Here is a 57,251-nt window from a genome sequence, read left to right as displayed (position 1 = left end):
ACCTAGCGCGGGCCAGATCTACAACCGCCGCTGGTGGAAGCTTCCGCTGGTGTATGGCGCCGTGGGAGGCACGCTCTACGGCGAGCTACACTACCAGAAGCTTTACCGCGACTTTGCGGATGTTTACAACGCCCGCACCGACGGCGACCCTAATACCAACACGGAAAAGGAAACCACCCAGGGCCGCACCAACGACTATGTGAAGCGCGGCGTCATCGTCTACCGCCGGCAGCGCGACTCGTTTGTGGCCTGGACGGCGCTGGCTTATACCATGCAGATTCTGGATGCCGTGGTAGACGCTCACCTGCGCGACTTCGACATCAGCGACGACCTGAGCCTGCGCTGGGAGCCCACGCTGCTTCGCATGCCCACTGCCGCTGCTACTCCCGGCGTCGGCCTGACTCTTACTCTGAAATAAGCTACGGGCTCCGGTTCATGGTCGGAAAAGACCCTGGATTTAGCCTTGTCTGCTCAATTTTTTCACTACTCCTATGAAGCTTTTGCTGATTGGCTACGGCAAAATGGGCCGTGCCATTGAGGCCCGCGCCGTGGCCCGTGGCCACCAGATTGCCGGCATCATCGACCCCGCCCGTCCGGAAATATCTATTGCCGATTTCGACCCCAGCACCGTAGACTGCGCCATCGAATTTACGCACCCCGACGTGGCGTTTGCCAACGTGCAGGCCTGCCTGCGCCAGGGCCTGCCGGTGGTGTGTGGCTCTACCGGCTGGCTGCACCACTTTCAGGAAGCTGCGGCCCTGTGCCAGCAGACCGATGGCTCGCTGTTCTACGCCTCCAACTACAGCGTGGGCGTGAACCTGTTCTTTCACTTCAACGAGTACATTGCCACCAAAATGCATCAGTTTGGCGGCTACGATGTGCAGGTGCGCGAAATCCATCATACGCAGAAAGTAGACCAGCCCAGCGGCACTGCCCTCACGGCGGCCGAAGCCATTCTGCGCCACTTCCCCTCCAAAACCATCTGGCGCAACGAAGCCGCCCAGCAGCCCAACGAGCTGGCTGTGCTGAGCGAGCGGACCGGCGCCGTGGTGGGCACGCACATCGTCACGTATTCGTCGGAGGCCGACTCGCTGGAGCTCAAGCACGAGGCGCACACCCGCGACGGATTTGTGGATGGCGCGCTGCTGGCCGCCGAGTGGCTGCCCGGCCACCAGGGCGTGTTCGGGATGAAGGACCTGCTGGGGCTGTAAGGCAGGCAGCCGCGCGGCCGACTTGGGCCGCGCAACTTGATGAAGGCCGCGCGGCTCCCATAAGCCGTTATATTTACACTCCGGCACGAGCGGAAGCTTCTGCTACATTTTTTGCCCCCACCACTATGGCCGTACAACAGTCCTGGGAAGAACGCATGAAAGCGGCTTCCGCTTCCAACAAGCCCCTCGAAAAGAAGAAAGGCTTCTTTCGGGAGTGGGGCGACGCTATTCTGTTTGCCGTGGTGGCTGCCACGCTCATCCGCTGGGCCACTTTCGAGGCCTACACCATCCCGACTCCTTCCATGGAGGACTCGCTGCTGGTGGGCGACTACCTGTTTGTGAGCAAGCTACACTACGGCCCGCGCACACCCCAAACGCCGCTGCAGGTGCCGCTCACGCACCAGACCCTCTGGGGCTTTGACCTCAAAAGCTACTCCGACCTGATTCAGCTGCCGAGCTACCGCCTGCCGGGCTTCTCGGAAGTGAAGCGCGGTGATGTGGTGGTCTTCAACGTGCCGTTCGAAAGCCAGCACCCCGCCGACCTGCGCACCAACTACATTAAGCGGTGCGTGGCCGTAGCCGGCGACGTGCTGGAAATCAAGGATACGCAGGTCTACATCAACGGCAAGCCGATGACGCAGCCGGCGCAAAGCCAGAACCGCTACTTCCTGCAGGTGCCCCAGCCCAACGACGACCTGTATAAGGCTTTCCAGGAGCAGCACGTTACGAACTTCAACCGGCCTGATGGCAAGCCGGAGCCGCTTTTCGGCACCCAGGACCCGACCTTCATGATTGATGCGACGGAGGCTACTGCCAATTTCTTCCGCAAGCAGCCCTACGTGAAGGCCGTGCTGCAGGACAAGGCGGCCCCCGGCCAGGCGGAGCCGGACGTATTCCCGAACAACCCGGATTATCCGCATAGCACGCCGGCTCCTGTCAACAACTGGAACAAGGACAACTTCGGCCCGCTGCAACTGCCCAAAAAGGGCCAGACCGTGGAGCTCACGCCCCAGAATACGCCCATCTACCAGAAAATCATCATGCGCTACGAGCATAATGAGGGCGTGACGATACAGAACGGCGTACTGCTGCAAAACGGCCAGCCGCTGAAAAGCTACACCTTCAAGCAGGATTACTACTTCATGATGGGCGACAACCGCCACGATTCGCTCGACTCGCGCTACTGGGGCTTTGTGCCCAAAGACCACATTGTGGGCAAAGCCGTGCTGATCTGGATGTCCGTGGATCCGTACGCAGAAGCGTTCAACAAAATCCGCTGGAACCGCATCTTCAATACTATCGACTAACGTCACACCTTCAGTAGCCAGCGTGAAACCAGCTGAAAAGAAAAGGCTTGCCACTTGGCAAGCCTTTTCTTTTCAGCTGGTTTGGCTAAGCAGCACTAGCACCGTCCATAAAAGCCTACCACTGTATCGGCTCCAGGCCTTTCTGCTGAAGGTAGGCGTTGGTTTTGCTGAAGGGGCGGGAGCCAAAAAAGCCCCGGTCGGCGGCGTAGGGCGAAGGATGAGCCGCCTTGAGGATGAGGTGCTTTTTGGCGTCAATCAGCTCGGATTTCTTCTGGGCATAGGCTCCCCAGAGGATGAACACGACGTGCTGTTTCTCCTCGGATATCTTCCTGATAACGGCATCGGTAAACTGTTCCCAGCCTTTTTTCTGGTGGCTGGCCGGCTCGCCGGCGCGCACCGTGAGGGTGGCATTCAGCAGCAAAACGCCCTGCCGGGCCCACCGGTCGAGGTTGCCGTTGGGCGCGGGCGGAGTTTCGGGAATATCGGCCTGCAGCTCCTTGAAAATATTTTGCAGGGAAGGTGGCGTACGGATACCTTCCGCCACCGAAAAGCTCAGGCCGTGCGCCTGCCCTTTGCCGTGGTACGGGTCCTGCCCCAGAATCACCACTTTCACCTCATCAAACGGGCAGGCTTCGAAAGCATGAAAGATGCTCGGGCCGGGCGGGTAGACGGTAGTAGTAGCGTATTCGCCTTTCACGAAGGCAATAAGGTGCTGGAAATAGGGCTGCTCAAATTCGGACTGCAAAACCTTGCGCCAGCTTTCTTCTATCTTTACATTCATCCTGCGGGAAAATTATTTTGCGGATCTGGCAGGCCATAACGGGCGCCGTTTGCGTAAATAAACCAATTTCTGCCCTCGTCTGTTAGTCCCACCCACACCGCATAGCAGCCATGAATACGACCACTACGCAGGGCGTCACCGTGAGCGTCACCACGAATTATCTGCCCGACTACTCCAGCCCCGGCCAGGAGCATTACGTTTTTGCCTACAAAATTGATATCCGCAACAACGGCGAGTACACCGTGAAGCTGCTCCGCCGCCATTGGTATATCTATGATGCCAACGGCGTGGTGCGCGAAGTAGAAGGCGAAGGTGTGGTAGGCCAGCAACCCGTGCTGGAGCCCGGCGAGGCGCACCAGTACGTGTCGGGCTGCAACCTGAAGTCGGGCCTGGGCAAAATGCGCGGCACCTACGAAATGGAGCGCATTGCCGACGGTACTACGTTTGCCGTAGAAATTCCCGAATTCACGCTGGTAGTTCCTTACCGCCTCAACTAGCTTCCTGCCACTTTCAACCCACCGTCATCCTGCGGATGCTGCACCGTGTGTAGAATCCGCAGGATGACGTTCTTTGTGGCTACCTAATTCTGTTCCCTTGCTTTTTCAGGCCCTCAGCTACGTTCGGTTTCTGCTTCGCTCGGGGAATGCACATGGCCTGCATTCTCCTTTTGTTTTTGGCCTGTATGCGCACGTCATCAACCACGACGGACAGTTTGCGACTTTCCCGCAGATTGAGCAGCGTCGGCGGCAGCTTCTGCATAGCCCCCGGACCATTCAGGTACGCGACTTCGGGGCCGGCTCTCACACCGGCGCGGGCCGGCAGCGGCGCATCCAGGACATAGCCCGTACGGCCGCCAAACCGCCGAAGCTGGCGCAGCTGCTGTTCCGGCTCGTCAATCATTTCCGGCCGCGCACCGTGCTTGAGCTGGGTACGTCCCTGGGCCTCACCACGTCCTACCTGGCTTCTGCCGACTCGCGCAGCCGCATACTTACCTTTGAAGGCTGCCCGGCCACGGCAGCCGTGGCCCGCCAGACTTTCGCCGAGCTGAACCTGCAGAATGTAGAGGTAATTGAGGGCAACCTTGATGAAACCCTCGCTCCTGCCCTGGCCTCACTGGGCGCGCCCCTCGACTTTGCCTTTTTTGATGGCAACCACCGCTACGAGCCCACGCTGCACTACTTCGAACTGTGCCTGGCGCACCGCACTGAGCGCAGCGTGTTCGTGCTGGACGACATTCACTGGTCGCGGGACATGGAGCGGGCCTGGGAGGTTATCCGGCAGCACCCCGACGTGCGCCTGACGGTAGATTTGTTTTTTGTGGGCCTTGTGTTTTTCCGCCGCAATCAGCCCAAGCAGCATTTCCGACTGCGCTTCAACAATGCGTTGGACAAGATACTGGAACGCACCCGCCGCTTATCTGCCTGAAGCGCAATTGACAAGCACAAGCCCTTTTACTATTTTTTTTAGTAAAATCAACGTAACCGACAACTCTATACCCTGCATTGCTAGTATATTTGGCAATACGTACGGTTGTCACCCCGCCAACACGGCTGCCTGAAAACAGCGAAGCCCGTGCGGGAACACGGGCTTCAGGATAAGAAGGGTGTTTTGGCCACCCTCAAATCCATTTGGTCATGGGTACGAGACGTGCTGATTTGGACGGGCTTCACTTTGAATGCTCGATCCAAGTGACTACTGCCTTTGCTGTAAAGGTGGTAGCTGCTTTGGGCGGTGTGGGAGGACTTTTCCTCCTGTTCGGTCCGTAGCGGAAATGGTAGCAGGGGGCAGTTGCTCTCTGCTACTTTCGTTTCCAACGTAACAAATATAGACTTTGTTTTGGAACGAATTGCAACCATTTGCAACCGTGCCGCCGAGCTTAGCGCACAGCTTCCCGTACCCGCGTGAGCTTTATGAGCAGGTCTTCCAGCTTGTCGAGGGAGAGCATGTTGGCGCCGTCTGACTTGGCCGTGGCGGGCGTTGGGTGCGTTTCGATAAACAGGCCGTCGGCCCCTACGGCAATGGCGGCCTTGGCAATGGTTTCGATGAGGGCCGGCTGGCCGCCCGTGACGCCGCTGCTCTGGTTTGGGCGCTGCAGCGAGTGAGTCACGTCCATCACTACGGGCACGCCGAACTCGCGCATAGCGGGCAGATTGCGGAAGTCAACCACCAAATCAGAATAGCCGAAGGAGTTGCCGCGGTCCGTGAGAATCACGTTGTTGTTGCCGGACTGGCGCACTTTGTCCACGGCAAACTGCATGGCCTCGCCGTTGAGGAACTGTCCTTTCTTGACGTTCACCACCTTGCCGGTTTTGGCCGCCGCAATCAGCAAATCGGTCTGGCGGCACAGGAAAGCCGGAATCTGCAGCACATCTACGTACTCGGCTGCCAGCGCCGCCTCATCCGACTCGTGGATGTCGGTGACGGTGGGCACCCCGATTTCGCGGCCGACTTTCTGCAGAATGCGGAGCGCCTTTTCGTCGCCGATGCCGGTGAAGGAATCAAGGCGGCTGCGGTTGGCTTTGCGGTAGGAGCCCTTGAAAATGTAGGGAATCTGAAGCTTATCGGTCATGTGGCGCACCTTTTCGGCGATGCGCAGTGCCATGTCTTCGCCCTCGATTACGCAGGGGCCGGCCATCAGGAAAAACTGACCGGAATTGGTATTGCGAAAGTGCGGCAGGGTGTTGGCGAGGAGTTCGAGCATACGATGAAGATAGAGCAGGCAGCAGTAGCTGACACCGGGCCGCCTGGGCTGATGGATGGCAGCAAAGGTAACGGATACCAACCCGTAAGCCCGCTTCTGCCACTGCGGCGGGCTTAGGCTTTGCGGCGCAGGCACATGAACAGCTCCTTGCCCTGCCGCGGCTTGAGGGAATTATAGGCCGTGTCGAAATGCACAAAGTCGAAGTAGGGCTCGAAATAGGCGCGGTATTCTTCGCGGGTACCGCCGAAAGGAGGCTCCGACGACGGGCCAAAGTCAGTTTCGAAGAGCAACCCGACCAATTTGCCGCCCGGGCGCAGCAGGTTGGCACACTGCTGGGCGTAGGCGGAGCGCAGGGTCGGGTCGAGGGCGCAGAAAAAGGTCTGCTCCACCAGCAGGTCGTACGGCGGCTGGGCAGGCAGCGCAAAGAAATCCTGCAGCAACAGGTGCGCGGCCGGAAACCCGGGCACCCGCTGCTGCAGCGCCGCCAGGGCCTCGGGCGCGAGGTCGGCCACATGGACCTGAGAAAAACCCAATTCGTGCAGATATTCCGCCTCGTAGGCCCGGCCGGCTCCGGGAATCAGGATGCGCCGGGCATCAGCCGCGCCCATCTGGTCGAAATAATTGCGCAGAGGGGGCGTTATGGAGCCGGTATCCCAGCCGGTGCGGCCCGTGTTGTAGCGGCTGCTCCAGTAAGTTTCGTCGAATACAGTATCGGGTTTCATGCGCTTCTCGTACATTTCCTGTGGTCGTCAGCGGTTCGCCAAAACCAGTTTTGTTTTAAATTTTCGTTTGTTTGTGTGTAAAGGTAACGCACGCACCGGCTCGCCGGTCTTCATTTAACCCCGCTCGTAATGGAACAAAATCCTAGCCCAGAACCCCGGAACAACAGCCGTATTCTGCTCATTGTCGCCCTTTTTCTGGTGTTGCTCGGTATCAATGGCGTATTGTACTGGATGAACCGGCAGAAGAATGCCGAAAACCAGCAGCTCACCACGCAGGTACAGGAAAAGGATGACCTGCTGAAAACCCAAATCACCGAATACGAGAAGCTTAAGGCTGATTTTGAGCGCCAGAGCCAGGAAGTGCAGGCCATGGGTCTGTCCAACGATTCGCTCGAAGCCAAGATTGCCTCCATCAATGCCGACCTGCTGAAGCTGCGCTCCTTCAAGGCGGGCAGCTTCTCCATCAAAGAGCAGCAGCGCTTCAAGCAGCGCGCTCAGAACTTCGAGGCTCAGCTGCGCAAGAAAGACGACGAAATTGCGCAGCTAAAGGCCGACAACGAGGCGCTCTACACCGAAACCACTACGCTTAAGGAGCGCCAGAACCGCCTTTCTGACACCATCACGACCATTGCCCGCTCCAACCAGGAGCTAAGCGAGAAGGTGGCCGTGGCCTCACGCCTGCAGGCCGAAAACATTCGGGTGGGCGTTGTGAACTCGCGCAACAAAGAGAAAGACGACGACGACAACGAGTTTAAAGCCAAGCGGGTCGAGAAGATCAAAATCACCTTCAACCTGGCCCGCAACGACGTGTCGCCGAAGGAAACCAAGCAGATTATGCTGCGCCTGATTGAGCCCGACGGGGCGGCGCTCTACAACCTGAGCACCGGCGGCGGCACGTTCATGATTGACGGCTCGGAGGCTTTCTACACGGCCAAGCAGGACATCGTGTATGACAACACGCGCCAGCCCGTGCAATTTCTCTACGCCAAAGGGGCCGCCTACAAAACCGGCCTGCACACCATCGAGCTCTACGAAGGTGGTGTGATGATTGGCAAAACTACTTTCACGCTGAAATAAGCCGGTTTAGCTCTTCGTTATAGCGCACACAAAAAAGCCCCGGCTGCAGTAGCCGGGGCTTTTTTGTGTGCGCTATAAGCGCTGCTAGGTCAGCGAAGCTTCGTACTCATCCAGCTTTTTGAGGGTCGCCTTCACGTTTTCGGCGAACAGCACTACCACCGAGCCGGGCTGGGCCGTGGCCAGCACATGGTTGATGGCGTCCATTTCGTCCTCGATATAGGTGATGGGCAGGTCGGGGGCATCGAGCCGCAGGCCACGCTCCATGATTTCCTTGAGCTGCTCCTTGGTTTTGCCGCGCAGGTCACGGTCCTGACGCAAGACGACCTCATCGAAAATCCGGCCGGCAATGCGGGCGAAGCTAAGCGTGTCTTCGTCGCGCCGGTCGCCGAGACCCGAGACTACGCCGACTTTGCGCGTGGCTTCGGTGGCGTTCAGGAACTCGGCGAATTTCTCGATGCCGTGCGTGTTGTGGGCGTAGTCCACAATCACCTCGAACTGCGGAAACTTGTAGACGTTCATGCGGCCTGGCGTTTTGGCCGCCGAAGGCACGAACGTGCGGAGCGCCTGCTTGATGTCGTCTTTGTCGAAACCGTAGCAGTAGCAGGCCAGCGCGGCCGCCAGCGAGTTTTCGATGTTGAAGGTAGCGCGGCCCCCAAACGTAATCGGGAATTCGGCGGCCCGGTCGATGCGCAGCTTGTAGCTGTTTTTGTAGATGGAGATGTAGCCTTCCTCGTACACGGCTGCCAGCCCGCCGTTTTCGGCGTGCTCCCGGATGCGGGGACTGTGCTCGTCCATGCTGAAGAGGGCTACCCGGCAATCCAGCTTTTCGCGCATGGCATACACCAGGTCATCGTCGGCGTTGAGCACGGCCCAGCCGTTTTTGCGCACCGTGCGGGGCAGTACACCCTTCACGGCGGCCATTTCCTCCACAGTATAGATGTCGCGCATGCCCAGGTGGTCGGCGGCTACGTTGGTCACGATAGCCACGTCGCAGGTATGGAAACCCAGGCCGGAGCGCAGCATACCACCGCGGGCCGTTTCCAGCACCGCGAAATTCACCGTGGGGTCTTTCAGCACAAACTCCGCGCTCTGTCCGCCGGTACAGTCGCCGCTTTGGAGCTGCACACCCTGGATGTAGATGCCGCTGGTAGTTGTGTGGCCTACTTTGTAGCCTTTGGAAGCTACAATATGCGACAACAAACTGGTGGTGGTGGTTTTGCCGTTGGTACCCGTGACGGCGAAAATCGGAATCCGGGCATTGCTGCCGCGCGGAAACAGCATGTCTACTACCGGAGCCGCCACGTTGCGGGGTAGGCCTTCGGTGGGCGAAATGTGCATCCGGAAGCCGGGGGCAGCATTCACCTCAATCACCGCGCCCCGCGTTTCGTTCAGCGGAATGGCAATGTCGGAGGTCAGCAGGTCGATACCGCAGATGTCGAGGCCCACGATGCCGGCTACCCGCTCGGCCATCAGCACGTTGTAGGGGTGCACCAGGTCCGTAACGTCGGTGGCGGTGCCGCCGGTGCTGATATTAGCCGTGCTTTTCAGATACAGCTCCTGCCCGGCCGGCAGTACACTTTCCAGCGTAAGCCCTTGCTTCTGCAGCAAATCCTGCGTGTGCTGGTCGGCTTTGATGCTGGTAAGCACCTTCTCGTGGCCCACACCGCGGCGCGGGTCTTCATTAACCTTATCAATCAGCTGCTGAATGGTGCTCGTACCGTTGCCGGTAACGGCGGCCGGTGTGCGCTTGGCGGCCGCAATCAGCTTGCCGCTTACCACCAGCATCCGGTAGTCGTCGCCTTCGATAAACTGCTCTACGATAACCGCGCGTGAATACTTCTGCGCGGCGTGCAGGCCTTCCACGGCGTCTTCCCAGTTCATGATGCGGATGGTAGCGCCTTTGCCGTGGTTGCCGTCGAGCGGCTTGGTCACGATGGGGAAGCCCAGCTCTTCGATGGCGTCGCGCAGGCCGTCTTCAGAATAGACGGTGGTGCCGTTGGGCACCGGCACGCCGGCATCCTTGAGCATGGCTTTGGTGCGGTTTTTATTGCCGGCCACCTCCACCCCGGCGTGCGAGGTGTAGCTGGTGGTGGTGGCCCAGATGCGCTTCTGGTTAACGCCGTAGCCGAGCTGAATGATGCTGCTGTTCTTGAGCTGGATGTAGGGAATGTTGCGGGAAGCCGCCTCCGTCACGATGCTCCACGTGCTGGGACCGAAAAACTCGTCTTCCCGAATCTGGTGCAACTCGTCTATTATCGGCTTCACGTTCACGGAACGGCCGTGGCACAGGTCGTCCACGAGCTGCACGGCGGCTTCGGCAGCCATGCGGCCGGCCCGCTCCTCCTGGTAGCTGAACACCACAAACTCCACGCCTTCCTGATGCGCCGGATACGACTTGCCCCAGTACACGGGCATGCCGGCCATGCGCTGCAACGCCAGCGCTACGTGCTGAATAACGTGGCCCAGCGGCTCACCGTCGGCTAGTTGTTCCTGATTGAGGGGCGGGTTTTTCAGCACCGATTTTTCCGATTCCATAGGTGCCGGCTGGCCTAGCTCGGGGAGCAGTATCGGGAGCTGCTCGGCCAGCAGCGGCACCGCATTCGACCAGGCTTCGGCCATATCCTGCATATCTACTTTCAGTACAATCAGCTTATAGTGCTTGACAGACCAATAGCTGGGGCCGCGCATCGTGCGGAGGTCAATAATCTTCATACAGGGAAAGGGGGTGGAGACTGAGTAGAGCGGATTGTACGCTGAAGTTAAATGTAGGGATTTGAGCCTGTAAAGCCAGCGCGGGCTTCTTTCAGCACCGGACAGCCGCGGCTTTTCACTTGCCTCACAATGTCAGCATCTTGCCGTTGCCAACCTACTGCAGTACTACCTGCACAACCGATAAAAAATCTATCATAATCCTCCTGTTGTGGCCGAAACGCGGCTCTTCCGGCCCGGCAGGTACAGTTCTGCCAGCGGCACTCAGGGCTACTACGCACCAGTTTGCCGGAAGCTAACGGCAGGAATTCAGCGGCTCGCTTAGCGCAATTGCCAGACCATTCCCATGCCCATCCCGCCGCCTGGACCCGGCACCCAGGTCGGCGTGAACGTCATGCCTTCCGGCAGGCGCGGCTTGCGGCCCCAGCGGTTGCGGTGCGTCAGGTAGCCCACGTGCGCCGACAGAATCCCGATGCCGGCTCCCGCTACCACGTCGCTTTGCCAGTGCTTGTTGTTGATCATGCGCAGGGCGGCCACACTGGTTGCAATGGTATAGGCTCCTACCCCATACCACTGGCTTTTGTCGCGAAACTCGTTGTGCACGATGCTGGCCGCCAAAAATGCCTGGGCCGTATGCCCCGATGGAAACGACAGGTTATCGGAGCCGTCGGGGCGGGGTTCGCGCGTGAGGTTTTTTATAGCGAAAACCGTCGAGAGCATAAATATTTCGCTCTTCAGCACTACCAGGCCAATATTGATCCGGTCGTTGCGCGTTTCCACGCCGGCCAGCGCCACCGCGCCCAACTCCAGGTAGGGCGCAATCAGCAGAATATCGTCGGCGCGGGTACGAAACGTGGGAAACAGCTTATGAATGTCGCGGTTGGCCTCCTGATTGGTGTAGAAGCCGCCGCCATTGAAAGTATACGCCCCGTAGCCGATCAGCACGGCCGGCACGATGGTGGCTTTCACCACCTTGCTTTTGTACCAGGGCTGCTTTTGCGGTGCCGGTACGCCCGCTGGATTCTCAAACTTATGCGTTGTGTCGGCCGGTGCCGGCGTGTCCTGGGCGTAGCCTTGGGTAAGTGGCGCCACGGCCATAGTCATGGCAAGTACCCATCCGTATAGCGTTACTTTCATCAGCCGTGGTTCCTGAAATAAGTCTGTAGAATGCACCCCTTCGGATGCCCGGCCACTCAGCCCGGGAAGGCGTGTACGCAGAATCCGAGCGGAATATCTAAGCGGCAGCTCCTTTTTTCGGTGAGGATTTACGCAAAGCAAAAGGCCCGCCGCAAGCACAGAGCTTATGGCGGGCCTTCAGGCAGAAGAGGTGACGAGCGGATTCGAACCGCTGTAGGAGGTTTTGCAGACCTCTACCTAGCCACTCGGTCACGTCACCAGTGGTTTTGAGGATGCAAACATACAGCTTAATCTGACTTCTGCCAATGGCGGAGGCGAGGTTTTCGCGTCCCGGCGGGTAAGTGGCTGGCAGCGTGCGGAAAATTTTGCACGCGCAGTCCCTGCTCACTGGCGCTTGCTGCCCAATGGGCACAAAAAAGGCCCCGACTTACGCCGGGGCCTCTCTTTACTGCAACGAGTGCTAAAGCTTAGGCTTTTTCTTCGTCTTTCTTGTCGGTGTCGTCGCTCGACAGGGCGTTTTTCACCGTGTCAACCACGTCGCCAGCTACTTCCGACACTTTGTCGATAGCGGCCGAAGCAGCGCTGGTTACAGCAGCTACGATACCACCTTCGGCAGGAGCTTCTTCAGCGGCCGGAGCGGCTTTGCCAGCCAGCTTCTGCTCGCCAGCCTGACGCTCGTTGCCCATCATCTTGTCGCGCAGAGCCGACAGAGCGTCTAGGTCACCGAGGGTCGACTTCTCAGCCGTTGCGGGCTTCTTCAGGTCGCTCAGCTTGCCTTCGCCCTGCGTGGAAGCAGCGCCACCGGCCGGCTTCTTCTTCGTGAACTTCGAAGCGCGGCTGTCTTCTTCAGCCTGCTGGTTGTACACGGCGCTGTGCGACAGCACGATGCGACGGTCTTCCTTCGAGAATTCAACTACGCGGAAGTCCAGCGCTTCACCGTTTTCAGCCTGCGAGCCATCTTCTTTGGCCAGCGACTTGGGGTAAGCGAAGCCTTCGATGCCGTATGGCAGCTCGAGCACCGCACCACGGTCGGTTTTCTCCGTGATGGTAGCCTTGTGCACCGAGCCGGGGGTGAATACCGTCTGGAACGTATCCCAGGGGTTTTCTTCCAGCTGCTTGTGGCCCAGGGCCAGACGACGGTTGGCAACGTCGAGTTCGAGAACTACCACGTCCAAACGGTCGCCCACCTTCACCACTTCCGAAGGATGCTTGATCTTCTTGGTCCACGACAGGTCCGAAACGTGTACGAGGCCGTCCACACCTTCTTCCAGCTCTACGAACAGGCCGAAGTTGGTCAGGTTGCGCACCAGACCGTTGTGGTTGGTACCTACTGCGTACTTCGTACCGAAGTCGCCGCGGGTCCATGGGTCTTCGCTCAGTTGCTTGATGCCGAGGCTCATCTTGCGGTCTTCGCGGTCGAGGGTCAGGATCTGAGCCTCTACTACGTCGCCCTGCTTGATGAAGTCCTGCGGGTTACGCAGGTGCTGGCTCCAGCTCATTTCTGAAACGTGGATCAGGCCTTCTACGCCGGGGATGATTTCCATGAACGCGCCGTAGTCGGCAACATTCACGATCCGGCCTTTCACTTTCGAGCCTACGCCCATGTCGGCGCCCAGCGAATCCCATGGGTGGGGAGTCAGCTGCTTCAGGCCGAGGCTGATACGCTTCTTGGCTTCGTCGAAGTCCAGAACCACGATGTTCAGCTTCTGGTCGAGCTGGAGTACTTCGCTCGGGTGAGCGATGCGGCCCCACGAAATGTCCGTGATGTGCAGCAGACCGTCTACACCGCCAAGGTCGATGAACACACCGAAGTTGGTCATGTTCTTGATAACGCCCTCCAGGATCTGGCCTTTCTCCAGGTTGTTGAGGATGGCTTCGCGCTGCTTCTCGAGGTCTTTCTCGATCAGAACTTTGTGTGAAACTACCACGTTGTCGAAAGCGGCGTTGATTTTCACCACTTTCACTTCCATGCGACGACCCACATAGATGTCGAAGTCACGGATAGGCTTCACGTCGATCTGCGAGCCGGGCAGGAAGGCTTCTACGCCGTCCAGGTCCATGATCAGGCCGCCTTTGGTGCGGCGCTTTACTACACCTTCCAGAACGGTATCGTTCTCCAGAGCGTCGTAAATAGCTTTCCAGGCCTGCTTAATCTTGGCCTTCTTACGGCTCAGGATGAGCTGGCCGTTAGCATCTTCCTGGTCCTCGATGAACACCTCTACCTCGTCACCAACTTTGAGGTCGGTCAGGTCGCGGAATTCGGAGAGGGGCACCAGACCATCGGATTTGAAGCCGATGTTCAGGATTACATCACGGTCGGTGATACCAACCACGGTGCCTTTGATTACTTCTTCCTCCTGGACAGTGGTCAGCGTTTCGCTGTACATCTGCTCCATTTCGGCGCGCTGCTCAGCGGTATAGTTACCACCGAAGCTGTTGGCTCCGACATTGTCCCAGTCGAAGTTGTCTACTACTTCTGCCATGTTGTATTGCAGTGGCCCTCGTATACACGTCCGGCGCAGGGCCCGCCTCCGGAACGCGTTTTTGTTTGATACACAGCCCCGAAGCGCCGGCCTCGCCACCCTGGCGGGGCCGCAAAGATACGGAGTTTGGGGAGATTTATTAGCTTTGAACTGACTCACTCTAAATTCCACTTTTTGCAAGGCAAATAACTATATGTATTCTATCGAATATAAAATGAGATGCCGCAACTGCGGTGAAGGAAAGCAATTTCCTCAAGTTTCGTACTACTACGATACGTTAGACTCAATAACGAGTAACATGAGTGAGTTTAGTCAGGCTGAAGATCTGGCTTCTTCTTTATTAGAATCAGACATAACATGTGATTGGTGTCATATTGCTTTATGGGATGTATATTCAATTAAAATCAATGACGTTCCTGTTATGCGCTACGCAGATGACTTATTTTATTACAGAGTTAATATTGATAAAGATGAGAATGAAGATATTTCTTTCGAGGAAGAATATAGTAAAGATCTACACAGTAATGCACGTCACAATGCGTTGAATAAACTTTATCAGTTTGTAAGCAGGATTGATGAAAACAGATTTGGAAGTAATGAATTAGAGTTTGGTGGCGACGCGGAACTGGTAGTTTCTTTCAAAAAAACTGATAATGATTTTGTATTACATAGAATTGAAATACTATGCTTTACTGGATTCGACAAGAATGACTTAGTAGACACAATTGCATATACAAATAATAACTTATATGAACCAGAACTCCCAAGAATTTACATTTAGCGCATTTTCAAAATACAATAGATATTATTAAGTGTACCTTGAAATACAATAATAATCGACAATAAAAAAGGCCTCACTGCAACGTGAGGCCTTTTCAACATAAGGATGGTTTTCTACGCCCGCCCCAATTCGCGCAGGTGGGCTACGTGGGAGGCTACGGCATAGCGCATCTTGGGGTACTCGTTGTACTCGACGCCGAACTCCTGGCAGGCCTGCCGGATGATTTTGTTCAGGGCCGGATAGTGCACGTGCGAGATGGTGGGGAACAAGTGGTGCTCCACCTGGAAGTTGAGGCCGCCTACCAGCCAGCTAATGACTTTGCTGTCGGTGGCGAAGTTGGCGGTGGTTTTGATCTGGTGGATGGCCCACTCGTCTTCCAGCTTGTTGGTGATTTCATCGGGCATCGGGAAGGCCGTGTGCTCTACGGTATGCGCCAGCTGGAACACGATGCTCATCGTGAGGCCTACCACTGTCGTGAACACCATGAAGCCAACCAGCCAGGCCACGAAGCCGGTAGTGTAGATAGGCAGGCCCACGAACAGGAACAGGTGCAGTGCCTTGAAGCCCCAGAATACGCCCTGGTCGGTGGCCGTCATTTTCTTGATGGGCATCTCCCCTACCTTGCCTTTGAAATACTTCTGGTAGTCCATGAAGAACACCCAGGCAATGAACAGCAGCGCGTAGAAGAACCAAAAATACAGGTGCTGAAACCGATGAAAACGGTGGCGCGGCTGCGTGGAGCTCAGGCGAAGCCAAGGCTGCGCGTCCAAGTCGTCGTCGATACCATCTACGTTGGTGTACATGTGATGGATCAGGTTGTGCTTCACGTTCCACATAAAGCTGCTGCCGCCCAGCACGTTCAGCGTGAACGACGCAAACTGATTGACCCAACGCTTTTTGCTGAACGAGCCGTGGGCACCGTCGTGCATCACGTTGAAGCCGATGGCCGAGCCGACGAAGCCCAGCAGGGCGCATTCGGCCAGGGCCAGCCAGGTAGGCGGCGTCAGGAACACGAGGTGCACGTACACGGCCACGAAGGCAACCGTCAGGATGATGGCCTTCACGAACAGGCTGGTGTCGCCGGTGGTAGCCTTGCCGGCTTCCTGAAAGTAAGCGTTGGTGCGGCGCTTCAGCTCCTGGTGAAAAGAGCGCGAGGCCGCGAATTTGGGTGCGTGCATGAAAAACGGTTAAGGGAAATTCGAGTAAATATACTGCTTCTAAAGGCAGCCCAATGGCAATTAGTGCCATACGCCTTGATTATGTACAAGAGGCGCCGCCACAGACATGCAGCCAAACGAGACGAATAAACGCCGCTCCCGGCACCTGCTGCGGGATGGGGCGCCCATTGTACGTCAGCTCAGGGCCGCGTCACTTCTCCCCCGCCCGGTATTGGCAGGCCAGGCTTCAGCAACGGCCGCAGCTCCGACAGCGGCACAAACAAGCGGATTTCGCCCTGCGCATAGGAGGCTATTTCGTAGGGAGTATACACGAAGGTGGCGCCGCCGGTGGTCAGGAACACGTTGCGGGTGGCCGGCAACTGCTTCACAAACAGCACTTGGTCGAGTGGGGTGCTGGGTGCCAGCCGGAAGGTGCGGCGGGCCGCCTGATCAAGCAGGGCAACGAGCTGCGTTTTGGTGCCGGCCCGGAATATGTCGTCGTAGCGGAGGCGGCGGCCGGTGCGGGTATCGAAAGTGGCGACGATGGTGCCGTAGTTGCCGTGGGCCCCGCCGGTGTAGCTGTAGTTGTAGTACCCGATGCTGAGCAGCGGCGCCTGGTTCCAGAGCACGTGCATGAGCTGCTGCTCATCGTAGCGCAGCCCGATGCCAAACTCCGGCGAGGTTGTGTCGCCGGGCGCGGGCTTGCTGGCGGCGGCGTCCTGCCGGTAGTCGGTAAGGTAGCGCTGCTGCTGCTGGCGCCACATTTCCTCCAGCGGCAGCACGGGCTTCGTGCCGAGGGTATCGTCGTTGAGGCCGCGCAGCAGATTGTCGCGCAAGGTGGCCTGCGCCGTGGCCGATGCGCCGCCCGTGGGCAGCACAGCCAGCAGGCGCCGGTGGGCATAGGGCGTGCGGGCCACGTCGGGGAAAGCCGCCACCGAATCGATGAAGTAGCGAGAAGCCAGCCGGAGACTGCCGGCCGGCTGCACCATGCGCAGCCGCACAGGCCGGCCGCCCACAGTTCCCAGCAGCTCATTGCCGTGCAGCTTCAGCTGCCACTTGATGCTGTTGGCATAATCGGGGCCGGCGTGCTCGGGCGTGCTGTCAACCAGGTTGATGCTGTCGGGCGAGGAGCTGACTTCGCTGTACAGCTCAAAGGTATGGCCATCAGAACCGGCGTAGGAGGCCACCAGCCCCGTCGATTCGCTGTCGGAGGCGTTGCTGGGCCAGGCCTGCAGCTGCAGCGTGATGCTGTCGGAGGTGCCGGGCAGCACACCCCGGTACTGGCGGTACCACGTGCCCGGCGAGTCGGTGAGGTGGGCGGCGGACTGGGTAGTGGCCGGCTGCTGGCCGGTGGTCTGGGCCGCGGTGCCGGAATCAGAGTTGGACTGGCAGGCAGTCAGCAGGCCGCTGCACAGCAGAGCGGCGGCACCGACGGGCCCCAGCCGCAGAAAAGGTAAGAAGCTCATGCCCCAAAGAAAGGGAATTTGCTGCGTCGTACAGGATATTGTGCTTCCTGTGCCATCACCAGCCAGCCGACGTAAAGCTCAGCTGTTCGATTCCATACTTCTACTAATTTTTCCCAGATGAGCTACATCAAAGCCGGCCAGGACGCCAACGGCCAAGACATCAAACTGCACTATACCGACCAGGGCCAGGGCGCGCCGGTCGTGCTCATTCATGGCTGGCCCCAGAGCCACGAGGCTTGGACCTACCAGTTGGGCGAGTTGCCGAAGCACGGCCTGCGCGTGGTGGCCTACACCCGGCGCGGATTCGGCAATTCGTCGAAACCGTTTGAAGGCTACGACTACGACACACTGGCCGACGACCTGAAAGCGGTGCTCGACACGCTGGATCTGCAAAACGTGACGCTGGTAGGCTTCTCGATGGGCGGCGGCGAAGTGGCCCGCTACATGAGCCGCCACGGCGGAGCCCGCGTGGCCAAGGTAGTGTTCGTGTCGGCCGTAACGCCCTATCTACTCAAAACCGACGACAACCCTGACGGCGTGGACAAGTCGACGTTCGACGACATCCAGAAAAACATTGCCAAAGACCGGTTCGATTTCCTGCAGACTTTCGGCAAGCAATTCTACGGCGAAGGCCCGCTCAGCAACCCCGTCAGCAAGGGAGTGCTCGACTGGTCGTTCGGTATGGCGTCGCTGGGCTCGCACCAGGCTACGGTAGCGTGCGGCCACGCTTTTGCCGAAACCGACTTCCGCCGCGACCTGGAAGGCATTCAGGTGCCGGCCCTCGTGATTCATGGAGAAGACGATAAGACGGTGCCCATCAAGAACAGCGGCGACCGGATGAGCCAGCACCTGCAGCACGCCACCTACATCACCTACGACGGCGCCCCGCACGGCCTCTTCATCACCGAAAAGGACAAACTCAACCGTGACCTGATTGAGTTTGCCACTGGCGGCACCGTACGCAGCGGCGAGAACAGCTAGCCTGATTCTGTTCTTTTAGCGCACCAAAAAGCCTCCTCTGCTGGCAGAGGAGGCTTTTTGGTGCGTCAGATGGGTGGTACTACCCTGCAGACAGGCCGTAAAAAAGCCGGTAAGCAGTAGCTCCCGGCGTTAGTGGTTAAGATAGGCGTGCCAGTTCTGATCTATAGTACCGGCACTCAGCTTCAGGAAACCCGATAAGGTGGGCTTTTTGGGGTGTTGTCTTATCGTGAGGCCGGCTTCCTGGGGGGTGCGGTGCCCTTTGGCGTGGTTGCAGCGGGCGCAGGCCGTGAGCAGGTTGCCCCAGCTGCTGTCGCCGCCACGGGAGCGGGGCAGCACGTGGTCCAGGGTCAGGTTTTTGGTGGAGCCGCAATACTGGCACTCGAAATGGTCCCGCTTCATGATGTTGTGGCGGCTCAGGGCAATGCCTTTGTAGGGCACGCGCACGTAGCGCTGCAACCGAATGATGCTGGGCTTGGGATACGTGGTGCTTACCGTGCGCAGAACCCCGTTTTCCGAGCGGGCTATCATCTCGGCCTTATCGAGAAACAGCAGCACGAAGGCCTTCTGCACACTGCACAGCGTTATGGCGGTATAATCGCCGTTGAGGACTAAGACTTTTTGATCCATACGCGCTTGGAGAGAATCATCGGGTTGAGCGAAAGCTAGATGATTCTAAGCGCATTAACAACAGCTCAGGAGTTTAGTTTCCGACCGTAGCGGGTTGCTAACCGATAGCAGCCGGCCGGCTTAGTCTTCGGTCAGAATCCGCTTGATGAGGCGCAGCTTGTGGGTGTATTTCTGCCGCTCGCGGTTGAAGATGCCGTTATGGTCGAGCGGATCGATACGGACTTCGCCACTGGCGTGCAGAATCTGCTGGTCTTCGAGCAGCAGGCCCACGTGCACAATGTTGCCGTCGGCGTTATCGAAGAAGGCCAGGTCGCCGGGCAAGGTCTGGGCCACGAAATGCACGGTCTGGCCCAGGTTGATCTGCTGGCGGGCGTCGCGCGGGAGCTGCACCCCAATCAGGCCGTAGAGCTGCTGCATCAGGCCTGAGCAGTCGATGCCGAACAGGCTTTTGCCGCCCCACAGGTAGGGCGCTTTCAGGTAGGTGAGGGCCATTTTCTGGAGCAGCCGCAGCCGCTGGTCTACGGGGCCGTGCGGGCCGTGGCCGTTCTGCGGGTTGGTGGCAGCGCCGTTGTAGAAAAACTGCCGCTCCCCTACCCGCAGGTTCATGCCATCAAAAAACGGCAGCCGCGAGCCTATCTGCACCGCAATCCGGGTGTTGGGGCAGCTCACCATCTGCACCACATCGAGGGTGCGCGGGTGGTCCTGCGCCTGCCAGGCCGCCAGGTACTCGCTGCTCACGGGCGTGTGCTGCTTCACATCCATCCAGCCCACGTACTGGTCGGCGGCCGTTTTTACCTGTATCCACTGGCCCTGGGTGAGCTGAATGGAATAGCACTCGCCGAAAATAAGCTGCGTGACAATTTCAGCCTTGTCGGTAGGCTCGGCGCGCACCGGCACGACACTCAGGGCGCAGATTCCGTGTTCCACGGGGAGTGAATGAGAAGATGAGTGAATGAGTGAAGGCGCGGTTTCTGCTGAAACTGGTGCTTCTCCACTAATGCGAAGCTCCTGCTTAATACGCAAGCCGCCAAATATCCGGCAAAAAACCACTCATTCACTCGTTCACTCTAATAATCCCGGGCACGGTCCATTTCGCGCTTCTGGTCTTTGGCTTTCAGGTCGTCGCGCTTGTCGAAAAGCTTTTTGCCTTTACCCAGCGCAATTTCCACCTTAGCAAAGCCCCGGTCGCTCACGTACATGCGAATCGGAATGATGGTGAGGCCTTGCTCCTGGTTTTTGTTGGCTAGCTGCTTCAACTCGCGCTTGTTGAGCAGCAGCTTGCGGGCCCGCATAGGCTCGTGGTTGTTGTAGGTGCCTTCGGTGTACTTGGCAATAGTTACCTGGTTGAGCCACAGGCTGCCGTCGGAGTGGAAGGTGCAGAAGCCGTCCTGCAGCTGCACACTGCCCTCGCGGATGCTCTTGATTTCGGTGCCCTGCAGCATGATGCCCGCGTCGTATTTGGCCAGAAACACGTATTCGTGGCTGGCGCGGCGGTTTTGGATATTGATGCGCTTGGGCGCGTCGTCTTTGGCTTTAGCCATGGAATAGGTAAGAGAAAGTCTGCTTCATGGGAAGCCGACTGAGAAAGAAAACTACCGAGCCGCCAGCAATGCTGCCTGAACCCGGGTTATATCGGCCTGTAGCTGCGGCTTGATCTGCAGTAGCCCTGCCCGTACGGCCTGCAGATAGACTACGCGCCCCGGCGTGCCGTAGTTGGTGCTACTGAAAATGCTGCCCAGCGCCTTGGCTTCGGCAGTGGCACGGTAAGAGCCCACCAGCCGGCGCTGCCGGTCCAGTACATCCAGCTTGGTGTCTACCACCATCCGAGAGCGAGAAAACGGCATTCCCAGCAAATTCAGCCCACCCAAAGTAGCCCCTGAGGCCACGGCCCAACCCAGGCCCGCCCGGTTGCTGACGATGGTGGTCGTGAGCAGCAGGTAGCAGTTGGGCGTGCCGTAGGGGTCGGTTAGCGTTTCGCGCACTTCCCGCTCAAACAAGGTATTTACGTCGCGGGAGCCGCCCCGCGGCCCGGCACTGCCCAACCCTGGCGCTCCTATCAGCACTATCCAGTCAGTTTGGGCGGCTTGTGTGGCCGTGGGCAACTTCGGCGCCAAGGTTCCGGCCGTAGGCTCCAGCAGCTTTGGATCAAACGCCCGGCACCCACCGAGCAGGCCCGTCAGCAATAGGAGTAAATAGAAGTGGCGCATGCGTATGTGAAAGGGAAGCAACTGTTGGGTACAGCCTGTTTACATCCCGAAATAACGCAAAATCAGTCCTTGTTCCGCTATAAGCAGCTTCAGACCAGCTTGAGGCGCGGGTCGGAGCTGATGAGCTGAGTGGCAAAGTCCCCAGCCTGGTACTGGAACTCGGCGGTTTTAGCCACCATGCCGGCATTGTCGGTGCAGTATTGAAACGCCGGGATGAATACCTGCCAGCCCTGCGCGGCGGCCTCATCCTGCAGGGCCTGGCGCAAACCGGAGTTGGCCGCTACGCCGCCCGCCAGCGCAATCTGGGTCAGGCCGTTGTCGGCGGCGGCGCGGCGCAACTGGCGCAGCAGCGTCTGGATGATGGTGTGCTGGATGCTGGCGCAGAGGTCGGCGAGGTTCTGCGGCACGAAGTCGGGATTCTGGGCCGTTTCCTTTTTCAGGAAGTAAAGCACGGCGGTTTTCAGGCCGCTGAAGCTGAAATCGTAGCCGGGCATGGCGCCTACCGGGAACGGGAAACGGGTGGGGTTGCCGGTGCGGGCCAGCTTGTCGAGGTGCGGGCCACCGGGATACGGCAGGCCGAGCAGCTTGGCCGTTTTGTCGAAGGCCTCGCCGGCGGCGTCATCAATGGTCTGGCCGATAATCTCCATTTCCAGCGCCGACTTCACCACCACCAGCTGCGTGTGCCCGCCGCTAACGGTGAGGCACAAAAACGGAAAGGCGGGCCGGGGCTCTTCAATAAAGTGCGCCAGAATGTGGGCCCGCATGTGGTTGACGGCAATCAGCGGTTTGCCCAGGGCCAGGGCCAGGGTTTTGGCGAACATGCCGCCCACCAGCAACGAGCCCAGCAGGCCGGGCCCTTGGGTGAAGGCCACCGCGTCGAGGTCCTGGCGGGAAACGCCGGCTTTCTGCAGGGCCGCTTCTACTACCGGAATCAGGTGCTGCTGGTGCGCGCGCGAGGCCAGTTCGGGCACCACACCGCCATATTGTTCGTGCACTTGCTGCGTGGCCACCACGTTGGCCCGGATTTCGCCGTTCACGAGTACGGCGGCTGACGTGTCGTCGCAGGAAGATTCGATGGCGAGGATGGTGGGGTGATGCATAGTACTTAGTTGGAAAGCGGCAGCAGAAACAGCTGCAAAGTTCGTTTAAAACCAGCAACCCGGGCCAGTTGGTTTGCAAAAGACGTTGTGCCGTAGCCAACCCGCCGGCACCCGGCTTCGTTCTTGCGGCAACCGCAGCCCGGCTAGTTGCATCTGGGCCGGCAACTGCCAACCCGTATCTTCGCTCCCGTATCTTCTTTTTCTGCTGCTGTGCCCCGTTTCGTTTCCATCCTGCTGAAAGTGCTGCTAGCCCTGCTGCTGGTGGTGGCGTTGGCGGTGGTGGCCGCGCTGGTGGCCCTGCGCGTGCCCAGCGTGCAAACCAAGCTGGCCCAGGAAGCCGCCGAAATCCTGACCGACAAGCTGGGCCAGAAGGTGCTGGTGGGGCGCGTGGATATCCGGCCTTTCTCGCGGGTGCTGCTGGAAGGCGTGCGGGTGCTCGACCGGCGCGGCGAAGAGCTGTTCAACGTGGGCCGCGCCGACGCCGACATCAGCCTGTTCAGCATCTTCGACCCCAGCCACCTGCACGTGGGCAAGCTCACGCTGGAAGAGCCCCGGTTTGCGTTGGTCACGTATAAAGACCAGCCCGACTCCACCAACCTGTCGGAGTTTCTGGCCGCTATTCGCCGGCTGGTGGGGCCTTCGGATACCACGAAAGTCAGCAAGCCGTTCGACTTCAAAATTGAGGCTATCGGCCTGCGCAATGGGCGCTTTATTCTGGACGACCGGCACAAGCCGCGGGAGCCGTACTACGGCCGCTCGATGGACTACGCCCACATGCAGATTGACAGCATCTACGCGGATTTCTCGCAGATCTGGCTGCGCGGCGACACCATTCACTCCCAGATTGACGGCCTGCGCGCCGTAGATAGGCCCTCGAACACGCGCCTGCGCGAGCTGACGGCCAACATGACCTACGCAAGTAAGTTCTGGGAATTCGCGGGCCTGAACCTGCGCGTCGGCAACAGCCAGCTGCGCAACTACCTGCGGTTCGAGTACCAGCACTTCCTCAACTTCGCCGACTTCAACGACTCGGTGCGGGTGGTGGCCCGGCTGGACCCGTCGCGGGTGTACTCCGACGATATTGCCCAGTTTGCGCCGCAGCCGTTTATGCGGGAGCTGAAGGAAACGGTACTGCTTTCGGGCGAGGCCAAAGGCTACGTGAAGAACTTCACAACCAAAAACCTCGACATCACCTACGGCAAAAACACGCGGGTCGTGGGCAACATCAACGTGGAAGGGCTGCCCAACCTGAAGGAAAGCTTTGTGGAAATGCGCCTGCAGCCGTCCGTCATTGATGGGCGCGACATTCGCAAGTACATTCCGGCCTCGGGCTGGCCTTACGTGCAGCGCCTGGGCATTGTGAAGCTAAAAGGGCAGTTTCTGGGCTTCTACAACGACTTTGTGGCCAACGGCTCGTTCCAGACCGCGCTGGGCTCGGTGGTGTCCGACGTCAACCTGAAGTTCAAAGACGACCCGCGGTTTTCCTCCTACGAAGGCGACGTACGCACCACCAACTTCCAGCTGGGCAAGCTGCTGGGCCAGGAAAACGTGGTGCGCGACGTGACGTTCAGCGGCCGGGTGCAGGGCGTGGGCTTCACGCCGGAAGGGGCCCGCCTCACGGCCAACGCCACCGTGCAAAGCATCTGGCTGAACGGCTACCGCTACCGTAACATCACGACCAACGGCCGCTTCAGCCGGGAATCGTTTACGGGCAAGATTGCCGCCAACGACCCCAGCCTGCAGTTCGACGCCGACGGGACCATCGACATGAACAAGAAGCGGCAGGCGTTTGACGTGCGGGCCCGCATCCGCCGCGCCGACCTGCGGGCCCTGGGCCTCACCAAGCAAAGCGTGGTGGTAGCCACCACCGCCGACGTCAAATTTCAGGGCCTGACGCTGGATGCCCTGATTGGCCGCATCAAGCTGCGCAACTCGCGCGTGGGCTACGCCGGCCGCACCGTGCTGGTAGATACGCTGGACGTGGTGAGCGAGCGGACGGCGGCCCAGCGCCGGCTGGCTGTGCGCTCGGAAGTGCTCAACCTGACGGCCACCGGCAACTTCGACTTCAGCGAAGTGCTGCGGAACACGCAGGTGCTGCTGACGGAGTACCAGCTCAACTTCGAAAGCAACGATGCGGCCATTGCCGACTACTACCGCCGCAAGCGCCAGCGCGCCATCCCGGAGTACGCCATCGACCTGGACCTGTATCTAAAGAAGCCTAACCCCATGCTCCAGCTGTTTATGCCGGGGCTGCGGGTGGCCAACTATTCGCGCATCGACGGCTCGTTCCGCAACGGCCAAACCTCGATTCTGCAGCTCGGCGGCAGCTTCGACACGCTGACCGTGGACAGCGTGCGCACCTACCGCACGGCTTTCGAATTCAACACCTCCAAGCTGCCTTATCGGCCCGAGGTGCTGGCCCAGGCCAACATTACGTCGGAAAGGCAGATGCTGCCGGGCTTGGGCCGCACCGAAGGCTTCTACGTGGAAGGCGTGTGGGACCAGGAGCGCATCAATTTCTCGACGGCGCTGGCCCAGACCAACACCACCAACAAAGCCCAGATCAACGGCGCGCTTTCCTTCCTGCCCGATGCCGTGCAGGTGGTGTTCCGGCGGTCGGGCGTGAACTTGCTGGGTAAGGACTGGACCATTGCGCAGGACAACTCCGTGATTATCTCGGGCCAGGGCAAGGAGTTTGATATTCAGAACCTGAGTTTGAGCAACGGCGCCCAGAGCGTGAGTGCGCAGGGCTTTATCTCGCAGAACGCGGACAAGGAGCTGAAGCTGACCGTGAAAGACCTGGAGCTGGCCACGCTTACCTCCCTGACCAGCCAGAACATGACGGGCCGCGTGAATGCCGAAGGCACCGTGAGCGGCATCTACGGGCCGCTGGCCATCAACTCCACGCTGGCCGTTGACTCGCTGCACTTCGACAACGTACTGATTGGCAATGTGAAGGGTGAAAGCAGCTGGGACAACCGCGCCAAGCAGGCGCTGGTAGACCTGGATGTGCTGCGGGGCGGCAGCCGCGTGGTGCGGGTAGCGGGCACGCTGGCCCCGGGCCGCGAAGAAGAGCAGCTCAACCTGACGGCCGTACTCGACAATGCCCCCGTAAAGCTGGCCGAGCCCTTTCTGAAAACCCTGTTCCGCGACCTGGGCGGCACGGCCGTGGGCACGCTGCGGCTGGCCGGCCGCTTCAGCCAGCCCCACCTCACGGGCGCCATCGACGTGAGCGACGGACAGCTCACCTTCATCTACCTGGGCACCACCTACACCTTCGCCGACCGGGTGCGGTTTGCCGATGACCGGATTGCGCTGCGCGACATCAAGGTGAAAGACCCGCTGGGCAACACGGGCACCGTGAACGGCGACATTTTCCACGACGGGTTCCAGAACATGCGGCTGGCCCTGGAAGCCTCGTTCCGCAAGCTACTGGTGCTCAACACCACCCGCAAAGACAACGAGCTGTACTTCGGCACGGCTTACGCTACCGGCACGGCCCGCGTAAACGGCCCTTCCGACAACCTGGTGGTGAACGTGCTGGCCAAATCGGAGCCGGGCACGCGCCTCTCGCTGCCGCTTGATAATGCCGCCCGCGCCGAAAAGGCCAGCTACATCCGCTTCGTAAACCGCAACCTCACCGACACCACGACCACGCCTATTCCGGTGGGGGTACAGGAAAAAGTAGACCTCTCGGGCATCCGGCTGAACATGAACCTGGAGGTGACGCCCGACGCCTACGTGGAAATTCTGCTGGACGAAAGCACCGGCGACGTTATCCGGGGCTCGGCCTCGGGGCGCCTGCGCCTCAACATCGACACGCGCGGCGACTTCAACATGTTCGGGCAGATTGAGATTGTGCGCGGCGCCTACAACTTCACACTGCAGGGCCTGGTGAACAAGGAATTTGTGGTGCGGCCCGGCGGCAGCATTTCCTGGAACGGCGACCCGCTGGCCGGCGAAATGAACGTAACGGCCGCCTACACCCAGCGCACGTCTCTCTCCCCTATTCTGGCCAGCAACAGCGCCGTGGTGCCCGTTACGGCCGTGATGAACCTGACCGGGCCGCTGCTGCTGCCGGTTATCAAGCTCAATCTGGAATTCAACGACATTCCCTCGTCGCTGGAAGGTGACCTGGTGCCGTTCCTGTCGTCGTTGCGCAATGATGAGCAGGAGCTGAGCCGGCAGGTGTTCAGCCTGGTGGTGTTCAAGCAGCTGGCCCCGGCGGCTTCGCTGTCGTCGATTACCTCGTTTCAGGGCCAGAACAATGCCTTGGGCAACAGCCTGGGCCAGATTATCAGCACGCAGCTCGGAGCCCTCACCTCGCAGCTCGACCCGAATCTGGAAATCAGCTTCAACTTCAACGGCATTTCGGCCGAGCAGCTGCAGGCCCTGCAGGTGCGGCTCAGCTACTCGTTTATGAACGGCCGGCTGCGCGTGACGCGGGACGGCGGCTTCAACAACGGCGTCGTGACGGATGCCAACACGGGTGTCACGACTTCCGTCAACAATACGTCCCTGATCGGCGACCTGAGCCTGGAATACTACCTGCGCGCCGACGGCAAATTCCGGGCAAAGCTGCGCTACGAAACCACGCCGCGCGACGTAGTAGCCCTGAGCAACGGCCAGAACCAGGCCCGGGCCGGCATTTCGCTGGTGCACACCGAGCAGTTCGACTCGCTGAGTGAGCTGTTTGCGCGCAAGCACCTGCGCCGCCGCGAAGTGAATGCGCGCAAAGCCCGCGAAGTGCTCAACGTGGACGACGACCCGCGCACGAATATGTGAGCATTGCCTGCCGGACCTGGCTGATGGCGCCGCGTAAAACGACCAACAATCAGCACCCGACAATCAATAATCAAATTACCTTTGCCCTCTATGGCCCAACCCCGCCCGACCCGCAAGAAGAAGCTAGGCAGCTACCCCCACCTGATGGTGGTGTTCAGCATTACGCTGGCGTTGCTGGTTATCGGGCTGTTCGGGCTGCTCCTGATTCATGCGCACAAGCTCTCCAACCTGGTGAAGGAGAACATTGAAATGCAGGTGTATCTGGAGCGCAACCTGCCGGCCACCGAGCTGCTGCGCCTGCAGCAGGACTTCTCGCGCAAGCCCTACATTGCCCAGCGCGACGGCAAGGCGCAGGTGCGGTTTCTCTCGAAGGAGGAAGGCGCCCGGCAGTTCATCGAGCAGACCGGCGAGGATTTTCAGCAGTTTCTCGGCGACAACCCTTTGCGCGACGCCTACATCCTGAAAATCAACGCCGAATACTCCGACTCGCTGCAGATGGGCCGCATTGAGCGGGAGCTGAAGGCCGAGCCGGGCGTGCATGAGGTGCAGTACGTGCAGAGCCTGATCAGCTCCATCAACCAGAATGTGCGCAAGCTGAGCCTGGTGCTGCTGGGCTTTGCGGTGGTGCTCACGTTCGTCGTGACGGTGCTCATCAACAATACCATCAAGCTGGCGCTGTTCTCGCAACGCTTCCTTATCCGGAGCATGCAGCTGGTGGGCGCCACGTCGTTTTTCATTCAGCGGCCGTTCCTGAACCGGGCCACCTGGCAGGGTTTGGTGAGCGGCATTCTGGCGGGCCTGCTGCTGCTGGCGCTGCTCCAATACGCGTATCTGCAGGTGGCCGACCTGCGGGTGCTCCGCGACGACCGGCTGCTGGGCGCGCTGCTGCTGCTGCTGGTGGTGCTGGGCTGCGGTATTGGCTTTCTGAGTTCTTACCGCGCCGTGCGCAAATACCTGGGCATGTCGCTCGACGATTTGTATTAACTGATTTTACTTAAAACTCTCACGCATCGGGCCGCACTTGCGCTAGCTGATGCTTCTTGCTTTGCCTCTTATGGAACCTACTTCCTCCCAAACGCCGCGCTTCGCCTTCGGGCCGCGCAACTACCGCCTGATGTTCCTGGGCCTGGCCGTGCTGGCCGCTGGTTTCATCACGATGACGCTGGACTCCGCAGACTACGGCGAAGGATTTCTGGGTATTACGCTCGGGCCGATTCTGCTGGTAGTGGGCTTCCTGATTGAGTTCTGGGCCATTATGGCCAAGCCGCAGGGCGGCGCCCCGGTAGCGCAGGACGCCACCACCCGCGACACGCTGGCCCAGCAGCCGGCTCCGGCAGCCCCAGTGGCCCCGGCCGCGCCCAGCTACAAGCGCCCGTAAGCAGGCCCGGCAGCCGGTAGCGGCCGTTGCCGCCTCACCGGTCTTGCGGTCTATTTCGCCCATTTTGCCATGCCGCCCGCAGCCTGTGCGGGCGCTACTCCCCTCCTATGAACTACTGGTATGCGCTGATTCTGGCCATTGTCGAAGGCCTGACGGAATTTCTGCCCGTGAGCAGCACCGGCCACATGATTATCGTGGCCAACCTGCTCGGCATCGGCCAGTTGCCTTTCACCGAAACCTACATCACCTCCATTCAGCTGGGTGCCATTCTGTCGGTGGTGGCGCTGTACTGGCGCCGGTTCCTGCAGAGCTTTGACTTCTACGTGAAGCTGGCGGTGGCTTTTCTGCCGTTCGGCGTGCTGGGCTTTCTGCTGAAAGACGTTATCGAAGAGCTACTGAAAAGCGTGACGGTGGTGGCCGTGTCGCTGGTGGTGGGCGGCGTGGTGCTGCTGTTCGTAGACCGGTGGTTTTCGGGCCCGCGCAAGGAAGTCACCACGCCCAGCCTGGCGCAGGCGCTGCGTATCGGGCTGTTTCAGTGCCTGGCGCTGGTGCCCGGCGTGAGCCGCTCGGCCGCCACCATTGTGGGCGGGCTGGCCCAGGGCTTCGACCGTCGCTCCGCCGCCGACTTCTCGTTCCTGCTGGCCGTACCTACCATGGTGGTCATCACGGCGTACCAGCTCTACAAAACCTACAAGATAGACGCGCCCGGTGCCGAAGACCTCAAGCTGCTGCTCTTCGGCAACGTGGTGGCCTTCATCGTGGGGCTGCTGGCCGTCAAGTCGTTCGTCAATTTCGTGTCGCGCTACGGTTTTCGTGCCTTTGGTTTCTACCGCATCATTGTGGGCGGGGTCATTCTGGCGATGATTGCGCTGGGCATTCCCATGCAGCTTATTTAATCCTCATGGATATTCCCCGCTCATTTGATTTCGAAGCTGGCGAAGTGCTGCTGCTCGACAAGCCGCTTACCTGGACGTCGTTCGACGTGGTACGCAAGGTAAAAAACACGCTGCGCATCAAGAAAATCGGCCATGCCGGCACCCTCGACCCCTTGGCTACCGGCCTGCTGATTTTGTGCACCGGCAAGAAAACCAAGGAAATCGACCAGATTCAGGCCCAGGAAAAGGAATATACCGGCACGTTCCGCCTCGGCCAGACCACGCCCAGCTTCGACCTGGAAACGCCCGTCGATGCCGAACTACCCTACGCCCACCTCACCGAAGAGGAAATCCGGGCGGCTACCGCACAGTTTGTAGGCCAGATTGCGCAGACACCGCCGCTGTTTTCGGCCGTGAAAGTGAACGGGGAGCGTGCCTACGAAGTAGCCCGCCGCGGCGACGAAGCCGAAATCAAGAGCAAGCAGGTGACGATTCGGGATTTTGAAATCACGCGCATTGCCCTGCCCGACGTGGACTTCCGCGTAACCTGCTCCAAAGGCACCTACATCCGCAGCCTCGCCCGCGACTTTGGCGCCGCGCTGGGCTGCGGGGCCCACCTCACCAAGCTCGTCCGCACCCGCATTGGGGAGTACCGCGTAGAAGATGCCCTGACCATGGAAGCTGTGGAGGCTATGCGCCCGCCCCGCCCGGAAGGCGAAACCGAACGGCCCCGCCGGCAGCGGCAACTCCGCCCCGAGCGTCGGGCCGGCCTGGAGTATTTCAATACCAACCAGGCGGATTCCGACCAGTCCCAAGACAAGAGCGAGGCGTAGCACGCAGGCTTCTCTCCCACTCCTTTACTACCCGCCAGTCCTTTCTCACCCATGCACATCATCCACGCCCCGGCCCAGTTTCCGCACCTTGGCAATGCCGTGGTGACCAGCGGCACGTTTGATGGCGTGCACATAGGCCACCAGCAGATTCTGCGGCGGCTGCGCGAAGTGGCCGAGCACAGCGGTGGCCCGGCCGTGGTGATTACCTACTGGCCCCACCCGCGGCTGGTGCTGGGGCCGCCGCCCTCCCACCCCGAAATGCTGGCCCTGCGCCTGCTCAGCACTCTGGAGGAGCGTGCCGCCAAGCTGGCAGAGTTCGGCGTGGATTACTTGTTGGTGGTGCCCTTCACCCCCGAATTTGCGGCCTGGACCTCGGAAGAATACATCCAGAACATTCTGCTGCGCACGGTGGGCACCAGCAAGCTGGTGATTGGCTACGACCACCGTTTCGGCAAAAACCGGGAAGGCGGCTTCGACTATCTGCGCCAGAACGCGGACCGCTACGGCATGAGCGTGGAGGAAATTCCGCGCGAAGACGTGGACGCCGTAGGCGTGAGCAGCACCCGCATCCGGCGCGCCATCGAAAGCGGCGACATTCTCACCGCCAACCGCTACCTGGGCTATTCCTACCCGCTCACGGGCACAGTAGTAAAGGGTCGGCAGCTGGGCCGCACTATCGGCTGGCCCACGGCCAACATCGTGTGTGAGGAGCCGCTGAAACTCACGCCGGCCCGCGGCGTGTATGCCGTAATGGCCACCACCGCCGCCGGCACGCATCACCCGGCAATGCTCAACATTGGGGTGCGCCCTACCATCGGCGGCGACCTGGCCCAGACCGTAGAGGCACACCTGCTCGACTTCGACGGCGACCTGTACGACCAGCCGCTGACTGTGGAGTTTGTGGCCCGCCTCCGCGACGAGCAGAAATTCAGTGGCCTCGATGAGTTGAAAGCCCAGCTGGCGCTGGATGCCGCCGATGCCCGCCGCCACCTGATAGGCGGCTAGCGTTTCTTTCAGAGGTCCGCGGAGGCATGCGCAGAGGCTGGCAGAGGAACGACCTCCTTTTCCCTCTGCGCAGGCCTCCGCGGACCTCTGCGAGAAATCCTACCTTGCTGTTCCAAACATCCCACCCTTTCTATTCCTATGATCAACAAAGTAGTAGCCGGCCCGGAAGAAGCCCTGCGCGGCCTCACCGACGGCATGACGCTGATGCTCGGTGGCTTCGGCCTGTGCGGCATTCCGGAAAACAGCATCCGGGAAATTCTGCGCCTCGGCGTGAAAGATCTGACCTGCATCAGCAACAACGCCGGCGTCGATGATTTCGGCATCGGGCTGATGCTGCAGACCCGGCAGGTAAAAAAGATGATTTCGAGCTATGTGGGCGAGAATGCCGAGTTTGAGCGGCAGCTGCTTTCCGGCGAGCTGGAAGTGGAATTGATTCCGCAGGGCACGCTGGCCGAGCGGTGCCGGGCCGGGGGCGCGGGTATTCCGGCCTTCTACACGCCGGCCGGCTACGGCACAGAAGTAGGCGAAGGCAAGGAAAGCCGCGAGTTCAACGGCAAGATGTACCTGCTGGAAACCGCCCTGCACGCCGATTTTGCCTTCGTGAAAGCCTGGAAAGGCGACACGGCCGGCAACCTGGTGTTCAAAGGCACGGCCCGCAACTTCAACCCCATGATGGCCACGGCCGGCAAAATCACGGTGGCCGAAGTGGAAGAGCTGGTGCCCGCCGGCGAGCTGGACCCCAACCAGATTCATACGCCCGGCATTTTTGTGCAGCGCATCTACCAGGGCCAGAACTACGAGAAGCGCATCGAGCAGCGTACGGTACGCGCTACGGTATAAGGCCAGGCATTTCACAGTCCGTCAGCACGTATGCGGCTCAGCATTTCCACTCGTCTTGTTCTGCTCTGCCTGGTGGCTTTGCTTTCGGCGCTGCCGCTGGCTGTTGGCTTCTACGTTAATGCCACCAGCCCGCCGCCTACCGCCACGTTTCTCCCCGACCGATGCACCCGCTACTGCGAGCAGCACGGGTGCCCGCACGCTACGGAAGCCAACAGCCCGGCTTTTTTCCGGCTGCGCCCGCTGTACGTGGGCACCATCAAGGCGCTGTCGGTGGGTGGCAGCAGCTTGTACGCAGCCGCCAACATTGCGCTGTACCTTGTCCTGATTCCGCTGCTGCTGATGTGGCTCACCTACGGCGCCCTGCGGAACATGGTCCTGATTCGCCGCCTCAAGTCTTCTGCGCATGCATAGTCTGCTGCCCTGGGCTGACCGCCTCATCAATCAGGCGTTCTGGTACTGCACCGACTTCATGGTGAACCTGGCCAACCGCACGCACTCCTCTTATGATGAAGCCAATACCTGGATTTTACTGCTGCTGATTCCGGGTCTGCTCACGCTGCTCATTGGCGTGCGGGTGGCCCAGTGGTTTCAGCTCCGGAAGCTGCGCCGCGCCGCCGCTTTTCGTCCCACCCCTTTCAACTCCTAACCCATGTTAGATAAACACGGCATTGCCCGGCGCATCGCGCAGGAAGTACAAAACAACTCTTACGTCAACCTGGGCATCGGTATTCCGACGCTGGTGGCCAACTACATTCCCGAAGGCATCAACGTGGAGCTGCAGAGCGAAAACGGACTGCTGGGCATGGGACCTTTCCCCACCGACGCCGAGGTAGACCCCGACCTCATCAACGCCGGCAAGCAGACCGTAACCACGCTGCCCGGCTCCAGCATCTTCTCCTCCGCCGACTCGTTCGGCATGATTCGGGGCGAGCATGTGGACCTGACCATTCTGGGCGCCATGGAGGTATCCGAAAACGGCGACATTGCCAACTGGAAGATTCCGGGCAAGATGGTGAAAGGCATGGGCGGCGCCATGGACCTGGTGGCCTCGGCTAAGAACATCATTGTGGCCATGCAGCACGTGGCCCGCGACGGCAGCAGCAAGCTGCTGCCCGCCTGCACGCTGCCCATCACCGGCCTGCGCTGCGTGAAGAAAATCGTGACAGAGCTGGCCGTTATTGATGTAACGCCCGACGGCTTTGTGCTGCGCGAGCGGGCGCCCGGCGTCACGGTGGAGCAGATTCAGGCGGCCACCGCCGGCAAGCTGGTCGTGCGCGGCGAAATCCCGGAAATGACGGGGGTGTAGATCATTGGATGGTGATTCACCTGTCATCCTGAGCACAGCGAAGGACCTTATCACGTTGAACAGAATCGTTCTGGCGTGACAAGGTCCTTCGCTGTGCTCAGGATGACAGACAATTCTTTGAACCTCACTTCAGCCGCAGGAATGCCTGGGCCAGAATCCGCTCGGCGGCATCGGGAGTGAAGTGAGCGAAGTAGCGCTGGAGCTGGGCCAGGGCGGCAGCGGGCGTGAGCCCCCCGGCCCGCACGGCTTCGGCAAGGTGGTCGGCGAGGGTATCGGGGTGACTGGTAAGAGCCGGAAACTCGTAGTGCGTTTTGTAGCGGGCCAGGATGCTGACGCGCAACGCAGCCGGTGCACCCGGCACCTGCGCCACGAGGCGTTCCATTACCAGCTGCACCTCATCCATGAACAGGGTGCGCACCAGGCCGGGCGGCGTAGGTACAGGCTGGCCCGCGGCGGCCACCAGCAGCACGGCCGCCGGCATATCGGGCTGCCAGCGGCTGACGTCGGGCGGGGCGCAGAGCCAAGCCGTGGGCGGGAAGCCGGCGGGCTGAGTGAGCAGCCGACCCAGGGTCTGAAGGCGGCGTTCTTCGGGAGGAAGCATACGGCAAGGTACAACGGTGGGGCCGGATGCGGCCGTGCGGCAACGAAGCTGCTATATTCGGGTTCCTAATTTCTCTCTTCCCCAGCCTCGTCTTTATGCAACACCGCTACCCGCTTTTTTTCTCCCTGCTGCTGGCCGGCACCTGTCTGGCAGCGCGGGCTCAGTCGCCCGTTATTACGGCGGCGGCCATGCCCGTGCCCAACGACACGTTGCGCCGGAGCACGGCCTCGGTGCTGCTGCCGGCCACTGCCCCGCCCCTCACCCAGCGCGGCGCCAACCAAACCTGGAACTACAGTGCGCTGGTGCCCACGGCCCAACAGGTGGCCCGCTTCGGCACAGTGCCCAACGAGCCGCTGTATACATTCACGTTCAACTCGGTGCTGAGCGGCAGCAACCGGGCTACGGTAGCTTCGCCGCAGAGCGTGCCGCTGCCGCCAGGCTTCACGCTGCCCATCACCGAGCCGTACCAGTTTTTCAACGCCTCGGCCGCCGACTTCCGGTCGGTGGGCTACGGCGGCAAGCTGGCCGGTACGGCCGTGCCCGTGACGTATGCCAGCGCGGCGCGGCAAGACGTTATCTACCGGTTTCCGCTCAGCTTTGCCAGTGCCCCCGATTCCAGCACCTCGTTTTTCAGCATTAACGTGCCGGGCACGGGTTTCCTGAGCCAGGAGCGCAAGCGGGTAAATAAAGTAGATGCCTGGGGTAGCCTCACTACGCCGTTCGGCACCTACCAGACCGTGCGCGTCGTGAGCCGCATCGAAGACCACGACAGTCTTTCGGCCGGCGGCATCAGCCAGGGTTTCGACTTGCCCATTGTGCGCGAGTATAAGTGGCTGGCAGTAGGGCAGCATGTGCCGCTGCTCACCATCACCACCACTCAGGCCGGGACGCAGGAAGTTGTGTCAGGTGTGGAGTACCGCGACGTATACCGCCGCCTGGGTACGCTTGGCACCGGTGGCCTGCTGCCGGAGGCGGCTCTACGCCTCTTTCCCAACCCGTCCGGCAGCTCTGCGCCACTACACCTGACGCTGCCCGCAGCCGGCCCGGTTGCCATCAGCGCCACCGATCTGGCCGGGCGCCTGCTGTTCCGCCACACGCTGGCCGCCACCTCCCGCGAAACCGAGCTACCCGCCAGCCTGTTCGGCGCGTTCCGGGGCGTGCTGCTGCTGCGCGTGCAGACGGAAACCGGCGTGGCCGTGCGGCGCATCGTGCGCGACTAACCGTCTTCCTTTCAGGAGTATTCTGGCCGCTGGCCGTACACAGCCCGGTAAGTTGGTGGCGGCGTTGGGACGGCGGTGGTGAGCCTTTTTTCCGCCGAAGTTGTTGTGCAGCCGTAAAGAAAGCCGCCAGCCCACCGGGCGCGGTATCTTTGCCTTCTCTTCTCTCAACCTTTCTTTCCGATTTATATGGCAACTAGTTCTAACGGTAAAGCAGGCGGCAGCCACGCCAAAAAGCAGACTCCTACCGCTACCGAGCGACTCACGCCCACGGCCGTGCCGGCCCACAAACTGGTGCTGCGCGCCCTGACCCGCTCCGATTTTAAGGTGGTGCAGGAAATCATGGACAAGGTGTATTCCAACATGGAAGGCGCCTGGGCGCAGGATGAGTACAACGCGTTGCTCAAGAAATTCCCGGAAGGCCAGATCTGCATCGAGGACAACGGGCAGGTGGTAGCGGCGGCGCTGGCCATCATCGTGCAGTATTCCGACTTCGGCGACCGGCACACCTACGCCAAAATCACGGGCAACGGCAAGTTCAACACCCATAACCCCGACGGCGACACGCTCTATGGCGTAGATGTGTTCGTGGACCCCGAGTACCGCAGCCTGCGCCTGGGCCGCCGCCTCTACGATGCCCGCAAGGAGCTCTGCGAAAACCTGAACCTGCGCGCCATGGTGGCCGGGGGCCGCATTCCGGGCTACGCCGCCTACGCCAGCGAAATGACGCCGGCCAAGTACGTGGAGATGGTGCGCAACAAGGAGCTGACCGACCCCATCCTCACCTTCCAGCTTTCCAACGACTTCTACGTCCGCAAGCTCATCCGGGGCTACCTGCCCTACGACTCCGAGTCGAAGGCCTACGCCACGCTGCTGGAGTGGATTAACGTGTATTACGACGAGGAAACCGACAAGCTCATTGGCAACCAGAAGTCGAATGCCCGTATTGGCATTGTGCAGTGGCAGATGCGCGCCACCAAAGACCTGGACGACTTCTTCCAGCAGATGGAGTTCTTCGTGGATACGGTGAGCGGCTACAAGGCCGACTGCGTGCTGTTCCCGGAGTTTTTCAACGCGCCCATGATGGCCCTCACCAACGAGGAGTCGCCGTCGGTGGCTATCCGCTCGATGTCGGCCTTCACCGAGCCCATCAAAAACAAGATGATGGAGCTGGCTGTGAGCTACAACATCAACGTTATTGCGGGCTCGATGCCGCTCTACGACGACGGCAAGCTCTACAACGTAAGCTACCTCTGCCGCCGCGACGGCACCGTGGACGAGCAGTATAAGCTGCACGTCACGCCCGACGAGGCCAGCTACTGGGGTATGCGCGGCGGCGACAAGCTGCGCTGCTTCGACACGGACTTCGGCAAAATCGGCATCCTGATCTGCTACGACGTGGAATTCCCGGAACTCTCGCGCATGCTCTCCGACGAAGGCATGAAGATTCTGTTTGTGCCGTTCTGGACCGACACCAAGAACGCCTACCAGCGGGTGCGGCTCTGTGCCCAGGCCCGGGCCATCGAAAACGAGTGCTACGTGGCCATTACCGGCTCGGTGGGCAACCTGCCGCGCGTCGAGAACATGGACATTCAGTACTCGCAGAGCGCCGTGTTCAGCCCCAGCGACTTTGCCTTCCCGCACGATGCCATTGTGGCCGAGGCTACGCCCAACACGGAAATGACGCTCATCGCCGACCTCGACCTGGACCTGCTCAAGGACCTGAACACCAGTGGCGCGGTGCGTAACCTCCGCGACCGGCGCAAAGACCTGTACTCGCTGAGCTGGGCCAAAAAGACCGAGCGCGACGATGAGCTGCTGGCGCAGGGCGAAGAACGCGCCCCTAAAACTGCCAGCCGCCGCAAAGCCGTATCGGCGGGGTAAGTTTCGTGCTTATATTGTTGGCTAATTCTACCGCCAACATATGGAACAAGACTACCCACAACCCTCGTCTGTTTTCACCGAACTTCTCCATTCTCCTTTAGCGCTGGTTTCTGCAAGCAGAGGCCAGCGCTTTATCAACTACCTGGTTGATTTGGCCACGTTTTACGCGGGCATGTTTGCCATAGGCATTGGCCTGGGCATTGTGGCCGTTGCCATCGACAATCAAGCCATCCTGCAGGTATTCGATGGCCCGATGGGCAGTCTGGTAGCCATCTTCATCATGCTTTGCTACTACTTCATCCTGGAATCCACGACGGGGCGTACTATGGGCAAACTGGTTACCCGCACCCGCGTGGTCATGGCCGATGGCTCCAAGCTAACCACCAGCGCCGTGCTGAAGCGCACACTCTGCCGCATCATTCCGTTTGAGGCTTTTTCTTTCTTCAACGATGCCGCCAGCGGCCTGCACGACTCGATTTCCAAAACCAGAGTCGTGAAGATGGATTAATGCGTGCCGGGCTGGGTAAACCCGCCGGAAAAATAAAATTTTGTGAAAGAGCCGTTCGGGAACGTTCCCGAACGGCTCTTTGCATAGTGGATGCGGAAAGCCTCGGGAAAGCCACTTTTATTTGGGTAAACTTCCAGCCGCCCACCAGCTTTTTGCCGGCTGGCGCCGCTTTTACCGTAAGCCTTTTCCCTATGAAACGCGTCCTCATCACCGGTGCCAACCGCGGCCTGGGCCTCGAACTCACCCGCCAGTCGCTGGAGCGCGGCGACACCGTGTTTGCTACCAGCCGCCGCCCCGAAGCCGCCACCGAGCTGCAACAGCTGGCCGGCCAGTACCCTGGCCACCTCACCCTCGTGCAGCTCGACGTGACCGATGAGGCCAGCATCCGGGCCGCTCACGACACCGTACAAGCCGCCACCGGCAGCCTCGACCTGCTCATCAACAACGCCGGCACGTATCCTGGCATGGGGCCCGAAGACCCCGAAAACCAGCGGCTGGGCCAGTTCACGGCGGAAGGCGCGCTGCAGGTGCTGCGCGTGAATGCCGTAGGCCCGCTGCTGGTAGCGCAGGCTTTCCTCGATTTGCTGCGCGCCGGCACCAAGGCCCGCATCCTGAGCTTATCCTCCGGCCAGGGCTCTTTGGCCTGGAAAGCCTCCGGCGACCCGTACCATTATAGCGCCAGCAAAGCCACCCTGAACATGTATATGCGCGCCCTGGCCGCCGAAATCGGGCAGTATGGCGTGCTGTCGGTGCTGGTAGATCCGGGCTGGGTACGCACGGGCATGGGCGGCAACCAGGCCGCACAGGACCCCGCCGTGGCAGCCAAAGGCATCCTGCGCCTCGCCGACCAGCTGCACGCCGAGGAAAACGGCAGCTTCGTGACCTGGCAGAACCAGCACGTGCCGTGGTAGGCTGGCGCCATAAAAATAATGTCTGGGAAAGCCGCTTTTGCTCAGCAGAAGCGGCTTTTCTGTGGAAGTACGGCGCGTACCTTTACAGCTTTCCGCTATTGCTATGCATAGATTTTCTACCCACCGTACCTTTTCTCGTCACCACGTACTGCTGACGGCCGTTTTCAGTACGGCGGTGGCGCTATCGGCCTCGGCCCAAACCATATTTGGCCTCACGCCCGCGGGCACCTCAGCCAGCAACACGCTGGTGACCTTCACCGGCATCGACCCCAACACCATTCTAGATAGGGTGAGCATAGCGGGCGTGACGGGCGGCCAGACGCTGGTGGGCCTGGATGTGCGCCCCGCTACCAACGAGCTGTACGCGCTGGGCTACGACGCCGGCACGCAAACCGGGCAGCTCTACGTCATGGAGCCAGCCACGGGGCAGGCCCGCGCCGTAGGCTCCGGGCCCGTGCCCATGGCTCTGGGTGGCCCTACGGCCCGCATCGGCTTCGACTTCAACCCCACCGCCGACCGGATTCGGGTAGTGAGCAGCCTGACCCAGGCCAACCTGCGCCTGCACCCTACCACCGGCGCCGTGGTAGCTACCGATGGCCGGCTGGCGTATGCGCCTACCGATGCAAATGCGGGCCAGACTCCGGCGGTTGGGGCCGTGGCGTACAGCAACGCCTATATCGGCGCTACCACTACCACGCTCTATGCCCTCGACGAAACGGCCAACCGCCTGCTTACCCAGAACCCGCCCAACAACGGGACGCTCAACACCGTGGGCGCGGTAGACATCCGGCTTTCGGGCAACGGGCAGGTAGTGGATTTCGACGCGTATTTCAACCCCATGACGCTGGTAAACTATGCGTACCTGTCGGTGGCGACGCCGGGCATTGCGGGCGGCTACGGTACGCAGCTGCATGTGCTCAACCTGACCTCCGGCGCTACGTTTCTGTCGGGTACGGTCGGGGATGGGCGCATTGGCCTAAGCGACATTGCCGTGCAGACGGCCCGCCCAGACCCGCTGCCGGCCCTGGTAGGCCCGCTGGTATACGCGCTGGCCGGCACCAACCTGCTCACCTTCGACTCCACGAACCCCGGCCTGATCCGGACCGCCACCGTCATCAGCGGCCTCGATCCGGCCCAAACGCTGGTGGGCCTGGATGTGCGGCCGGCTACCAACTCGCTCTACGCGCTGGGCTATAGCGCTGACGCCCAAACGGCCACGCTGTATACTCTCCATGCTGCTACCGGCGCCGCGCAGGCTATTAATGCCACGCCGGTGGCGCTGGCACTGGGCACGGGCAGCTTCGGCTTCGATTTCAACCCGGTCACCGACCAGATTCGGGTAACGGGTGCTAACCGGGCCAACTTTCGCCTCAACCCCACCGACGGTACCGCTACCGCCGATGGCCTGCTTACGTATGCTCCCGGCGACGCCAACGCCGCTAACAGCCCGGCTATTGGGGCAATAGCTCATACCAACAGCGCCGCCGGTGCCACTTCTACGAAGCTCTTTGCTTACGATGAAGTGCGCAATGTACTGGCCCGGCAAAGCGCCCCGAACACGGGCGCGCTGAGCACTGTGGGAGGCAGCAGCCTGAGTGCTACCGTGCTCCGCGACGTAGACCTCGACATTTACAGCACCAGCTCCACCACCCAGGGCTATCTGGTGGCGAATACCGCGCCCAACGGCAACAGCATTTTCTATACGCTCAACGTGGCTACCGGCCTGGCGACGCCGGTGGGCGTGGTCGGCAACGGCCTGGTAATGCGCGACATTGCCGTAGCCAGCGCGGCGGGCGTCACGGGGGTGCGCGGCCCGGCCCTGCTAACGGCTCTTTCGCTCTATCCTAATCCGGTGCGCCGGGAAGCGGCTGTGGAGTTTACGCTGCCGCGCGCCGGCCACGTGCAGCTGACCGTGACGGACATGCTGGGCCGCACAATAGACACGCTGGACGCGGGGACACTGGCAGCGGGCCGCCAGCAGCTGCAGTGGCACAGCCAGGAGCACGCGGCCGGCACCTATTTTTTTCGCCTCAGCCTCGATGGCCGGCCAGCTGGCACGCGCCGCGGCACGGTGGTGCGCTAAGCCGTTAGCTGGCCGCCAGGTGCGCGTGGTCGCGCAGGACGGTACGCAGGAATGCTTCGTCGGAAAGCTGGGTCTGGATGCCGGTCAGGTACTTTACCTTGGTAGCCACCTCGTTCAGCAGCGTGTAGTTTTCGTGCTCCAGCCCTTTGTGCAGCAGCTGCCGGATGGTAGCCACATCGTGGTCCTGGAGCTGGGCGGCCTGCGGAAATACCACCATGTAGTCGGGCGAGGTGAAGGCGGGGGCCAGCGGGCCGCCGCTTTGGCGCTGGCGCGTGCTGATGACGGTGGTACCGGCGGCCAGGTCGCCGAGGCGCTGGCCCCGGCCATTTACCAGAATCACGATTACGGCCACCAGCCCATTCATGGTGCTGATATCCACAATGCGCAGAATCCAGCGCAGCAGGTAGTCGCCGAGGGTGGGTTTGGTGCCGTCCAGCCGCATCACCTTGATGTCGCGCGCCTTCTTGCCCAGGCTTTGGCCGTTGAAGAACAGCTCACACAGCAGGTCGTAGAACACGTAGGTGGCCCCTACCACAACGCCAATGAGCACATACAGCGTGTTGTTCTTGGCCCCCAGCGCCGCAATCAGCAGAATCCACAGCAGCGCCCAGGCGCCCAGAATCAGGTAATCGATAATGGCCGCCAGAATTCGCTCGCCCACGCTGGCTACTTCGTATTCGAGCGTTACGTTTTGGGCAGTCTGAACGCGGATGGTGCTCATGGATAGGTGGCGCGGCGCGGCAGCCGGCCGGAATTTAGAAGACGAAAAAAAGCGGCGGGGCCGGAAAAAATACCCATCTTCGCCGTGTCCGGTAAGGCCGCAAATTACGGGTTCTGCCCGCATTTCAGTTACTTCACCGGCGCATCTTATCCGTTATTTCCCGCCGCTTTTTCTACCCGGCCAGTTCAATATGCGCGAAGCGGTATTTCTGCGGCTCAATGAGGCCAAATGGAAGCAGTACGAGAGCCAGCAGCCCGCCGGCCCCGATGAGCTGGCGGCCCGCTTCGTGGAGCTGACCGACGACCTGGCTTACGCCCAGACCTTCTACCCCGGCTCGCCCACCACCCGCTACCTCAACGACCTGACGGCGCGCCAGCACCAGGCCATCTACAAAAACAAGACGGAAAGCACGGGCCGCTTCCGCCACTTCTGGCGGCAGGAGCTGCCGCTGCTGGTGGCGCGCCACCACCGCACGCTGGCTGTGTCGCTGGTGCTGTTCACGGTGTTCACGCTGCTGGGGGCCCTTTCGGCGGCCTACGACGACACGTTTGTGCGCGTGGTGCTGGGCGATGCGTACGTGAACAAGACTCTCGAAAATATTGAGCGCGGCGACCCGATGGCCGTGTACAAGGGCATGAGCGAAACCCCGATGTTTCTGGCCATCACGGTCAACAACATCTACGTGGCGCTGGTGGCCTACGCGCTGGGCGCCACGCTGGGGCTGGGCACCGTGTGGGCACTGTTCCGCAACGGCGTGATGCTGGGCTCCTTTCAGTACTTCTTTTATCAGAAAGGCGTGCTGCTGCCCTCGCTGCTTAGCATCTGGATACACGGCACGCTGGAGATATCGGCTATTGTGCTGGCCGGCGGCGCGGGCTTCGTGATGGCGCGCGGCATTCTGTTTCCGGGCACCTACTCGCGCGCCGTGGCTTTCCGGCAGGCCGCCCGCGACGGGCTGAAGCTGGCTATCGGGCTGGTGCCTATCTTCATCGCGGCGGGCTTTCTGGAAGGCTTCGTGACGCGCCACACCGAGATGCCGGTGTGGCTGAGCCTGGCCATCATTGGTTCTTCAGCGGCGTTCATCGTCTGGTATTTCATTCTGTATCCGCGGCAGCTGCTGGCCCGCATACAGCGCCTGTAGCCGGCCTTCGGAACTACATACCCGCTTATCCACCCACTTCATTATCCGTTTCATGCACGCAAAATTTACCCACGAAGCCGATTTCCGCCAGGAGCGGGACTTCGGGGCCAAAATCGGGGCTACGTTTGAGTTTCTGGGGGCGCACTGGCGGCCGCTGGGCAAGTGCCTGCTCTACTTCGTATTGCCCATTGCGCTGCTGATGGGCGTGGGGATGGGGCTGGTGATGAACAACATGCTCAACCTGATGGGAGACGCGCAGCGCAACCCGCAGGCCGTAGATCCGGCGTCCATGTTCGGCGCGTCTTATTTCTCCGGTATGGGCCTGGCTATGCTGGGGGGCATGCTGGCCTTCCTCATGCTGGTGAACACCGTGTATGCCTACGTCCGCCTGCTGCTCACCTCTGAGTTTGCCACGCCACCGGCGCCGGCTCAGGTCTGGCTGGCAATGAAGCCCCGCCTGGGCCGGGTGCTAGCCGCTTTCGGCCTGATACTGGTTGCCTACGTGGTTATACTGCTGCTGTTCGCCGGAATAGTTGCCATTCTGGACGGCTTGGCCTTCCTGCTGATGGTGGTAATGATACCGGCTATGTTCTACCTGGCTGTACCGATGGCCCTGTATTTCCCGGTGCTGCTGCTTGAGGATGGCGGCCCGCTGGCAGCGCTGCGGCGCAGCTTCTACCTGGCGCATGGCAAGTGGTGGTCTACGTTTGGGCTGCTGCTGGTGGCCGGCCTGATTCAGGGCATGCTCACCATCGTCTTTGCCTTGCCGCAATACGGCGTGATGTTCGGCAAAATGCTCAAAGTGCCGGTGCTCAGCTCCGACGCCATAGGTGTGGTGGCGCAGTGCTTGTACACTTCCGGGGCGCTGCTCACCTACCCTATTTCGCTGATGGCCCTGGTATTTCAGTACTTCAACCTCGTGGAGCGCAAAGAAGGCGTGGGCCTGCGCACGTTGGTAAACCGCCTGGGCAGCGGCCCGGCCCCCGTGGCGCACAACCAGGCCTACCGCCCCGATGAAGAAGGCGAATACTAGCCCCTCCTCTCTCCATGCTGCCTTTTCCGCTGATTTGTAGCTGTTGCTCCGCTCCGTGTTTCTAGCTCTGCTTTTCCGCCGATGCCGCCCAGCGGTGCTACTGGTGCTGCTGGCGCTGGCCGTGGTGCCGGCTACGGCGCAGCGCCCGCGCAATGCCGCCACCACCTACCCGCTGCCGCCCGACCGCACCACACGCGTAACGCTGCGCCAGCCCACGCCCGAGCGGCTTCGGGGGTTTCGGCAGCAGCGCGAGTTTCAGTATGTGGAAGTGAAGAGCGAGCAAAGCAGCTGGGACCTGTTCTGGGCGCGGTTCTGGCACTGGCTTTCTGAGCTGCTGGAAACGCGGCCCGGCAAGCTGATGTGGGAATACGGCATCTACGCCGGGCTGGTGGTGGCGCTGGTGTTTGTGGTGCTGAAACTGCTGCAGATAGATTTCACTCGCGCCTTTGGCCGCAGCCCGCGCCCGGCCGCGCTGGCCTACGATGTGCAGGCCGAAGACATTCATGGGCTGGACTTTGACGCGCTGCTGACCGCGGCCGAAACCGAAGGCAACTACCGCCTGGCCGTGCGCCTCGGCTACCTGCACGTGCTCAAGCAGCTCGCCGACCGAAGCCTCATCCGCTGGCAGCCCGACAAAACCAACCACGACTACCTGTTTGAACTGCCCGCCGGCCCGCTGCCCGAAGCCTTCCGGGAGCTGACCCGGCAGTTTGATTACGTGTGGTACGGGGAGCACGACGACCTCACGCCCGCCCACTACGCCCAGGCCCGCGCCACCAGGCTGGCCTTTCAGCAACTGCTTTCTACCGGCCGCCGCGCCGCCTGACCTACTTCGCACCTATGACCACTTTTCGCTGGTATCTGCTCGGGTTGGCGCTGCTGTTCGGGGCCTATGTGGCCGTGGAGTACTACCGCCCCAAGCCGCTCGACTGGACGCCGACCTTTCAGAATAAGGATAAGATTCCGTACGGTACCTACGTGCTCTTCGACGTGCTGCCCGAGGTAATGGGTGTGGAGAAGCGCGACGTGAAATCCGTGCGCGTGCCCATCTACAACCAGATTGAGGGCGAGGACGCCGAAGACCAGCCCGACGCCACTACCGACGACCAGAACGAGGCAGTGGTGGATGAAAGTCAGCTTCTGGAATCCCCCACTGATTCCACCGAAACCGCTGAACCGCGGGCAACTACTTCCTCTTCTGACTCTGTGGAAACCGGCGACGCCGACTACATGGCCGGGCTGGCGGAGTCGGGCTTTCCTAAAGCCACTTACCTTTTCGTAGACGACGCCTTCGAGCTGAGCGGCTCCGACTGCCGCTCTTTGCTGCGCCACGTGGCCCGTGGCAACGACGTATTTATTGCAGCCGAGCAGTTCGACGCGCAGTTTGCCGATACGCTGGGTTTCCGCACGGCGCCATTCATCAGCCGTCCGCGCCTGAAGGGCAAGCCAACGGCCAAGCTGCTCCAGGATTCGGTGCTGCTGCAGCTCAGCAACCCCAAACTGGCCGGGCAGGCCGGGCGGCGGGGGTTCCGGCTACCGGCCACGGGCGCCGCCTACCGCTTCCTGCCCGACAGCGGCCTGCGGGCCACTCAGCTCGCTACGGACACGGCCGGGCGCGCCGTGCTGGTGCGGGTGCCGCACGGCCGCGGCCACCTCTACCTGTGCACCGTGCCGCTGGCCTTCACCAATTACTTTGTGCTGCAGCCACGCACTTCCAACTTTGCCTTTGCTGCGCTTTCTTATCTGCCTACGGCCCGCCAGGTGTGGTGGGACGAGTATCAGAAGCAGGGCCGCCAGCAGGAACAGTCGTTGCTGCGGGTGGTGCTGGCGCACGATGCCCTGCGCTGGGCCCTCTACCTGAGCATGCTGGGCGCGCTGCTGTTTGTGGCGTTCGAGGCCCGGCGGCGGCAGCGCATTATTCCGGTGCTCAAGCCGCTGCCCAACACTACCCTGCTGTTCACCCGCACCGTGGCCAGCCTCTACCAGCAGAGCGGCAACCATCTGCCGATTATGGAAAAGAAAATCGGGCTGTTTCTGGAGCACCTGCGCACCCGCTTCCACGAGCCCGGCCTCGACCTCAACGACGACTCTGCACGGGAGCGGCTGGCCCAGAAAACCGGACTACCCAAGGCCGATGTGGATGCGCTGGTACGCCGGATAAACTATCTGCTGACTGCCCCGCGGGTTTCGGATGCTGAGCTTCTGTCATTGAATAAAGCCCTAAATCAGTTCCGCAAGGCGGCTTCGTAAAAATTGCACTATCCTTAAAAATTTAACTTTACATATTTATAACTATTCCAACATAGCCAATCAGCGATGCGGAGACAGATTTTTAAACAACATCCTATCTCTACTATGAAATTATTTCCTGCTGACCTCCTCCTCGATTTTACCTTCTCTGCTTTTGAATTTCAAGATGGAAAATAATCTGAATCCTGGCGCGCCGGAACTGCAGCCGGAGCTCACTCCTTCTGCCAACCCAGTGGAGCAAGCAGCCCCGGCGCCCTTCACTTCCCGCACCGACCTCAGCCACCTGGGCCGCCACGCCGATGCCATCCGGCAGGAACTGGGCAAGGTGATAGTAGGCCAGCAGGCCCTGGCCGAATTGCTGCTCACTGCCATCCTCGCCGATGGGCATGTGCTGCTGGAAGGCGTACCGGGCGTGGCCAAAACGCTTACCGCCAAGCTACTGGCCCGCACCCTGGAAGTGCCCTTCAGCCGCCTGCAGTTCACCCCCGACCTGATGCCCTCCGACGTGCTAGGCACCTCGGTTTTTCGCCCGAACAAGGCGGAGTTTGAGTTTCGGGCCGGCCCTATCTTCGCCAGCATCGTCCTGATTGACGAAATCAACCGCGCCCCGGCCAAAACGCAGTCGGCGCTGTTTGAGGTGATGGAGGAGCGCCAGGTAACGCAGGATGGCACCCGCTACACCGTGCCGGAGCCGTTTATGGTGCTGGCCACGCAAAACCCCATTGAGCAGGAAGGCACCTACCGCCTCCCGGAAGCCCAGCTCGACCGGTTTCTGTTCAAGCTGAACGTGGGCTACCCAACCGTAGAAGAGGAAATAGCCATTCTGCAGGGGCACCACGCCGGCTTTGGCGGCACGCCGCTGGAGGCGGTGCGCGCCGTACTCACGGCCGCCGACCTGAAGGGCCTGCGTGAGCAGGTGCGCCGCCAGCACGTGGAGCCCAAACTGCTCGAATACATTGCCCGCGTAGTGGGCCAGACCCGCGCCCACAAGGGCCTGTATCTGGGCGCCTCGCCCCGGGCCTCGCTGGCGCTGCTCAACGGGGCCAAAGCCCTGGCTGCCCTGCGGGGCCGCGACTTCGTGACGCCCGAAGACATTCAGTACCTGGCCGCGCCGGTGCTGCGCCACCGCATTCAGCTCACGCCGGAGCGCGAAATGGAAGGCCACACCGCCGACGACATTGTGAAGCAGATTCTGCAGCAGATTGAGGTTCCCCGGTAATTCGGTGCCGTTGCGAGCGAAGCACTGATGCCACTAGCAGACAGCATGAATTCCTTTTTCCTTACCCGCCGCTTCTTTTTGCTGCTCACTGCCTTGATTCTGGGGCTGGTAGTAGCCTTCTTTCTGCCGGGCTGGCTGGCGCCGGTGCAGGTGGCGCTGGGGCTGCTGGCGGCGCTGGCCGGGCTGGATGTGCTGCTGCTGTACGCGCCGGCGCAGAACGGCGCCGGGCACGTATTCGGGCGGCGCGTACTCGGCGACAAGCTCGCCAACGGCTCCGACAACGACATCAGCATCTACCTCGAAAACCACTACCGCTTTCCGGTTCGCACCGAAACCATTGATGAGATACCGCACCAGTTTCAGCGGCGCGACGTGCTGTTTCGGGCCTCCATTGCGGCCGGCGAGACGCAGGTAGTCCGCTACCAGCTGCGGCCGGTGAAGCGGGGCGAGTATGAGTTTGGGGCCGTGAATGTGTACGTGGCGTCGCCGCTGGGACTGGCGCGGCGGCGGTTTCGGTTTGATGCCGCCCGCACCGTGCCCGTGTATCCGTCGTTTCTGCAGATGCGCCAGTACGAGCTGCTGGCCATCAGCAACCGCCTCACGGAAGTGGGCGTGAAACGCATCCGGCGGGTGGGCCACAGCCTGGAATTCGAGCAGATCCGGCCCTACGTGGCCGGCGACGACACGCGCGCCATCAACTGGAAAGCCACGGCCCGCCGCGCTACCACCGGCCACGCCGCCGATGCGCTGGTGGTGAATCATTATCAGGATGAGCGCGCCCAGCAGGTCTACTGCCTCATTGATAAGGGTCGGGTGATGCGGATGCCGTTTGAGGGCCTCAGTTTGCTCGATTATGCCATCAACGCCACGCTGGTGGTGAGCAACATTGCCATCCTCAAGCACGACAAAGCCGGGCTGCTTACGTTCTCGCACCAGCCCGGCACCCTGCTGCCCGCCGACCGGCGCGGCGGCCACATGCGCAAGCTGCTGGAGGTGCTCTACCGCCAGCGCACCAAGTACCTCGAAACCGACTACGAGCGACTCTACATCAGCGTCCGGAACAACATTCGGCAGCGCAGCCTGCTGATTCTGTTCACCAATTTCGAGACGCTCAGCGGTATGCAGCGCCAGCTGCCTTACCTGCGGCGCATGGCCAAAGACCACCTGCTGCTGGTCGTGTTCTTCGAAAATACCGAGCTGCGCGAGTTTCTGGACGCTTCCGCCGAAACCACGCAGGACGTCTACAACCAGACCATTGCCGAAAAATTCGCGCAGGAAAAGCGCCAGATTGTGCGGGAGCTGAACCGCTACGGCATCCATGCCCTACTCACGGCCCCGCAGTACCTGACGGTGAATACCATCAACAAGTACTTGGAGTTCAAGTCAAGAGGCTTGATCTAAGGACTGGCTCCGGTTTCCTGCTTGCAGGCTGTGTTAGTCGTCGAAGGCTTCCAGCCGGGCGTTGTCCAGGAGCAGGTTGGCGTTGGTGCCGTAGTACAGGAACGTGATGGACACGTTGTCGAACTCGGCTTTGGGCGGGCGCATATCGAAGTGCAGCGTGCGGGGCCACGCGGCGTCCAGGGCCCGCTGCAGGCGTACGGTGCGCTCTTTCACCACCTCATTGCCGCGCCGGAACCGCACCACGTACTGCGTCATGCGGCTGGCGTCCCATTCGGCCTGGTCGGCGCGGGCATCGGCGGAAGCACGCACCCACTCAAACTGCCCGGGCCGGGCCGGAATTACCCATTCGGTGCTCTGCGGGTGGGCGGCGTCGAGGGCCAGGGAACAGCTGCCCTGCAACGCTGGGGTGCCGCACAGGCCGGATGCGGGCTGCTCGAAGTCCTGCTGCCAGAGCACGCGGCTGTTGAGCGGGGCGCCCGTAAACTCGGAGTTGCTGTCGAGCAGCAGCGCGGTTTCGGGCGGCACCTCGTAGCGGAACAGGATGCGGCTGAGGTAGGCGCGGGTCATGTCGCCGGCTGCCAGCAGGCCGTGGCCACCGGGAATGGCCATTTGCGTCAGCCAGAACCCATAGGCGCAGCCCAGCACCGCCAGCACGCCATAAGCCGCGGCCCACACCGGACGGGCCAGCAGCCAGCGTAGCGCGGCCGCCATCGGCCAGGCCAGCACGGCGTAGCTCTGTATCATGGCCCGGTTGCCCAGCCCGCCGCCATAGGTCCATTCATCCCAGGCAAACGTCACGTACGTAAACAGTACCGTGTGCACCAGCAGCGCCCAGAATACGTCGGGGTGCTGCCGCCGCAACGACCCGAACCCAACCAGCGCCGTCAGCAGGAGCGGCGAATAGATAAGCCAGCCGCTGCGGAAGCTGAAAATACCCTCCCACAGATGCGGCTTCAGCCAGCTGAAGCCCTGCTCCTGGTAGCTGTAGACTATCCAGTCGCCGGTGGCGTAGTGCCAGTAGAACAGCTGGATGCTGAGCAGCGCCGCGCCGGCCAGGGCGGCCGCCAGCAGCAGCAGCCAGTGCTGCCGCCAGAACGCCAGCCGCGCTTGCAGCACTGCCCGGTTACATGTCAGGCCCCAGAGCAGCACGAGCAGCAGCGCCAGGATTTCGGTGGGCCGCGTGAGCGTCATCAGGCCCACTACGGCCCCGATGCCCACGGCCCGGCCCAGGCTGGGGCGGGCATAGAAAGCAGGCGTCAGCAGCAGCAGCACGGCATACCAGAAAAACAGCCAGCAGTGCGTCATGCCAGCGTGGCCCGCGCCACTGTAGGTGAGGTAGTTGGTGCCCAGCAGCAGAATCAGCAGCGTGAGAGCCGTGGGCCACTCCCCGAAACGAGGCAGCAGCGCCCGCCGCACCAGCCAGAAGCTCAGCACCGACACCAGCAGGCTCGCCAGCTTAATAGCCAGCTGGTAGGGCGGCGAAAACCCATCGGCGGGAAAGCCCAGGGGCGCGGCTACGGCGTGGGCCGCCAGGAAAAACGGCAGCTCCTGCACCGCCAGCCCCGCCGGATACTTCATCACGAAATTGCCGCTGCCCGGATGCCGGTAAGCCTGGTAGAACTCGGGCGTAGGGGCATAGTCCTTCAGCAGCTGGTCGCGGAAGTTCAGCTCGCGCAGGTCGTGGTGCACGAAAATGGCGGGCAGATACAGGTAGTAGCCGGAAGCATCCCAGTTGAGGACCGGCGACGTGCGCCACGGCTGCGGCGGCGGATAATACCACCACGACAGCACCAGCAGCAGCACGGTAGCACCCCAGGCCGCGGCCCGGGAAGGAGAAATCATAGCCATAGAAACACGCGCCCGCCGGCACCGGAGCAGCCCGGACCAACAGCGGCCCGCAAATTGCTGAAAAGTAGCGCCCAGACCAACCGTTGTTGCGGCTGCCGGTCTGCTACGGCGCCGTTTTCTGCCGGCCCGCACGCGGCTGCCTGCCACCCCCGAGGCGCTGCGCCGTATCTTTCGCCACCACCCTACCCTGCCTGCGTATGCTGTTCCGCCTTTCTGCTGCCCTGTTTTTGTTGTGGCTCTGCACCGTTTCGGCGGTTGCCCAGCCGGCTTCCGCTACCCGCAACCTCATGCCCGTGCCCACTTCGGTGCGCTGGGGCACCGGCAGCCTGGGCTGGAAGCTGATGCTGAAACCGGAGCTGCAGGGCCCGCTCGATGCCGATCTGACGGCGGCCGTGCTGCGCACGCTCGTGCGGCTGCACCGCAACGCCGCTACCGGCATTGCGCCCACGGCCACCGTGCCGCTGCAAATCCGGTACGGCAGCATCGGGAAGCCGGAAAACAACGACGAGGAACGCTACAGCCTGCGCGTCACGCCCGCCGGGGTGCTGATTGACGCGCCTACCAGCCTGGGCGTGCTGCGGGCCCTGGCCACGCTGGAGCAATTGCCCCAGCCCGAAGGCCGCCACTCCGTGCTGCCGGAAGTGGATATTCAGGACCAGCCGCGGTTTGCGTGGCGCGGGCTGCTGATTGATGCGGCGCGCCACTTCATGCCCGTATCCGTGATTAAGCGCAACCTGGATGCTATGGCCGCCGTGAAGCTGAACGTGTTTCACTGGCACCTCTCCGACGACCAGGGCTTCCGGGTGGAAAGCAAGGTGCTGCCGCGCCTACACGAAGTCAGCGGCCAGCACTACACGCAGGAGCAGGTGCGCGACGTGCTGCGCTACGCCGCCGCCCGCGGCATCCGGGTGCTGCCCGAGTTCGATGTACCCAGCCACACCATTGCCTGGATGGCGGCTTATCCGCAGCTGGCCTCCAACGACTCCATCTACGGCGTGTACCAGAGCTGGCGCACCGCCAACATGGCCATCGACCCGACCAAGGAAAGCACCTACAAGCTGCTGGACACGCTTTTTGCAGAGATGACAGCCCTGTTTCCCGACCCCTACTTCCACATCGGCGGCGACGAGAACGACGGGCGGCAGTGGCGTAAAAGTCCGCGCATTATGCAGTTTGCCCGCGAAAAAGGCTTTCTGAAAGCCGATGGCAAAACCCTCGACAAGCACGCGCTACAGACCTACTTCAACCGCCGGGTGCTCACCATCGTCACGAAATACAACAAGAAGATGGTGGGCTGGGACGAAATTCTGGGCCCCGGCCTGCCCCAAAATGCCGTGATTCAGAGCTGGCGCGGCAAAAAGGGCCTCTACGATGCCGCCAAAGCCGGCAACCCGGCCATTCTGTCCAGTGGCTACTACCTCGACCTGTACCTGACGGCCGCCAGCAGCTACGCCACCGACCCGCTGCCCGCCGACGCGCCCCTCACCCCGGAGCAGCAAAAGCTGATTCTGGGCGGCGAGGCCACTATGTGGGCCGAGTTTGCCGACAGCGTCATTGTGGATTCGCGCATCTGGCCCCGCGGTGCGGCTGTGGCCGAGCGACTGTGGTCGGCGCGCACGGTTACGGACGTGCCCGACATGTACCGCCGTCTGGCCGTCGTCTCGGGGCAGCTGGAAGGGCTGAGCCTGCAGCACCGCAAGGCGCCGGCGCAGCTGCTCCGCCAGATGGCCGGCCCCGACCCGGCCGCCCTGGCTCCGCTGCGCACCCTGGCCGACGTGCTGGAACCCGTGAAAGAATACAAGCGCCACTTCCAGGGCTTCACCTACACGCCCGGCACGCCCCTGAACCGCCTCGTGGACGCGGCCCCGGCCGAATCGGATGTGGCGCGGCAGTTCGGATGGCGCGTGGACTCGCTGCTGGCGGCTCGCCCGGCCAAAACGGCGGCACTGCCGCGCACGGCGGCAGCCCGCGCCCGCCTCAAAGCCCTGCGCGAGCAGCTCACGCTCTGGCAAACCAACGATACCCGCCTGCAGCCGCTGCTTACTACCTCGGCTCCGCTGACAGAATATGCTCCGCACTCTACGCAGCTGCGCCTGCTGGCCACGCTGGGCCTGGAGCGGCTCACGCAGCTGGAGCTCGGCACCGCCCCTTCGGCCGCGTGGCTGGCCGCCGCCAAAAAACAGCTGGAGGCCGCCAAAGCACCGGCCGGACAAACGGAGCTGGCCGTAGTAGCGGGCTTCGGGAAGCTGCTGCAGTAGCGCGAGTAGCGCGGCAACCGCTCAGCCAGCTTCAGGCCGAAGCGGCGGCTTTGACCGGGGCCAGATAGCGCTCCAGCGCGGCAATGGTGGCTACAGGAGCGTTCAGGTGCGGATAGTGCCCGGTGGTATCGAGGATGTCGAGCGTGCTGCCGGGCAGATGCGCGTGCAGGTACTGGCCCACTACCGAGGGTGCCACCGAATCGTGGGCGCACTGCACCACCAGGGCGGGCACGCCCAGCTTGGCCAACTCGCTGCGGTAGTCAGACAGGAACGTGGCGCGGGCAAACTGGCGGGCCACGGCCGGCGCTACCTGCTGAAAGCTGTTCAGCACCTCATCCAGCAGCTCCGGGCGCATATCACTGCCCACAATGGAGGGCACCATAGCGCTGGACCAGTTGAGGTAGTCGCGGTCCAGCAGGCCGAGCAGCTCCTCCAGATCATCGGGCTCGAACCCCCCGATGTAGTCGCCGTCGTTGACGTAGCACGGCGAGGCGGCCAGCAGCACCAGCCGCTCAAACAACTCCGGCGCCCGGATGGCGGCCAGCACCCCAATCATACCGCTCACCGAGTGCCCCACGTACACCACTTTGGGCAGGTTCAGCTCGCGCAGCAGGTTCAGCAGGTCCGTCACGTAGCCATCAAGGGTGCGGTAGCGCGTGAAATCGTAGGCGGCTTTGTCGGATCGGCCCGCTCCTACCAGGTCGAAAAGCACCACCCGGTAGTCGGCGGCAAAGGCTGGGGCCACATAGTTCCACGCTTGCTGATCGGTGCCGAAGCCGTGGGCAAATACGAGCGGCAGCGTGCCGGCGCCGTAGGTGGAGACATGATGACGAAGGACAACATCCATAGGCAGCATAGGAAATGGCGGGCCGTTTTGCCCGTGATGCAGCGGCTGCAACAGCCGAAACCGGGCCGCGGCAGGCCGTGGCGGAAATTGTATGGCAGCAGTAAGCTATAAAACTGCCTGGTTTATACCTGCCAAGCAAGGCCTTCCCAACATAGCCCGGCTTTCCCATTTTGAAGCTTCCGGCCCCTCTACCTGTGCAACGCACAGGTCGGGCGTTACAAAGCCGGAATTGGGCGTCACAATCCATAAATCACGCGTTGCAAGGCGCAGGTCGGGCGTTGCAAGGCGCAGGTCGGGCCTCCGGCAGCGCGCGCAGGGCTCCGGAGGCGGGCAGGACGCGTCCGGAGGTGGTGCGCACCCGTCGCAATGGCTGGCCCAGGCGTCCGGAAGCGGCGCGCACGGCTCCGGCTGCTTGTTTCCACCGGATTCGCCTGTATCTTAAGGCGTACTTATTTACTACTTAGTTTATGCAAAACGACTTGATTGAGGCGCGCCTGCGCCGCGACACCACGCTGAGCGCCTTTCTGGACCAGGCCCGGCCCCGCTACGAAGACACAGAGCCGGACGTGGCCCCGCTGCGCACGGCGCTGGCCGCCGACCAGGACCGGAACCCGGCGCGCAAGCGCGGCGTGCGCGGGCAGCTCACGGCCCTGCTGCAGCGCCTGAGCCGGGCCCTCACGGCCCACGCCAAAAGCACCGCCAACCCGGAACTGGCCGCCCGCGTGCCGCGCCGCCTCTCCGACCTCAGCCGCCTCTCCGAAACCAGCTTTGCCGAGCAGGCCCGGCTGCTGCTCGACTTGGGCCAGCCCCACGCCAAGGACCTGGCCAGGCGCCACTACACAGCCGCCCACCACACCCAGGCCGAAAGCCTGCTCTCCGACTTCCAGACCCAGCGTACCGAAGGCCGCCTCGCTGACACCAGCGGCAGCACCGGCCGCGAGGCCCTGGAGCGCCTCATCAAGGCCAACGCCCGCCTCGTAGCCGACCTCGAAGACTACTTCGCCCTATATAAGGAAGACGAGCCCGACCTCTGGAACGAGTTCCGGGCCGCCGCCAAAGTCGTGCATCGAGGCGGCGGCAGCGGAGGTGAAAAGCTGTAGGCCGGCTACGTGCGTGAACCGTAAAAAGGGTCTGCCGGAATTCCGGCAGACCCTTTTTACGGTTTTAACAAGCTAGTACTGATTATTTATTCATTTACAGGTAAGTTAAAAACAGCGCAACTCATTCATCATTGCTTGTATTCTACCGAATAACGTGTTTTTCCGTCTACAATACCCACTTTAGCTACTAGTTTATGGCAATTTTTGTCTGTAATCCAGCTGACTCTATTGTCATTCATGTCACTAAGATTCATTTCATTCCTTTGAAAAACCCCTATTCCTACATATTTCCTATTTTTAACGAACAACAGAGTATACGTCCAATCCACGGTAGATTGTATATTAACCTCTCTCTTGACAGCCGAATAGTTTTGAATAGAAAACGACTTAATTGAATCATCGATTGTGTATGGGCTAACTACCAATATCGAATCCCATTCTTTTCCTGCTTTCCGACAAAGGTTAGTATCAATCAAGGGGCTATTTACGTCCACTATTATATTCTCTTTGCTGCCATTATAAAGCATATCATCCATCGTATACTTTTTAACCGGCGTACTAAAGTCACAACCATACACACACGAGATACATACAATAACCGGCAGCGCAAGTATTTTTCTTCGCATGGTTGACCAAGAATAAACTATCTGATGACTTTTCAGCATGTCGTATGTAATCAGAGCCTGTTAAAAATTAGCAATTCTGAATGCTTCAACAGCTATATCAGCCCAAAAACAGCCATTCTCGCTAGACAGCCGAAGCCACTTGCTGATGCCAAAGTGCCATTTGAGGCAGCGGAGGGCATTTCAAAATATGGTGTTTAGCTAATTTTTAACAGGCTCTTAGGTCCATCCATGTGGGAGAATATATCTATCATAACAGGATGCCCCGCATTGATAGCTCCGTAAAAATTACCAGCCGAATACAGAAAACTCGCAGTGAAGTCTACTCACCTAATAAGAGAGCCTGCCGAAACTTCGACAGGCTCTCTTAGCTTGCGCCCCTAACACTTCATAGTGCCATGAGCTACCCTATCAAATCCAGTACCAGATGCACTATTTTATGATGGAGCGAGTGCGAAGAAGCTTCTTTAAAAACTTTATACCGTAATAAAGAACCGCCGCATAAAACAGCACAAGAAGTACTTTGGCCAGACCGAGAAGCGTACCTCCCCAAGAGCCAAACAAATAGGTCCAGGTATCTACCTCAACTATGTTTTTCATTTTCTTTCAAATATCAATTAGCAACAAATTGAACCTCTTTCCCTCAGTTGTTACGGAAAATATATTATTCCAACCCCTCTACTAGGTGATATTTGGCCATAGAGGGTCCGGGTATTTGAAAATATGTCTCCATAAGTTTTAGTGATACTTACTTGAAAGTAATAAGTATCATTTACCGGATCATATCTAGTCAGTGTTCCGTCTCCTTGCTGAGTCAGCTTAGTAAACCATACAACTCCTGCAACATCAACTACAACCTTCTTCAAGTCCTTTCCATTCGTATCAACTTCAACTCTCACTTCAACAACTTGTGCCAGTCCATCCATAACTCTAAGCGTCGCCCCATAATTTCCTAATGTTGGAGTAGTCTGAATAACTATGGCATTGACCTCTGGGATATCCCCAATTACCATGTTGCTGCTTCCATCATCACACCCTCTGCATTGTCCGTCGCCATCTCCACCACTACCACCAGCGTCGCCGCCCCAGCCGCCGTCGCCGGTGCCGCCGTAAGGTCCGCCACTGCCGTCGCCGCTGCCGTGGCTGGTAGAGGTGCAGTCGCCGGTGGTGGTAATGTAGGTATACGTCCCGTCCCCGTGGTCCTGATACCAGTCGATACAGGCTGAAGGGGCATCATAATTAGACACCGGCGTAGCGGGTACGGTGGCAGAAACCGTACGTGCCGCCGCAGTGGCCGCGTTCCGCTCCCGGAAAGCCAGCCGGACATTGCCGGCCAGCAGGCTACCATTCTCGAAGCGCCGGCCTGCCAAATAGCGGTAAGACGGCGTGTAGAACAGCAGTAAGCCGCTGCCGTTTGCCGGTGCAACCGGCTGCCCGGCCCGGTAGCTCCGGTAAAGCGACGCAAACAGCGCCGCTGTGTCCAGGGGAGCTGCCGTGCGCTGGAGCAGCAGCTCCACCAGCAGCCCGGTGGGTGTGGTGGCGTTTTGTTCCTGCCCTACCACCAGGTAGCGGGTGCCCTGCACCGGCTTGCCCGCGAAGAGGCGTGCATCACCCCGCAGGGGCACCAGAACCAGCGGTTGAGACCCGGGAAGCGCAATGGCCCGCGCCCAGTTCAGACTCCATAATTGCGAAGAGGAAGTGTCACTTTGGGCGGCAGAAGCAGCGCCCGGCTGCGGGACCTGGGTAGTTTCGTACCAGGTACGCGCCGCCCCCACCGACAGGGCAGAAACCGGCGTGGGCAGTTCTTCGGGCTCCTGGGCAGTGCAGCCAGCGAAAAGAGTCAGAACGCTGCTTAGCAGAGCCGTAGCACCCATACGCAAGAGTTTGTACACGGGTATTGTGGTTGAAATGATAATCTGGCTTTCTAGGAATGCAGTGACCAGACTGGGTTAGAGGAAGCACAAATTTCGCCGGCTATCCTGGAATAGAAAAGGACACACCTCTCGATTTTGTGACATTTTATATAACCCAAGTTGCGGAGTAGGTTGGGGCTAAAAAAAGTCTGTTCCGCACGGGAAAGACTAGGTTTGAAGTATTCGACCCCTTCAAGCCCCCTTCCTATGACAGAACAGACCGT

50 protein-coding genes and 1 tRNA gene (1 of these 51 running past the window's edge) are annotated in these 57,251 nt (G+C 60.7%); 31 read left to right on the top strand and 20 right to left on the bottom strand.

The window, feature by feature from the left end; translation table 11 throughout:
• The 3 genes from BUE15_RS09205 to lepB form a co-directional block, all read left to right on the top strand.
• A protein-coding gene (locus tag BUE15_RS09205; RefSeq protein WP_139252194.1) for a DUF5683 domain-containing protein crosses the window boundary here: on the top strand, positions 1-418 show its 3' portion. The gene continues 239 nt to the left of window position 1, outside the view; only the last 418 of its 657 coding nucleotides appear in the window; its start codon lies beyond the left edge, outside the window; the stop codon is at positions 416-418.
• Positions 419-491: 73 nt separating this feature from the next.
• Positions 492-1,211, top strand: a complete 720-nt coding sequence (dapB, locus tag BUE15_RS09200) for a 4-hydroxy-tetrahydrodipicolinate reductase (protein WP_073283572.1) — start codon at positions 492-494, stop codon at positions 1,209-1,211.
• 125 nt (positions 1,212-1,336) lie between these two features.
• Positions 1,337-2,518 carry a signal peptidase I gene (lepB, locus tag BUE15_RS09195; protein WP_084548937.1) on the top strand — a complete coding sequence of 394 codons (1,182 nt, stop codon included), beginning with the start codon at positions 1,337-1,339 and terminating at the stop codon, positions 2,516-2,518.
• A gap of 115 nt (positions 2,519-2,633) precedes the next feature.
• Here lepB and BUE15_RS09190 read toward each other — a convergent pair whose 3' ends face one another.
• Positions 2,634-3,299: a uracil-DNA glycosylase gene (locus BUE15_RS09190; RefSeq protein ID WP_073283569.1), complete on the bottom strand. Its 666-nt coding sequence runs from the start codon at positions 3,297-3,299 to the stop codon at positions 2,634-2,636.
• A 110-nt stretch (positions 3,300-3,409) separates the two neighbouring features.
• On the opposite strand from BUE15_RS09190, the gene apaG reads away from it, so the two are divergent.
• Both apaG and BUE15_RS09180 read left to right on the top strand, forming a co-directional pair.
• A complete protein-coding gene (gene apaG, locus BUE15_RS09185) occupies positions 3,410-3,796 on the top strand; it encodes a Co2+/Mg2+ efflux protein ApaG (RefSeq protein WP_073283566.1) in 387 nt (128 codons plus the stop codon).
• A gap of 97 nt (positions 3,797-3,893) precedes the next feature.
• Complete coding sequence (locus tag BUE15_RS09180; protein ID WP_073283564.1) at positions 3,894-4,724, top strand: O-methyltransferase; 831 nt, start codon at positions 3,894-3,896, stop codon at positions 4,722-4,724.
• Between the two features lie 451 nt (positions 4,725-5,175).
• Here the strand turns inward: BUE15_RS09180 and kdsA are convergent, their stop codons facing one another.
• Together kdsA and BUE15_RS09170 are read right to left on the bottom strand one after the other, a co-directional pair.
• A complete protein-coding gene (gene kdsA, locus BUE15_RS09175) occupies positions 5,176-6,000 on the bottom strand; it encodes a 3-deoxy-8-phosphooctulonate synthase (protein WP_073283561.1) in 825 nt (274 codons plus the stop codon).
• A 113-nt stretch (positions 6,001-6,113) separates the two neighbouring features.
• Entirely contained in the window at positions 6,114-6,722 is a 609-nt protein-coding gene (locus BUE15_RS09170) for a methyltransferase domain-containing protein (protein WP_073283785.1), read from the bottom strand.
• Between the two features lie 129 nt (positions 6,723-6,851).
• Here BUE15_RS09170 and BUE15_RS09165 point away from each other — a divergent pair, with 129 nt between their 5' ends.
• A complete protein-coding gene (locus BUE15_RS09165) occupies positions 6,852-7,799 on the top strand; it encodes a hypothetical protein (RefSeq protein WP_073283557.1) in 948 nt (315 codons plus the stop codon).
• 84 nt (positions 7,800-7,883) lie between these two features.
• Here BUE15_RS09165 and cphA read toward each other — a convergent pair whose 3' ends face one another.
• The 4 genes from cphA to rpsA form a co-directional block, all read right to left on the bottom strand.
• A complete protein-coding gene (cphA, locus tag BUE15_RS09160; RefSeq protein WP_073283554.1) occupies positions 7,884-10,511 on the bottom strand; it encodes a cyanophycin synthetase in 2,628 nt (875 codons plus the stop codon).
• 318 nt (positions 10,512-10,829) lie between these two features.
• Positions 10,830-11,645 (bottom strand): phosphatase PAP2 family protein, encoded by an 816-nt coding sequence (locus BUE15_RS09155; protein WP_084548936.1) that lies wholly within the window; start codon positions 11,643-11,645, stop codon positions 10,830-10,832.
• Positions 11,646-11,833: 188 nt separating this feature from the next.
• Positions 11,834-11,904: transfer RNA gene (locus tag BUE15_RS09150), tRNA-Cys, on the bottom strand.
• 208 nt (positions 11,905-12,112) lie between these two features.
• Positions 12,113-14,128, bottom strand: a complete 2,016-nt coding sequence (gene rpsA, locus BUE15_RS09145; protein ID WP_244535924.1) for a 30S ribosomal protein S1 — start codon at positions 14,126-14,128, stop codon at positions 12,113-12,115.
• Positions 14,129-14,321: 193 nt separating this feature from the next.
• On the opposite strand from rpsA, the gene BUE15_RS21515 reads away from it, so the two are divergent.
• Entirely contained in the window at positions 14,322-14,909 is a 588-nt protein-coding gene (locus tag BUE15_RS21515; protein ID WP_139252193.1) for a hypothetical protein, read from the top strand.
• A gap of 113 nt (positions 14,910-15,022) precedes the next feature.
• On the opposite strand, the gene BUE15_RS09135 is transcribed toward BUE15_RS21515, so the two are convergent.
• Positions 15,023-16,087 (bottom strand): fatty acid desaturase family protein, encoded by a 1,065-nt coding sequence (locus BUE15_RS09135; protein WP_073283546.1) that lies wholly within the window; start codon positions 16,085-16,087, stop codon positions 15,023-15,025.
• A 179-nt stretch (positions 16,088-16,266) separates the two neighbouring features.
• Complete coding sequence (locus tag BUE15_RS09130) at positions 16,267-17,532, bottom strand: DUF3298 and DUF4163 domain-containing protein (RefSeq protein ID WP_073283543.1); 1,266 nt, start codon at positions 17,530-17,532, stop codon at positions 16,267-16,269.
• Between the two features lie 117 nt (positions 17,533-17,649).
• Between BUE15_RS09130 and BUE15_RS09125 the strand changes: the two genes are divergently transcribed.
• A complete protein-coding gene (locus tag BUE15_RS09125) occupies positions 17,650-18,513 on the top strand; it encodes an alpha/beta fold hydrolase (protein ID WP_073283540.1) in 864 nt (287 codons plus the stop codon).
• A 129-nt stretch (positions 18,514-18,642) separates the two neighbouring features.
• Here the strand turns inward: BUE15_RS09125 and BUE15_RS09120 are convergent, their stop codons facing one another.
• The 5 genes from BUE15_RS09120 to tsaD form a co-directional block, all read right to left on the bottom strand.
• Entirely contained in the window at positions 18,643-19,140 is a 498-nt protein-coding gene (locus BUE15_RS09120; RefSeq protein ID WP_073283537.1) for an HNH endonuclease, read from the bottom strand.
• A 120-nt stretch (positions 19,141-19,260) separates the two neighbouring features.
• Entirely contained in the window at positions 19,261-20,067 is an 807-nt protein-coding gene (locus BUE15_RS09115; protein WP_073283535.1) for a C40 family peptidase, read from the bottom strand.
• Between the two features lie 140 nt (positions 20,068-20,207).
• Positions 20,208-20,681 carry an SsrA-binding protein SmpB gene (smpB, locus tag BUE15_RS09110; protein ID WP_073283532.1) on the bottom strand — a complete coding sequence of 158 codons (474 nt, stop codon included), beginning with the start codon at positions 20,679-20,681 and terminating at the stop codon, positions 20,208-20,210.
• Between the two features lie 51 nt (positions 20,682-20,732).
• On the bottom strand, positions 20,733-21,347 hold the full coding sequence (locus BUE15_RS09105; protein WP_139252192.1) for a hypothetical protein: 615 nt from the start codon (positions 21,345-21,347) through the stop codon (positions 20,733-20,735).
• An 89-nt stretch (positions 21,348-21,436) separates the two neighbouring features.
• Positions 21,437-22,447, bottom strand: coding sequence for a tRNA (adenosine(37)-N6)-threonylcarbamoyltransferase complex transferase subunit TsaD (gene tsaD, locus BUE15_RS09100; RefSeq protein WP_073283526.1), 1,011 nt, complete (start codon positions 22,445-22,447; stop codon positions 21,437-21,439).
• 210 nt (positions 22,448-22,657) lie between these two features.
• On the opposite strand from tsaD, the gene BUE15_RS09095 reads away from it, so the two are divergent.
• The 10 genes from BUE15_RS09095 to BUE15_RS09050 all read left to right on the top strand — a co-directional run bounded on the left by BUE15_RS09095 (position 22,658) and on the right by BUE15_RS09050 (position 33,469).
• Positions 22,658-27,232, top strand: coding sequence for a translocation/assembly module TamB domain-containing protein (locus BUE15_RS09095; protein WP_073283523.1), 4,575 nt, complete (start codon positions 22,658-22,660; stop codon positions 27,230-27,232).
• 90 nt (positions 27,233-27,322) lie between these two features.
• Positions 27,323-28,216 carry a cell division protein FtsX gene (locus BUE15_RS09090; protein ID WP_073283520.1) on the top strand — a complete coding sequence of 298 codons (894 nt, stop codon included), beginning with the start codon at positions 27,323-27,325 and terminating at the stop codon, positions 28,214-28,216.
• 70 nt (positions 28,217-28,286) lie between these two features.
• On the top strand, positions 28,287-28,610 hold the full coding sequence (locus tag BUE15_RS09085; protein WP_073283517.1) for a DUF3098 domain-containing protein: 324 nt from the start codon (positions 28,287-28,289) through the stop codon (positions 28,608-28,610).
• Positions 28,611-28,717: 107 nt separating this feature from the next.
• Positions 28,718-29,506 (top strand): undecaprenyl-diphosphate phosphatase, encoded by a 789-nt coding sequence (locus BUE15_RS09080; protein ID WP_073283515.1) that lies wholly within the window; start codon positions 28,718-28,720, stop codon positions 29,504-29,506.
• A 5-nt stretch (positions 29,507-29,511) separates the two neighbouring features.
• Positions 29,512-30,318 carry a tRNA pseudouridine(55) synthase TruB gene (gene truB, locus BUE15_RS09075; protein WP_073283512.1) on the top strand — a complete coding sequence of 269 codons (807 nt, stop codon included), beginning with the start codon at positions 29,512-29,514 and terminating at the stop codon, positions 30,316-30,318.
• Positions 30,319-30,369: 51 nt separating this feature from the next.
• Positions 30,370-31,323 carry a bifunctional riboflavin kinase/FAD synthetase gene (locus BUE15_RS09070; RefSeq protein WP_073283509.1) on the top strand — a complete coding sequence of 318 codons (954 nt, stop codon included), beginning with the start codon at positions 30,370-30,372 and terminating at the stop codon, positions 31,321-31,323.
• Positions 31,324-31,461: 138 nt separating this feature from the next.
• Entirely contained in the window at positions 31,462-32,163 is a 702-nt protein-coding gene (locus BUE15_RS09065) for a CoA transferase subunit A (RefSeq protein ID WP_073283506.1), read from the top strand.
• A gap of 30 nt (positions 32,164-32,193) precedes the next feature.
• Positions 32,194-32,574 (top strand): hypothetical protein, encoded by a 381-nt coding sequence (locus BUE15_RS09060; protein ID WP_073283503.1) that lies wholly within the window; start codon positions 32,194-32,196, stop codon positions 32,572-32,574.
• The gene (locus BUE15_RS09055; protein ID WP_073283500.1) at positions 32,567-32,809 is read left to right on the top strand and encodes a hypothetical protein; all 243 of its coding nucleotides are present in this window, start codon (positions 32,567-32,569) and stop codon (positions 32,807-32,809) included. The genes BUE15_RS09060 and BUE15_RS09055 overlap by 8 nt, the downstream gene beginning before the upstream one ends.
• Positions 32,810-32,812: 3 nt before the next feature.
• Positions 32,813-33,469 (top strand): CoA transferase subunit B, encoded by a 657-nt coding sequence (locus BUE15_RS09050; protein ID WP_073283497.1) that lies wholly within the window; start codon positions 32,813-32,815, stop codon positions 33,467-33,469.
• Between the two features lie 124 nt (positions 33,470-33,593).
• Here the strand turns inward: BUE15_RS09050 and BUE15_RS09045 are convergent, their stop codons facing one another.
• Positions 33,594-34,070 (bottom strand): hypothetical protein, encoded by a 477-nt coding sequence (locus BUE15_RS09045; RefSeq protein WP_073283495.1) that lies wholly within the window; start codon positions 34,068-34,070, stop codon positions 33,594-33,596.
• Positions 34,071-34,165: 95 nt separating this feature from the next.
• Here BUE15_RS09045 and BUE15_RS09040 point away from each other — a divergent pair, with 95 nt between their 5' ends.
• From BUE15_RS09040 to BUE15_RS09020, 5 genes are all read left to right on the top strand, one after another.
• Positions 34,166-35,290 carry a T9SS type A sorting domain-containing protein gene (locus BUE15_RS09040; protein ID WP_073283492.1) on the top strand — a complete coding sequence of 375 codons (1,125 nt, stop codon included), beginning with the start codon at positions 34,166-34,168 and terminating at the stop codon, positions 35,288-35,290.
• A gap of 339 nt (positions 35,291-35,629) precedes the next feature.
• The gene (locus BUE15_RS09035; RefSeq protein ID WP_396276116.1) at positions 35,630-37,171 is read left to right on the top strand and encodes a carbon-nitrogen hydrolase family protein; all 1,542 of its coding nucleotides are present in this window, start codon (positions 35,630-35,632) and stop codon (positions 37,169-37,171) included.
• Between the two features lie 40 nt (positions 37,172-37,211).
• The gene (locus tag BUE15_RS09030; RefSeq protein ID WP_073283486.1) at positions 37,212-37,679 is read left to right on the top strand and encodes an RDD family protein; all 468 of its coding nucleotides are present in this window, start codon (positions 37,212-37,214) and stop codon (positions 37,677-37,679) included.
• 191 nt (positions 37,680-37,870) lie between these two features.
• Complete coding sequence (locus BUE15_RS09025) at positions 37,871-38,590, top strand: SDR family oxidoreductase (RefSeq protein ID WP_073283783.1); 720 nt, start codon at positions 37,871-37,873, stop codon at positions 38,588-38,590.
• A 103-nt stretch (positions 38,591-38,693) separates the two neighbouring features.
• Positions 38,694-40,673 carry a DUF4394 domain-containing protein gene (locus BUE15_RS09020; protein WP_084548934.1) on the top strand — a complete coding sequence of 660 codons (1,980 nt, stop codon included), beginning with the start codon at positions 38,694-38,696 and terminating at the stop codon, positions 40,671-40,673.
• Between the two features lie 4 nt (positions 40,674-40,677).
• On the opposite strand, the gene BUE15_RS09015 is transcribed toward BUE15_RS09020, so the two are convergent.
• Positions 40,678-41,394 carry an RDD family protein gene (locus BUE15_RS09015; protein ID WP_073283481.1) on the bottom strand — a complete coding sequence of 239 codons (717 nt, stop codon included), beginning with the start codon at positions 41,392-41,394 and terminating at the stop codon, positions 40,678-40,680.
• Between the two features lie 190 nt (positions 41,395-41,584).
• Between BUE15_RS09015 and BUE15_RS09010 the strand changes: the two genes are divergently transcribed.
• From BUE15_RS09010 to BUE15_RS08985, 6 genes are all read left to right on the top strand, one after another.
• Entirely contained in the window at positions 41,585-42,535 is a 951-nt protein-coding gene (locus tag BUE15_RS09010; RefSeq protein ID WP_073283478.1) for a stage II sporulation protein M, read from the top strand.
• 52 nt (positions 42,536-42,587) lie between these two features.
• Entirely contained in the window at positions 42,588-43,568 is a 981-nt protein-coding gene (locus BUE15_RS09005) for a hypothetical protein (protein ID WP_073283475.1), read from the top strand.
• A 55-nt stretch (positions 43,569-43,623) separates the two neighbouring features.
• A complete protein-coding gene (locus tag BUE15_RS09000; RefSeq protein ID WP_139252191.1) occupies positions 43,624-44,394 on the top strand; it encodes a DUF4129 domain-containing protein in 771 nt (256 codons plus the stop codon).
• A gap of 14 nt (positions 44,395-44,408) precedes the next feature.
• Entirely contained in the window at positions 44,409-45,818 is a 1,410-nt protein-coding gene (locus BUE15_RS08995) for a DUF4350 domain-containing protein (RefSeq protein WP_073283469.1), read from the top strand.
• 166 nt (positions 45,819-45,984) lie between these two features.
• Positions 45,985-47,037: an AAA family ATPase gene (locus BUE15_RS08990; RefSeq protein ID WP_262987461.1), complete on the top strand. Its 1,053-nt coding sequence runs from the start codon at positions 45,985-45,987 to the stop codon at positions 47,035-47,037.
• Between the two features lie 45 nt (positions 47,038-47,082).
• On the top strand, positions 47,083-48,438 hold the full coding sequence (locus BUE15_RS08985) for a DUF58 domain-containing protein (RefSeq protein WP_244535923.1): 1,356 nt from the start codon (positions 47,083-47,085) through the stop codon (positions 48,436-48,438).
• A gap of 33 nt (positions 48,439-48,471) precedes the next feature.
• On the opposite strand, the gene BUE15_RS08980 is transcribed toward BUE15_RS08985, so the two are convergent.
• On the bottom strand, positions 48,472-50,280 hold the full coding sequence (locus tag BUE15_RS08980; RefSeq protein ID WP_073283463.1) for a hypothetical protein: 1,809 nt from the start codon (positions 50,278-50,280) through the stop codon (positions 48,472-48,474).
• Positions 50,281-50,483: 203 nt separating this feature from the next.
• Here BUE15_RS08980 and BUE15_RS08975 point away from each other — a divergent pair, with 203 nt between their 5' ends.
• Positions 50,484-52,544 carry a beta-N-acetylhexosaminidase gene (locus BUE15_RS08975; RefSeq protein ID WP_073283460.1) on the top strand — a complete coding sequence of 687 codons (2,061 nt, stop codon included), beginning with the start codon at positions 50,484-50,486 and terminating at the stop codon, positions 52,542-52,544.
• A gap of 31 nt (positions 52,545-52,575) precedes the next feature.
• Here BUE15_RS08975 and BUE15_RS08970 read toward each other — a convergent pair whose 3' ends face one another.
• Positions 52,576-53,391 (bottom strand): alpha/beta fold hydrolase, encoded by an 816-nt coding sequence (locus tag BUE15_RS08970; protein WP_073283776.1) that lies wholly within the window; start codon positions 53,389-53,391, stop codon positions 52,576-52,578.
• 467 nt (positions 53,392-53,858) lie between these two features.
• Between BUE15_RS08970 and BUE15_RS08965 the strand changes: the two genes are divergently transcribed.
• Positions 53,859-54,491 (top strand): hypothetical protein, encoded by a 633-nt coding sequence (locus tag BUE15_RS08965; protein WP_073283457.1) that lies wholly within the window; start codon positions 53,859-53,861, stop codon positions 54,489-54,491.
• Between the two features lie 1,055 nt (positions 54,492-55,546).
• Here the strand turns inward: BUE15_RS08965 and BUE15_RS21915 are convergent.
• Complete coding sequence (locus BUE15_RS21915) at positions 55,547-55,714, bottom strand: hypothetical protein (protein WP_170865224.1); 168 nt, start codon at positions 55,712-55,714, stop codon at positions 55,547-55,549.
• A 50-nt stretch (positions 55,715-55,764) separates the two neighbouring features.
• Positions 55,765-57,006 carry a hypothetical protein gene (locus BUE15_RS08960; RefSeq protein WP_139252190.1) on the bottom strand — a complete coding sequence of 414 codons (1,242 nt, stop codon included), beginning with the start codon at positions 57,004-57,006 and terminating at the stop codon, positions 55,765-55,767.
• Positions 57,007-57,251: the final 245 nt, after the last annotated feature.

It is taken from the genome of Hymenobacter psychrotolerans DSM 18569 (assembly GCF_900142395.1).
GTDB lineage: Bacteria > Bacteroidota > Bacteroidia > Cytophagales > Hymenobacteraceae > Hymenobacter > Hymenobacter psychrotolerans.
This window is presented reverse-complemented; position numbering and strand designations above follow the sequence as displayed.

Bases quoted from the DNA above. Each gene is read 5' to 3' on its own strand.
- dapB (WP_073283572.1), top strand. From the start codon at position 492: ATGAAGCTTTTGCTGATTGGCTACGGCAAAATGGGCCGTGCCATTGAG.
- lepB (WP_084548937.1), top strand. From the start codon at position 1,337: ATGGCCGTACAACAGTCCTGGGAAGAACGCATGAAAGCGGCTTCCGCT.
- BUE15_RS09190 (WP_073283569.1), bottom strand. From the start codon at position 3,299: ATGAATGTAAAGATAGAAGAAAGCTGGCGCAAGGTTTTGCAGTCCGAA.
- apaG (WP_073283566.1), top strand. From the start codon at position 3,410: ATGAATACGACCACTACGCAGGGCGTCACCGTGAGCGTCACCACGAAT.
- kdsA (WP_073283561.1), bottom strand. From the start codon at position 6,000: ATGCTCGAACTCCTCGCCAACACCCTGCCGCACTTTCGCAATACCAAT.
- BUE15_RS09170 (WP_073283785.1), bottom strand. From the start codon at position 6,722: ATGAAACCCGATACTGTATTCGACGAAACTTACTGGAGCAGCCGCTAC.
- BUE15_RS09165 (WP_073283557.1), top strand. From the start codon at position 6,852: ATGGAACAAAATCCTAGCCCAGAACCCCGGAACAACAGCCGTATTCTG.
- cphA (WP_073283554.1), bottom strand. From the start codon at position 10,511: ATGAAGATTATTGACCTCCGCACGATGCGCGGCCCCAGCTATTGGTCT.
- BUE15_RS09155 (WP_084548936.1), bottom strand. From the start codon at position 11,645: ATGAAAGTAACGCTATACGGATGGGTACTTGCCATGACTATGGCCGTG.
- rpsA (WP_244535924.1), bottom strand. From the start codon at position 14,128: ATGGCAGAAGTAGTAGACAACTTCGACTGGGACAATGTCGGAGCCAAC.
- BUE15_RS21515 (WP_139252193.1), top strand. From the start codon at position 14,322: ATGTATTCTATCGAATATAAAATGAGATGCCGCAACTGCGGTGAAGGA.
- BUE15_RS09135 (WP_073283546.1), bottom strand. From the start codon at position 16,087: ATGCACGCACCCAAATTCGCGGCCTCGCGCTCTTTTCACCAGGAGCTG.
- BUE15_RS09130 (WP_073283543.1), bottom strand. From the start codon at position 17,532: ATGAGCTTCTTACCTTTTCTGCGGCTGGGGCCCGTCGGTGCCGCCGCT.
- BUE15_RS09125 (WP_073283540.1), top strand. From the start codon at position 17,650: ATGAGCTACATCAAAGCCGGCCAGGACGCCAACGGCCAAGACATCAAA.
- BUE15_RS09120 (WP_073283537.1), bottom strand. From the start codon at position 19,140: ATGGATCAAAAAGTCTTAGTCCTCAACGGCGATTATACCGCCATAACG.
- smpB (WP_073283532.1), bottom strand. From the start codon at position 20,681: ATGGCTAAAGCCAAAGACGACGCGCCCAAGCGCATCAATATCCAAAAC.
- BUE15_RS09105 (WP_139252192.1), bottom strand. From the start codon at position 21,347: ATGCGCCACTTCTATTTACTCCTATTGCTGACGGGCCTGCTCGGTGGG.
- tsaD (WP_073283526.1), bottom strand. From the start codon at position 22,447: ATGCATCACCCCACCATCCTCGCCATCGAATCTTCCTGCGACGACACG.
- BUE15_RS09090 (WP_073283520.1), top strand. From the start codon at position 27,323: ATGGCCCAACCCCGCCCGACCCGCAAGAAGAAGCTAGGCAGCTACCCC.
- BUE15_RS09085 (WP_073283517.1), top strand. From the start codon at position 28,287: ATGGAACCTACTTCCTCCCAAACGCCGCGCTTCGCCTTCGGGCCGCGC.
- BUE15_RS09080 (WP_073283515.1), top strand. From the start codon at position 28,718: ATGAACTACTGGTATGCGCTGATTCTGGCCATTGTCGAAGGCCTGACG.
- truB (WP_073283512.1), top strand. From the start codon at position 29,512: ATGGATATTCCCCGCTCATTTGATTTCGAAGCTGGCGAAGTGCTGCTG.
- BUE15_RS09070 (WP_073283509.1), top strand. From the start codon at position 30,370: ATGCACATCATCCACGCCCCGGCCCAGTTTCCGCACCTTGGCAATGCC.
- BUE15_RS09065 (WP_073283506.1), top strand. From the start codon at position 31,462: ATGATCAACAAAGTAGTAGCCGGCCCGGAAGAAGCCCTGCGCGGCCTC.
- BUE15_RS09060 (WP_073283503.1), top strand. From the start codon at position 32,194: ATGCGGCTCAGCATTTCCACTCGTCTTGTTCTGCTCTGCCTGGTGGCT.
- BUE15_RS09055 (WP_073283500.1), top strand. From the start codon at position 32,567: ATGCATAGTCTGCTGCCCTGGGCTGACCGCCTCATCAATCAGGCGTTC.
- BUE15_RS09050 (WP_073283497.1), top strand. From the start codon at position 32,813: ATGTTAGATAAACACGGCATTGCCCGGCGCATCGCGCAGGAAGTACAA.
- BUE15_RS09045 (WP_073283495.1), bottom strand. From the start codon at position 34,070: ATGCTTCCTCCCGAAGAACGCCGCCTTCAGACCCTGGGTCGGCTGCTC.
- BUE15_RS09040 (WP_073283492.1), top strand. From the start codon at position 34,166: ATGCAACACCGCTACCCGCTTTTTTTCTCCCTGCTGCTGGCCGGCACC.
- BUE15_RS09035 (WP_396276116.1), top strand. From the start codon at position 35,630: ATGGACAAGGTGTATTCCAACATGGAAGGCGCCTGGGCGCAGGATGAG.
- BUE15_RS09030 (WP_073283486.1), top strand. From the start codon at position 37,212: ATGGAACAAGACTACCCACAACCCTCGTCTGTTTTCACCGAACTTCTC.
- BUE15_RS09025 (WP_073283783.1), top strand. From the start codon at position 37,871: ATGAAACGCGTCCTCATCACCGGTGCCAACCGCGGCCTGGGCCTCGAA.
- BUE15_RS09020 (WP_084548934.1), top strand. From the start codon at position 38,694: ATGCATAGATTTTCTACCCACCGTACCTTTTCTCGTCACCACGTACTG.
- BUE15_RS09015 (WP_073283481.1), bottom strand. From the start codon at position 41,394: ATGAGCACCATCCGCGTTCAGACTGCCCAAAACGTAACGCTCGAATAC.
- BUE15_RS09010 (WP_073283478.1), top strand. From the start codon at position 41,585: ATGCGCGAAGCGGTATTTCTGCGGCTCAATGAGGCCAAATGGAAGCAG.
- BUE15_RS09005 (WP_073283475.1), top strand. From the start codon at position 42,588: ATGCACGCAAAATTTACCCACGAAGCCGATTTCCGCCAGGAGCGGGAC.
- BUE15_RS08995 (WP_073283469.1), top strand. From the start codon at position 44,409: ATGACCACTTTTCGCTGGTATCTGCTCGGGTTGGCGCTGCTGTTCGGG.
- BUE15_RS08990 (WP_262987461.1), top strand. From the start codon at position 45,985: ATGGAAAATAATCTGAATCCTGGCGCGCCGGAACTGCAGCCGGAGCTC.
- BUE15_RS08985 (WP_244535923.1), top strand. From the start codon at position 47,083: ATGAATTCCTTTTTCCTTACCCGCCGCTTCTTTTTGCTGCTCACTGCC.
- BUE15_RS08980 (WP_073283463.1), bottom strand. From the start codon at position 50,280: ATGATTTCTCCTTCCCGGGCCGCGGCCTGGGGTGCTACCGTGCTGCTG.
- BUE15_RS08975 (WP_073283460.1), top strand. From the start codon at position 50,484: ATGCTGTTCCGCCTTTCTGCTGCCCTGTTTTTGTTGTGGCTCTGCACC.
- BUE15_RS08970 (WP_073283776.1), bottom strand. From the start codon at position 53,391: ATGGATGTTGTCCTTCGTCATCATGTCTCCACCTACGGCGCCGGCACG.
- BUE15_RS08965 (WP_073283457.1), top strand. From the start codon at position 53,859: ATGCAAAACGACTTGATTGAGGCGCGCCTGCGCCGCGACACCACGCTG.
- BUE15_RS21915 (WP_170865224.1), bottom strand. From the start codon at position 55,714: ATGAAAAACATAGTTGAGGTAGATACCTGGACCTATTTGTTTGGCTCT.